The sequence below is a fragment of the Pseudomonas resinovorans NBRC 106553 genome (assembly GCF_000412695.1).
GTDB lineage: Bacteria > Pseudomonadota > Gammaproteobacteria > Pseudomonadales > Pseudomonadaceae > Metapseudomonas > Metapseudomonas resinovorans_A.
The window spans coordinates 2204387-2261463 of the sequence record NC_021499.1 but is presented as its reverse complement, the minus strand read 5'-3'; the positions used below and the strand labels follow the sequence as shown (position 1 = coordinate 2261463).

General features: G+C 66.5%; 44 protein-coding genes and 3 tRNA genes (2 of these 47 running past the window's edge). 14 read left to right on the top strand and 33 right to left on the bottom strand.

Going from position 1 to position 57077, the window contains the following annotated elements; genetic code table 11:
- Nucleotides 1-2069, bottom strand: partial view of a sensor domain-containing diguanylate cyclase gene (locus PCA10_RS10240; RefSeq protein WP_016492000.1) — the 5' portion only. Its footprint begins 709 nt before the window's first position; 2069 of the gene's 2778 nt are visible here — the first part of the coding sequence; the start codon lies at nt 2067-2069; its stop codon lies off the left edge, out of view.
- A 152-nt stretch (nt 2070-2221) separates the two neighbouring features.
- A complete protein-coding gene (rlmKL, locus tag PCA10_RS10235; RefSeq protein ID WP_016491999.1) occupies nt 2222-4399 on the bottom strand; it encodes a bifunctional 23S rRNA (guanine(2069)-N(7))-methyltransferase RlmK/23S rRNA (guanine(2445)-N(2))-methyltransferase RlmL in 2178 nt (725 codons plus the stop codon).
- Nucleotides 4400-4832: 433 nt separating this feature from the next.
- Here rlmKL and rmf point away from each other — a divergent pair, with 433 nt between their 5' ends.
- Entirely contained in the window at nt 4833-5048 is a 216-nt protein-coding gene (rmf, locus tag PCA10_RS29560) for a ribosome modulation factor (RefSeq protein WP_016491998.1), read from the top strand.
- Nucleotides 5049-5140: 92 nt separating this feature from the next.
- Here rmf and PCA10_RS10230 read toward each other — a convergent pair whose 3' ends face one another.
- A complete protein-coding gene (locus tag PCA10_RS10230; protein WP_016491997.1) occupies nt 5141-6169 on the bottom strand; it encodes a quinone-dependent dihydroorotate dehydrogenase in 1029 nt (342 codons plus the stop codon).
- 57 nt (nt 6170-6226) lie between these two features.
- A complete protein-coding gene (locus tag PCA10_RS10225) occupies nt 6227-6448 on the bottom strand; it encodes a DUF2835 domain-containing protein (RefSeq protein ID WP_016491996.1) in 222 nt (73 codons plus the stop codon).
- A gap of 147 nt (nt 6449-6595) precedes the next feature.
- Here PCA10_RS10225 and PCA10_RS10220 point away from each other — a divergent pair, with 147 nt between their 5' ends.
- Complete coding sequence (locus tag PCA10_RS10220) at nt 6596-7471, top strand: DUF6685 family protein (RefSeq protein WP_016491995.1); 876 nt, start codon at nt 6596-6598, stop codon at nt 7469-7471.
- A 61-nt stretch (nt 7472-7532) separates the two neighbouring features.
- Here the strand turns inward: PCA10_RS10220 and PCA10_RS10215 are convergent, their stop codons facing one another.
- On the bottom strand, nt 7533-9356 hold the full coding sequence (locus PCA10_RS10215; protein ID WP_016491994.1) for a sensor domain-containing diguanylate cyclase: 1824 nt from the start codon (nt 9354-9356) through the stop codon (nt 7533-7535).
- 152 nt (nt 9357-9508) lie between these two features.
- A complete protein-coding gene (locus PCA10_RS10210) occupies nt 9509-10045 on the bottom strand; it encodes a winged helix-turn-helix transcriptional regulator (RefSeq protein WP_016491993.1) in 537 nt (178 codons plus the stop codon).
- Nucleotides 10046-10149: 104 nt separating this feature from the next.
- Between PCA10_RS10210 and PCA10_RS10205 the strand changes: the two genes are divergently transcribed.
- Entirely contained in the window at nt 10150-10785 is a 636-nt protein-coding gene (locus PCA10_RS10205) for a cysteine hydrolase family protein (protein WP_016491992.1), read from the top strand.
- Nucleotides 10786-10831: 46 nt separating this feature from the next.
- Here the strand turns inward: PCA10_RS10205 and PCA10_RS10200 are convergent, their stop codons facing one another.
- The gene (locus PCA10_RS10200) at nt 10832-11605 is read right to left on the bottom strand and encodes an AraC family transcriptional regulator (RefSeq protein WP_016491991.1); all 774 of its coding nucleotides are present in this window, start codon (nt 11603-11605) and stop codon (nt 10832-10834) included.
- A gap of 134 nt (nt 11606-11739) precedes the next feature.
- Here PCA10_RS10200 and PCA10_RS10195 point away from each other — a divergent pair, with 134 nt between their 5' ends.
- Complete coding sequence (locus PCA10_RS10195) at nt 11740-12957, top strand: MFS transporter (protein WP_016491990.1); 1218 nt, start codon at nt 11740-11742, stop codon at nt 12955-12957.
- A 594-nt stretch (nt 12958-13551) separates the two neighbouring features.
- Here the strand turns inward: PCA10_RS10195 and PCA10_RS10190 are convergent.
- Nucleotides 13552-18414, bottom strand: a complete 4863-nt coding sequence (locus PCA10_RS10190; RefSeq protein WP_016491989.1) for an NAD-glutamate dehydrogenase — start codon at nt 18412-18414, stop codon at nt 13552-13554.
- Nucleotides 18415-18764: 350 nt separating this feature from the next.
- On the opposite strand from PCA10_RS10190, the gene PCA10_RS10185 reads away from it, so the two are divergent.
- The 7 genes from PCA10_RS10185 (at nt 18765) to PCA10_RS10155 (ending at nt 26468) form a co-directional block, all read left to right on the top strand.
- Complete coding sequence (locus PCA10_RS10185) at nt 18765-19502, top strand: carbonic anhydrase (protein ID WP_016491988.1); 738 nt, start codon at nt 18765-18767, stop codon at nt 19500-19502.
- A 153-nt stretch (nt 19503-19655) separates the two neighbouring features.
- Nucleotides 19656-20615 (top strand): AAA family ATPase, encoded by a 960-nt coding sequence (locus PCA10_RS10180; protein ID WP_016491987.1) that lies wholly within the window; start codon nt 19656-19658, stop codon nt 20613-20615.
- Between the two features lie 119 nt (nt 20616-20734).
- The gene (locus PCA10_RS10175; RefSeq protein WP_051148066.1) at nt 20735-21613 is read left to right on the top strand and encodes a DUF58 domain-containing protein; all 879 of its coding nucleotides are present in this window, start codon (nt 20735-20737) and stop codon (nt 21611-21613) included.
- A complete protein-coding gene (locus tag PCA10_RS10170) occupies nt 21610-22101 on the top strand; it encodes a DUF4381 domain-containing protein (protein WP_016491985.1) in 492 nt (163 codons plus the stop codon). The genes PCA10_RS10175 and PCA10_RS10170 overlap by 4 nt, the downstream gene beginning before the upstream one ends.
- A complete protein-coding gene (locus tag PCA10_RS10165) occupies nt 22094-23113 on the top strand; it encodes a vWA domain-containing protein (RefSeq protein WP_016491984.1) in 1020 nt (339 codons plus the stop codon). Before PCA10_RS10170 ends, PCA10_RS10165 begins: the two co-directional genes overlap by 8 nt.
- Nucleotides 23110-24822 (top strand): VWA domain-containing protein, encoded by a 1713-nt coding sequence (locus PCA10_RS10160; protein ID WP_016491983.1) that lies wholly within the window; start codon nt 23110-23112, stop codon nt 24820-24822. Before PCA10_RS10165 ends, PCA10_RS10160 begins: the two co-directional genes overlap by 4 nt.
- Nucleotides 24822-26468, top strand: coding sequence for a BatD family protein (locus tag PCA10_RS10155; protein ID WP_016491982.1), 1647 nt, complete (start codon nt 24822-24824; stop codon nt 26466-26468). The genes PCA10_RS10160 and PCA10_RS10155 overlap by 1 nt, the downstream gene beginning before the upstream one ends.
- Before the next feature lie 560 nt (nt 26469-27028).
- Here PCA10_RS10155 and PCA10_RS10150 read toward each other — a convergent pair.
- From PCA10_RS10150 to PCA10_RS10105, 10 genes are all read right to left on the bottom strand, one after another.
- A complete protein-coding gene (locus tag PCA10_RS10150; RefSeq protein WP_016491981.1) occupies nt 27029-29404 on the bottom strand; it encodes an efflux RND transporter permease subunit in 2376 nt (791 codons plus the stop codon).
- 19 nt (nt 29405-29423) lie between these two features.
- Complete coding sequence (locus tag PCA10_RS10145; protein ID WP_016491980.1) at nt 29424-30497, bottom strand: WD40/YVTN/BNR-like repeat-containing protein; 1074 nt, start codon at nt 30495-30497, stop codon at nt 29424-29426.
- 188 nt (nt 30498-30685) lie between these two features.
- Nucleotides 30686-32053 (bottom strand): DUF1329 domain-containing protein, encoded by a 1368-nt coding sequence (locus PCA10_RS10140; RefSeq protein WP_016491979.1) that lies wholly within the window; start codon nt 32051-32053, stop codon nt 30686-30688.
- Between the two features lie 63 nt (nt 32054-32116).
- On the bottom strand, nt 32117-34153 hold the full coding sequence (locus tag PCA10_RS10135; protein WP_016491978.1) for a DUF1302 domain-containing protein: 2037 nt from the start codon (nt 34151-34153) through the stop codon (nt 32117-32119).
- Between the two features lie 521 nt (nt 34154-34674).
- Nucleotides 34675-37347, bottom strand: a complete 2673-nt coding sequence (pepN, locus tag PCA10_RS10130; protein ID WP_016491977.1) for an aminopeptidase N — start codon at nt 37345-37347, stop codon at nt 34675-34677.
- 98 nt (nt 37348-37445) lie between these two features.
- Complete coding sequence (locus tag PCA10_RS10125) at nt 37446-38276, bottom strand: DUF2797 domain-containing protein (protein WP_016491976.1); 831 nt, start codon at nt 38274-38276, stop codon at nt 37446-37448.
- A complete protein-coding gene (locus PCA10_RS10120) occupies nt 38276-38536 on the bottom strand; it encodes a YeaC family protein (RefSeq protein ID WP_016491975.1) in 261 nt (86 codons plus the stop codon). Before PCA10_RS10120 ends, PCA10_RS10125 begins: the two co-directional genes overlap by 1 nt.
- Before the next feature lie 37 nt (nt 38537-38573).
- Complete coding sequence (locus tag PCA10_RS10115) at nt 38574-39440, bottom strand: rhomboid family intramembrane serine protease (RefSeq protein ID WP_016491974.1); 867 nt, start codon at nt 39438-39440, stop codon at nt 38574-38576.
- Nucleotides 39437-40411, bottom strand: coding sequence for a metallophosphoesterase (locus PCA10_RS10110; protein ID WP_016491973.1), 975 nt, complete (start codon nt 40409-40411; stop codon nt 39437-39439). The genes PCA10_RS10115 and PCA10_RS10110 overlap by 4 nt, the downstream gene beginning before the upstream one ends.
- On the bottom strand, nt 40411-41298 hold the full coding sequence (locus PCA10_RS10105; RefSeq protein WP_016491972.1) for an NAD(+) kinase: 888 nt from the start codon (nt 41296-41298) through the stop codon (nt 40411-40413). Before PCA10_RS10105 ends, PCA10_RS10110 begins: the two co-directional genes overlap by 1 nt.
- 94 nt (nt 41299-41392) lie before the next feature.
- Here PCA10_RS10105 and PCA10_RS10100 point away from each other — a divergent pair, with 94 nt between their 5' ends.
- Nucleotides 41393-42343, top strand: coding sequence for a DUF1853 family protein (locus PCA10_RS10100; RefSeq protein WP_016491971.1), 951 nt, complete (start codon nt 41393-41395; stop codon nt 42341-42343).
- 9 nt (nt 42344-42352) lie between these two features.
- Here the strand turns inward: PCA10_RS10100 and PCA10_RS10095 are convergent, their stop codons facing one another.
- The 4 genes from PCA10_RS10095 to PCA10_RS10080 all read right to left on the bottom strand — a co-directional run bounded on the left by PCA10_RS10095 (nt 42353) and on the right by PCA10_RS10080 (nt 48179).
- The gene (locus tag PCA10_RS10095; protein ID WP_016491970.1) at nt 42353-43459 is read right to left on the bottom strand and encodes a cyclic nucleotide-binding domain-containing protein; all 1107 of its coding nucleotides are present in this window, start codon (nt 43457-43459) and stop codon (nt 42353-42355) included.
- Nucleotides 43460-43463: 4 nt separating this feature from the next.
- Nucleotides 43464-44435 carry a 1-aminocyclopropane-1-carboxylate deaminase/D-cysteine desulfhydrase gene (locus tag PCA10_RS10090; RefSeq protein WP_016491969.1) on the bottom strand — a complete coding sequence of 324 codons (972 nt, stop codon included), beginning with the start codon at nt 44433-44435 and terminating at the stop codon, nt 43464-43466.
- A 64-nt stretch (nt 44436-44499) separates the two neighbouring features.
- Nucleotides 44500-45870 carry a coiled-coil domain-containing protein gene (locus PCA10_RS10085; RefSeq protein WP_016491968.1) on the bottom strand — a complete coding sequence of 457 codons (1371 nt, stop codon included), beginning with the start codon at nt 45868-45870 and terminating at the stop codon, nt 44500-44502.
- 272 nt (nt 45871-46142) lie between these two features.
- Nucleotides 46143-48179 carry an NADPH-dependent 2,4-dienoyl-CoA reductase gene (locus PCA10_RS10080; RefSeq protein WP_016491967.1) on the bottom strand — a complete coding sequence of 679 codons (2037 nt, stop codon included), beginning with the start codon at nt 48177-48179 and terminating at the stop codon, nt 46143-46145.
- 202 nt (nt 48180-48381) lie between these two features.
- Between PCA10_RS10080 and PCA10_RS10075 the strand changes: the two genes are divergently transcribed.
- Together PCA10_RS10075 and PCA10_RS10070 are read left to right on the top strand one after the other, a co-directional pair.
- Entirely contained in the window at nt 48382-49314 is a 933-nt protein-coding gene (locus PCA10_RS10075) for a carbon-nitrogen hydrolase family protein (RefSeq protein ID WP_016491966.1), read from the top strand.
- Nucleotides 49311-50348, top strand: coding sequence for an AraC family transcriptional regulator (locus PCA10_RS10070; protein ID WP_016491965.1), 1038 nt, complete (start codon nt 49311-49313; stop codon nt 50346-50348). Before PCA10_RS10075 ends, PCA10_RS10070 begins: the two co-directional genes overlap by 4 nt.
- Before the next feature lie 277 nt (nt 50349-50625).
- Here the strand turns inward: PCA10_RS10070 and PCA10_RS10065 are convergent.
- The 11 genes from PCA10_RS10065 to xcpS form a co-directional block, all read right to left on the bottom strand.
- Nucleotides 50626-50702: transfer RNA gene (locus PCA10_RS10065), tRNA-Asp, on the bottom strand.
- A gap of 103 nt (nt 50703-50805) precedes the next feature.
- A tRNA-Asp gene (locus tag PCA10_RS10060) sits at nt 50806-50882 on the bottom strand.
- Between the two features lie 36 nt (nt 50883-50918).
- Nucleotides 50919-50994: transfer RNA gene (locus PCA10_RS10055), tRNA-Val, on the bottom strand.
- 151 nt (nt 50995-51145) lie between these two features.
- A complete protein-coding gene (locus PCA10_RS10050; protein ID WP_016491964.1) occupies nt 51146-51664 on the bottom strand; it encodes a type II secretion system protein M in 519 nt (172 codons plus the stop codon).
- Between the two features lie 2 nt (nt 51665-51666).
- Nucleotides 51667-52809, bottom strand: a complete 1143-nt coding sequence (gene gspL, locus PCA10_RS10045) for a type II secretion system protein GspL (protein ID WP_016491963.1) — start codon at nt 52807-52809, stop codon at nt 51667-51669.
- The gene (gspK, locus tag PCA10_RS10040; protein WP_016491962.1) at nt 52806-53777 is read right to left on the bottom strand and encodes a type II secretion system minor pseudopilin GspK; all 972 of its coding nucleotides are present in this window, start codon (nt 53775-53777) and stop codon (nt 52806-52808) included. The genes gspL and gspK overlap by 4 nt, the downstream gene beginning before the upstream one ends.
- A complete protein-coding gene (gspJ, locus tag PCA10_RS10035; protein ID WP_016491961.1) occupies nt 53774-54481 on the bottom strand; it encodes a type II secretion system minor pseudopilin GspJ in 708 nt (235 codons plus the stop codon). The genes gspK and gspJ overlap by 4 nt, the downstream gene beginning before the upstream one ends.
- Complete coding sequence (gspI, locus tag PCA10_RS10030) at nt 54478-54867, bottom strand: type II secretion system minor pseudopilin GspI (RefSeq protein WP_016491960.1); 390 nt, start codon at nt 54865-54867, stop codon at nt 54478-54480. Before gspI ends, gspJ begins: the two co-directional genes overlap by 4 nt.
- On the bottom strand, nt 54864-55451 hold the full coding sequence (gene gspH / locus PCA10_RS10025) for a type II secretion system minor pseudopilin GspH (protein WP_016491959.1): 588 nt from the start codon (nt 55449-55451) through the stop codon (nt 54864-54866). Before gspH ends, gspI begins: the two co-directional genes overlap by 4 nt.
- Entirely contained in the window at nt 55451-55837 is a 387-nt protein-coding gene (gene gspG / locus PCA10_RS10020) for a type II secretion system major pseudopilin GspG (RefSeq protein ID WP_051148030.1), read from the bottom strand. Before gspG ends, gspH begins: the two co-directional genes overlap by 1 nt.
- 49 nt (nt 55838-55886) lie before the next feature.
- Nucleotides 55887-57077, bottom strand: the 3' portion of a protein-coding gene (gene xcpS / locus PCA10_RS10015) for a GspF family T2SS innner membrane protein variant XcpS (RefSeq protein WP_016491957.1). Its footprint extends 24 nt past the window's final position; 1191 of the gene's 1215 nt are visible here — the last part of the coding sequence; its start codon lies beyond the right edge, outside the window — the gene reads right to left on this strand; it ends in the stop codon at nt 55887-55889.

The following is a 57077-nucleotide window of genomic DNA, read 5'->3' as shown; positions in this document are numbered from 1 at the left end:
TCCAGCAGCCCACGGGCGTCGTCCCGCACCACCTCCGGCGTGACTTCGAAGACCTCGAGTATCCCGGCGCTGGTATAGGGGAAGCTGAAATGCCCGTCCGCGGACATGCGGAACTGGTAGAGCACGCCCGGCACCCGCGCGCTGAGTTTTTCCAGCAACCGGTCGCGCTCCTCCAGCGCCTGCTGAATCAGCTTGCGCTCGGTGACGTCGATGGCCACGCCGAGGTACCCCACCAGCACTTCACGTTCATCGCGCACCCCGGTGAGGATCAGGCTGCAGACCAGTTGGCTGCCATCGCGGCGCTGCAGGGTCCACTCGCGTTCGTCGAAGCGGTCGCCACGGGTGACCTCCTCCACGTAGGCCTGGAAGTCGGGCACCGATTTGCCGAGGCGCCGCCCCAGCTCGATGCAGCGCGCCCGTACCTCGCTCTCCACATGCAGGACTTCCGGGTGACGACCGATCATCTCCAGGGCGCGATAACCGAACATGCGCTCGGCGCCGACATTGAACTGGAGGATGGCACCACGCAGATCGGTGCTGACGATGGATACCTGGGTCGCGGCATTGAGCAGGCTGCGCAACTGGCCATGGGCCATGGCCAGTTGCAGCTCCACCGCCTTGCTCGAACTGATGTCGGTCTGGGTACCGATCATGCGCAGCGCCAGGCCATCGGGGCCCCGCGCCACCACCTTGCCGCGGTCCAGCACCCAGACCCAACGGCCGTCCTTGTGCAGCATGCGGTGCTGACTCTGATAGACCGGGCTGGCGCCGCGCAGGTGGAGGGCCAGCTCGGCCCGGGCCTGGGGCAGGTCCTGGGGGTGAATCAACCGGACGCGCGCCTCGGCGGTGTCGTCCACCTCGTTCTCCGCGTAGCCGAGCATGGTCTTCCAGCCACGGGAGATGAACACCCGCCCGGACTCCGGTTCCCAGTCCCAGACGCCATGTCCGGCACCATCCAGGGCGAAGCTCCAGCGCTCCTCGCTGAACTGCAGCTCGATCTCCCGCTCGCGCAGCTCCAGGGTTCGTTCGGCTACCAGGGCCAGGGCGTTCTGCCGCTGGTTGACCAGCAGCAGCAGGTAGCCGGCCAACAGCAGGGTGAAGGCGGTCCCGCTGATGGCTACCAGGCTCGCGGTGGATAGCACGGGGCCGGCGAGGAAGGCCGCGCTGGGCATCACCTCCAGCAAGTACTGGCGATCGCCGAAGGGCACCATGCGGCGCTGCAGCAGCTCGCTCCGGGGTACCTCGGCACTCTGGTAGATCAGGGTTTGCTGGCCATCCGCGCCGATGTCGCTGACCCGCATCACCAGGCTTTTCAGGTTGTGCGGGGTGATGGCGGCCTCCATCTCCAGGTCCATGTTGAGCACCGCCACGACCAGGCCACGCAGGTGGGCGTCATCGTCCGCATTGCCCGCATAGACCGGCGCCACCAGCACCACGCCGTAGCGCTCGCCCTCCGCCGCGCCGATCACCCGCACCCGCTCGGTGACGCTGACGTCGTGGGTCTTTCGTGCCCGGAGGATGGCCGCGCGCCGCTCTGGGTTGGAGTTCAGATCCAGCCCCAGGGGCACCGGGTCGATGCGCGTGGTCACGCTGTAGTAGACCGGGAAGTACTCGGCCCGGGGCCGGCTGGGCACCAGGCCATCGCCCTGCATTTCGCGGATGCTGAATCCGGCCATGCCCTCGGCACGGGCGCGGGCCTCGAACGCCTCCCGCTCGGGGCCGGCCACGCGCGGCACCCAGGAGTAGACCAGGGTGTCGCCCAGCAGCGGGCCAACGAAGCCCTGGAACTCTTCGGGGCTGACTTCATAGGAATTGCCGAAGAAACGCCGGACCGCATCCAGCTCCCTGAGCTGTCCGTCCAGACGCTCCTGGATGCGACTGATGCGCTCGGTGGCGGCCAGGTTGAAGCGTTCGCGCACTTGCGCCTGCTCAGTGCTGCGCACCGCCTGGCTGAGCAGCAGCGTGAGCGCTATCCCGCCGAAAAGGGTCAACAGGCACACCAGCCACACCAACGGGCGGCCGGATAGCAATGCCGACAGGTTCAGTTTTTCCTTGGCAAGCGACTGCATGCTCACTACTCGAATCTGGGTGTGGAAATACCGTCCCTGTGAGCATCAACATAGCCAGATAGTGGCACTTTGCCTAGAAGCCGTACCCGCCAGCCGACCGTCCATGGCAATCGCCGGACGGTTGGAGCCGCCGGCGAACAGCCGCGCGCGAATCAGCGCGTGGCCAGCCTCCAGGCACGGTGGATCTTGGTGTTACGGGCGAAGTCCGGATCGATGGTCTCGGCGCTGATCTCGGTCACCGCATAACGGGCGGCCAGGCCCTCGTCCAGCTCGAACTTGCGGAAGTTGTTGGAGAAATACAGCACGCCGCCAGGCGCCAGGCGCGCCATGGCCAGATCCAGCAGCTGGACCTGGTCGCGCTGTACGTCGAACACCCCTTCCATGCGCTTGGAGTTGGAGAAGGTCGGCGGGTCGATGAAGATCATGTCGTATTCGCCGCGATCCTCCGCCAGCCAGGCCATCACGTCGCCCTGTTGCAGCTTGTGCTTGTCGGAGAAGCCGTTCAGCGACAGGTTGCGTCGCGCCCAGTCCAGGTAGGTCTTGGAAAGGTCGACGCTGGTGGTGCTGCGGGCGCCGCCCTTGGCCGCATGCACGCTGGCGGTGGCGGTGTAGCAGAAGAGGTTGAGGAAACGCTTGCCGGCGGCCTCGCGCTGGATGCGCATGCGCATCGGGCGGTGGTCGAGGAACAGGCCGGTATCCAGGTAGTCGGTGAGGTTCACCAGCAGCTTCACGCCACCTTCGACGACCTCGAGGAAGCGCCCCTCGCTGCCCTGGCGCTCGTACTGGCGGGTGCCGCTCTGGCGCTCGCGACGCTTGACCACCACATTGGCCGGGTCCACGTCCAGCGCCTGGGGAATCGCCGCCAGGGCGTCGAGCAGACGTGCCTGGGCCTTCTCCGGATCGATGGAGCGCGGCGGCGCATATTCCTGCACGTGCACGCGGTCGCCATAGAGATCGATGGCCAGGGCGTACTCCGGCATGTCGGCGTCATACAGGCGATAGCACTGGATGCCTTCCTTGCGCGCCCACTTGCCCAACTGCTTGAGGTTCTTCTGCAGGCGGTTGGCGAACATCTGGCCGCCTTCGGACAGGCGCGCCGGCTCGTTCTGCGGGGCGCTGCGCGACTCGTCGCCGGCCGCGCGGCGTTCGCCGGTGACGAACTGCTCGGGCAGCACCTTGAGCAGCAACAGCTTGCACGCCAGGGCGCCGTTCCAGAAGGCGTACTGCTTGTGACTGCGAATGCCCATGCGCTTGCCCAGTTCGGGCGCGCCGGTGAAAACCGCCGCTTCCCAGCCCAGGCACGCCTGGCGCAGGCGTTCACCGAGGTTCTGGTAGAGGTACAGCAGGCTGGCTTCGTCGCCCAGGCGCTCGCCATAGGGCGGGTTGCTGACCACCAGGCCCTTCTGGTTCTGGTCCGGGCGTGGCTCGAAGGTGGCCAGTTCGCCCTGGTAGATCTTCACCCAGTCGCCCAGGCCCGCACGCTCGATGTTGTTGCGCCCCGGCTGGATCAGGCGCGGGTCACCCTCGTAACCACGGATCCACAGCGGCGGCTTGGCCAGGCCGGCGTCGGCGCGGGCGCGGGCTTCCTCGTGGAGCTTCTTCCACAGCGCGGGCACGTGTCCCAGCCAGTTGGAGAAGCCCCAGCGCTCACGCTTGAGGTTGGGGGCCATGTCGGCGGCCATCATCGCCGCCTCCACCAGGAAGGTACCGACGCCGCACATCGGGTCGGCCAATGCCCCGCCCTCGGCGGCGATGCGCGGCCAGCCGGCGCGAATCAGGATGGCCGCGGCGAGGTTTTCCTTCAGCGGCGCGGCGCCCTGCTGCAGGCGGTAGCCACGCTGGTGCAGGCTGTGGCCGGCGAGGTCGAGGGACAGGATCGCCTCGCCCTTCTCCAGGCGCAGGTGGATACGCAGGTCCGGATTGACCTTGTCGATCGAGGGGCGCACGCCATCGGCGGTGCGCAGCTTGTCCACCACCGCGTCCTTGACCTTGAGCGCGCCGAAGTGGGTGTTGTCGATGCCGGAACCATGGCCGCTGAACTCCACGGCGAGGCTACCGCTGGACATCAGGTGATCGTGCCAGTCCACCGCCAGCACGCCCTGGTACAGGTCCTCGGCGTTCTGCACCGGGAAGCGCGCCAGTACCAGCAGCACGCGGTTGGCCAGGCGCGACCAGAGGCAGAGGCGGTAGGCGGTTTCCAGGTCACCCTGGCCGCGAACCACGGCGACCTGCTCGCGCACCTCCTGCAAGCCGAGTTGCGTGGCCTCTTCGACCAGCAGGCCCTCGAGGCTCTTCGGGCAGGTGAGGAAAAGTTCGTAGCAGTCCGACATGGGAAAATCCAGGGCCTTCAGAGGCGATCAGCGGCACAGGAATTAGCCTGTGCGGTAACAGAATGTGTGACGTAAGGTCGCGGAACGGCCCTTCGTCGGAATGGAAAAGCTTCCAATTTGTGCGCCAGATGAAGTAGCACTACGACATCATTGATCTGGCCGACCCCCAAGCCACGGGGCTTAGACCGAAAAGTGGCTAAAAACGTTTCCTACAGCTTATGGCCGTTACGCCCCATTAGTTACGCCCTTATGACAAAACGATCATTCACAGGCCAAGGGGCATTGGTTAGAACTCAGCTTAATCCGCCGCCGCAATGGCAGTGGTTGAAGGCTCGTCACGCCGGCAACGAGCCTTCGAAGGCAGAGCATTTTCTGCCGGGTTCCGCCATTGGAACCAATGGACATAACAGTCAACAAATGAGGGCTACACCCTATGAGAAGACTTAAGCGTGATCCGATGGAACGAGCATTCTTGCGCGGCTATCAGCACGGCATCAATGGCAAATCCCGCGATCTTTGTCCTTTCACCCATCCCACCACACGGCAAGCCTGGATCAACGGTTGGCGCGAGGGCCGTGGCGACAACTGGGATGGCCTCACCGGCACAGCCGGTATTCACCGCCTAAACGAACTCCACGCCGTCGGCTGAGACTGGATCACTCCGACTTCATCAAGCACGCCCCATCCGGGCGGCGGGCGTAAGCCCAGGGGCTCCCAAGAGGGAGCCCTTTTTATTGCCCCTCAGTTGTTGCCGGGCAGCCCGGCGATGGCATCCACCGCCTCGCGAATCAGCGCCGGCCCCTTGTAGATGAACCCCGAGTAGATCTGCACCAGGCTAGCGCCGGCGGCGATCTTCTCCGCTGCATGGCGGCCCTCGGTGATACCACCTACCGCGATGATCGGCAGGCGCCCGGCCAGTTCGCCGGCCAGCACCTTCACCGTGTTGGTGCTCTTGTCGCGCACCGGCGCACCCGACAGGCCACCGGCCTCGTCGCCGTAGGGCAGCCCTTCGACGCCTTCACGGCCAAGGGTGGTGTTGGTGGCGATCACCGCGTCCATGCCGGACTCCAGCAGCGCCTTGGCCACCAGGACGGTCTCTTCGTCGCTCATGTCCGGGGCGATCTTGATCGCCAGCGGCACGCGCCGGCCATGCTGGGCGGCCAGGCTCTCCTGGCGAACGCGCAGGGCATCCAGCAGTTGCTTCAGCGAATCGCCGAACTGCAGGCTGCGCAGGCCAGGGGTGTTGGGCGAGCTGACGTTGACCGTCACGTAGCTGGCATGGGCATAGACCTTGTCCAGGCAGATCAGGTAGTCGTCCACCGCGCGCTCGACCGGGGTGTCGAAGTTCTTGCCGATATTGATCCCCAGCACGCCGTCGTACTTGGCCGCGCGCACCCGTGCCAGCAGGTGGTCGACGCCCTGGTTGTTGAAGCCCATGCGGTTGATGATGGCTTCGGCCTCGGGCAGGCGGAACAGGCGCGGCTTGGGATTGCCCGGCTGCGGACGCGGCGTCACGGTGCCGATCTCGACGAAGCCGAAACCCAGCTGGGCGAAGCCGTCGATGGCGTCGCCGTTCTTGTCCAGGCCAGCGGCCAGGCCCACCGGGTTGGGGAACTCCAGCCCCATCACCTTCACCGGCAGGCTCGCCGGCGTCTTGGTCAGCAGGCGGTTGAGACCGAGACGGCCCCCTGCCCCGATCAGGTCGATGGACAGTTCGTGGGAAGTTTCCGGGGACAGGGAGAAGAGCAGCTCGCGGGCCAGCTTGTACATGGTCGGTCGGGTATCGATCGGCGGTATGGGCCGGCGATTATAGCTGCGCCGCCCCCGTCAAGCGAGGCGCCGGAGGCTGAGAAGCTGGCCGTCGGCGGAGAAATCCAGCTGGAAAGTGCCGCGCACACCCCCGTGGCCCAGGTGGGGGCGCAGGTGATGGGCCGGCAGGCTGACCTTGCGGCCGTCCCGGCTGCGCAGCAGCACGCGGTTGGCCCGACCTTGATAGACTGCCAGGAATTCATCGGCAGTCAGGGAAATTTCCAGCACCAGGCTGGGCATGGAGGCACCCTCGACAATGAAGTTCGGAATTCTGCCACACCGTCCGTTCGTTCTCCTTCCCCGCCAAGCGGAATTGTGCGGCGCCCCGCGTGCGCGGCCGCCAACCCTCTGCCAGACTGCCAACCGTGACCGGGGAGTATTCAGGCCATGAGTCAGATGCAGCCACCACCTCCACCCTTGAGCGCCCGCCTCGCCGCCTTCGCCCAGCGATTGGGCCTCGGCAAGGCGCCGCGTCGGATATTCGAACGAGCCAGCCAGCTGCGCCTGCCTTTCCAGCAATTGCCAAAAACCGAAGCCTCCATCTGGTGGCAAGCCGGCCCTCCCTTGCAGCGCCTGGTCGAGCTGCCGCGCGGCGCCCTGTCCGGCCCCGTCCAGGAAGACAAGGCCGAGGCCCATGCCGTGCTGATCGGCGTGGTCAAACGCAGCGAGCAGCGCCTCTCCAGCTTCGACCTGCGCCAGGTGGACGGCCTCTGCGGCAACGACCACGAGCCGCCGCCCTCCCCCAGCTTCGAGGACTACCTGGCCGGCCTGCACAGCCGCAAGGTTCGGATCATCAGCTACAAGGATTTCATCAAGGCCATCAGCCTGCCGCTGCCGCGCTTCCTCGCCGGCGCGCCGATCAGCCTCTACCGCGCCGACTGGCACGGCAAGCGGGTGTTCTGGAGCGGTGACCAGCATGTGGAGGCCTTCGCCGCCTCCATCGCCTATGCGCGCTTGCGCGAACTCGAAGCCACCCTGCCTGCGGAAGTCACCGACTACCGCCTCGATGTCGCTGGCCTGGAGCGGCTGGACGACCGTTACCACATGCTGGCCATGCCGGTGCAGGCCTGGAGCGACCCGGCCTTCATGGGCCTGCTGCTGGATGGCGGCATCCCCTATTCGCGCCTGACCTTCCTGCGCAATTCCGGCGCCCCGGAGTTCATCCTGCTGCCCAAGAAGCACGCCGACGCCACCGCGCTGGGCGAAGGCCTGCGCCTGGCCGGCGCGGCGGATGTGGTGACCTACCTGCAGACGCTGGCCTGAAGCTCACCCATCACGCCGGCGAGAATCGCCAGCGCAGGATCGCCCCCTTCCCAGCCGGACCCTACTCACACTCGACCCGACTGCGCCCACGCTTCTTGGCCTGGTAAAGCGCCGCGTCGGCACGCTGCAACAACAGCCCGGGAGAGCCCGCCGGCCCCGGCTGCATGGCTGCGACGCCAATACTGACAGTGACATGCCCCATGGGCGATTGCGCATGGGGCAGGGCCAACTCCGCGACCGCCTGCACCAGCTTGCGCGCGATCCCCTGGGCACCGGCCGCATCGGTCATGGGCGCGAGAAACACGAACTCCTCGCCACCGTAGCGGGCCACCAGGTCGCCGGAGCGGCAGACGGTGGCCGCCAGGGCTTGCGCGATCTGGCGCAGGCAGCTGTCGCCCGCCGGGTGACCGTAGTGGTCGTTGTAGTGCTTGAACCAATCCACATCGAGGATCGCCAGGGCCAGGGGCTCGCCGATGCGCTGGGCGCGTCCCCATTCCTGCGCCAGCACCTGGTCGAAGTGACGGCGGTTGGCGATGCCGGTCAGGGCATCCGTCAGGCTCAGGGCCTCGAGCCTGGCGTTGAGCACCTGCAGCTCATCGGTGCGTTGTGCCACACGCAGCTCCAGCTCGCGCTCGGAGGTCTTGAGGCTATCCACCAGCTGCTGCTGGGCCCGGAGCAGTTCCTCCTGGACCCTGGCCTTGTCCCGGCGCATGACGTTGTAGCGGTCCGCCAAGGCGAAGGCCAGCACGATCATTTCCATGGCCGAGCCCAGCTGGAGGCCATCCACGGTGAACATATTGGTGGGGACCAGGCCCATGGCCCGCAGCGTGGTCATGGCGCCGCCCAGCATCAGCAAGGCGAAGGCCGCCAGGAAGAAGTAGGCGCTGCGCTGGCGCTTGAACGCGCAGACCAGCGCCACCCCCAGGGTGATCACCGCGGTGGCCAGGTTCAGCAGGATCGCGACGCGGGAAAACACCGGCAGCGCGACGACGTAAAGCAACGGTGTCACCAGGTACAGCGCCACCAGCCCCAGCAACAGTCGATCGAGACGGGGAACGACCTGATCGGTATGCAACATGCGCCGGGTGAACATCAGCATGGCCGCCAGGGTCAGCGAAACACCCGAGTAGTAGGCCACGTTCGAATTCAACAGCAGGCCCAGCCATGGCGACTCGGGGGCCAGCCCGTTCTTGATCGCCAGCGCGAACACCGTGCACGCCGCGAAGATCACATAGAGCAGGTAGACGCGGTCGCGCAGGGCCACCAACAGCATCAGGTTGAACAGGATCATCGCCGTGGCGATGCCGAAGTACCACGCCTTGCCCACGTAGTCGTCGCGCTCATAGGCGTGAAAGGCTTGCGGGGACCACAGCTGCAACGGAACCAGCAGACCGATGCTCGATTCCACACGCAGGTACAGCACCTGCTCGGAGCCGGCCGGCAGCGTCAGCGGGAAAACGAAGTTGCGATTGGGATACACCCGGGTGGAAGACGGCGTGTCACAGCCGGTAGAGATGGCGCGGTAGGTGCCCTGGGCATCCGGGATATGCACCTGGACATGGGAGATGCGCGGGTTCTCCACCACCAGCAGGCGCTGTACCGGTCTATCGCTGGAGTTGCGCAGCGGCAGGCGCAACCAGAAGGCCGAGCGCGTAAACCCAAGCGCCAGCGCGCTGCCGGGCGGCTGGTCCGTCGTGAAGCGCGACGCCCATTCGGCCGACTGCACGTCCGCCAGGGTCAGGCTTCGTTCGGGGTCTTCCAGCACCGAAACCACCTGGGTCAAGGTCAGGGGCTCGCTCGCCACGGTGGCGACATCGAGTGCCTGCCCGGCCGACCAGGCGGGCAGCGCCTGCAGGGCCACGGCCAACAGGAGCCAGGAGATCATCTGCCGACAAGTGCGGTATGCGTGCATGGGACTAGAAACCAGCGAAGGCCGAGAGATTGGCGGATGTGACCGGAGCAGGCGCGTGCTACCGGCCGTAAGGGTCCGAAAGTCTACAAGAGCAGGATTCACCCCCGCAAAGCTGCATGGGTCGGCTAGTCACCCTTCTCCGCCGACGCCGTGCCGCCCCCCCCTCGTGCGGCCCTGAACGACTCACGCCGCTCCGCACGCTCGCGGGCATAGGCGGGGCTCTCCTCGCCCGCCAGCTCATCGCGCACCAGGGGTTCGCCGCAGCCCTCGCACAGCGGTCCGAGGCCGGCGGGCAGCCCGCAGCGCGTGTGCACGAAGCGCACCGCCAGCCCCTCCTCCGGCGCCTTGCACCACTGCTCGCCCCAGGCCCGCAGCGCAAGCAGAACAGGGTAGAAGGCTTCGCCCTTCTCGCTAAGCTGATAGTCGTAGCGCAGCGGCCGCTTGCTGTAGGGCAGGCGCAGCAGCAGGCCATCCGCCTCCAACTGCTTCAGGCGTGTAGCGATCATCTGCGGGGTTCCACCGGTCTGCGCCTGGATCTCGTCGAAGCGGCGGGTACCCATGAACAACTCACGCAGCACCAGCACCGTCCAGCGATCACCCACCACCTCTTCGGCACGGGCGACCGGGCACAGGGTTTCGCAGGTTTTCTTCTGGCTGGACATGGAGGGCTTCCCTGAGCGGAATTTGTTGATATGATTTTCATAGCAATATCGGACGAAGTCAAACCACGGAGCACAGGTCCCCCCCCACTCGCGAGGCCCACAGCATGTCCTACCCCATCGACAGAACCGCCTACCTGCTGGTCGATCCCTACAACGACTTCCTCTCGGAAGGCGGCAGGATCTATCCCCTCATCGAGCCCATCGCCACCGATGTCGGCCTGCTCGACAACCTGCGAGCGCTCGACCGCGCCGTCCGCGCCCGAGGCATCCCGGTGTTCATCGTGCCCCATCGGCGCTGGGAAGCGGGCGACTACCAGGACTGGGACCACCCGACGCCCACCCAGTGCAAGATCATGCATGGCCATCACTTCGCACGGGGTGAATGGGGCGGCGAATGGCACCCCGACTTCGCGCCCAAGGAAGGCGACACCATCGTTGCCGAGCACTGGGGCGCAAGCGGATTCGCCAACACCGACCTGGACTTTCGCCTCAAGCAGAAGGGCATCAGCCACGTCATCATCGTCGGGCTACTGGCAAACACCTGCATCGAAGCGACCGCCCGTTTTGCCGCGGAACTCGGCTACCACGTCACCCTGGTGCGCGATGCGACCGCCGCCTTCCGCCAGGACATGATGCACGCCGCCCACGAGCTGAACGGCCCGACCTTCGCCCACGCCATCCTGAGCACCGACGAACTCATAGCCAACCTCGGCGGGCCGGCTGCCGGGCAAGGCGACTGAGAGGGAAACCCTCGGTAGCGGCGCCCCAGAGGGCAATGGGCTGGCCTTAGTCGAAGAACTTGCTCGGGGTCGTGCCGAACTGCTTCTTGAACATGGTGGTGAAGGCGCTCGGGCTTTCGTAGCCGAGTTCGCCAGCGACATCGATGATCTTCTCGCCCAGCGCAATGCGTTCCAGCGCCAGCAGCAACCGAGCCTGCTGGCGCCATTGGCCAAAGGTCATCCCCGCTTCCTTCTGGAACAGCCGCTGGATGGTCTTCTCGTCGAGATTCAGCCGCGCGCTCCAGTCCGCCAGCGTCGAGCCGTCGCCGGGATCTTCCTGCAGCGTCGAGCAAATGCTCCTGATGCGGGCATCCGCCGGCTGCGGCAAGTGCAGCGGCAAGGTCGGCAGGATCTTCAGTTCGTCCAGGATCAGGTTCATCACCCTGGCCTCGCGGGAGTCCTGTTCGTAGGGCTCGGCAATGTCGGTGGAGACCTGGATCAATTCGCGCAGCAGGGGCGAAATACTCACGGCCTTGGATTCGGCGGGCATGTCCAGCGCACGGTCGGGCCGGACGAACACGCTGCGCATCTTCACCGGGCTCACACAACGAATGGCATGGACCTGCCCGGTCGGCATCCAGATGCCGCGACTCGGCGGCACCGTCCACTGGGTCGATTCGGAGTGCACCACCATCACGCCCTCGATGGCGTAGATCAACTGGTGCTTGTTGTGGCAGTGGGGCGCGACCCGCCAGCCATCCGGGTAGTCGGTCGCACTGACGCTGAGCATCCAGTCGGCTTCATCGATCTCGACGACGATTTCGTTCAGTGGCCTGATCATTTCGCCCTTTTTGCGATAGTTGTCTCCCGAATCTCGCGAGACAGGAGAATTTGCGGACCCTAGGATAGCCCCCACCTCTGAAATCGAACAACGCACCGCTGCCGGACGCGTTGTTCTTGTCCGGAAGATCCGCCATGTCCATCAGTTCCACCGCCTCACCCTTGGCCTCACCCTCGGTCGCCAGCCAGGCCAGCCCGCTGGTCATGCGCGTCATCGGCGCCTGCGCCCTGGCCCACCTGATCAACGACCTGATCCAGGCAGTGCTGCCCTCGATCTACCCGATGCTCAAGGAAAGCTATGGCCTGACCTTTACCCAGGTGGGCCTGATCACCCTGACCTTCCAGCTGACCGCGTCCTTGCTGCAACCCTGGGTCGGCTACCACACCGACCGCCACCCCAAGCCCTGGCTGTTGCCGGTGGGCTCGCTGTGCACCCTGGCGGGCATCCTGATGCTGGCCTTCGTCGGCAGTTTCCCGGCGATCCTCCTGGCCTCGGCGCTGGTGGGCATAGGCTCGTCGACCTTCCACCCGGAGGCCTCGCGCATCGCGCGCCTGGCCTCGGGCGGGCGCTACGGCCTGGCCCAGTCGACCTTCCAGGTCGGCGGCAACGCCGGCAGCGCCTTCGGCCCGCTGCTGGCGGCGGCCATCGTGATTCCCTACGGACAGGGCAGCGTCGCCTGGTTCGGCCTGTTCGCGGTCTTCGCCATCGTGGTGCTCTATGGCCTGAGCCGCTGGTACCGCAACCACCTGGACCTGTTCAAGCTCAAGCAGGGCACCAAGGCGACCCACGGCCTCTCCCAAAAGCGCGTGACCTTCGCCCTGGTGGTACTGGCGCTACTGGTGTTCTCCAAGTACTTCTACATGGCCAGCTTCACCAGCTACTTCACCTTCTACCTGATCGAACGCTTCGACCTGTCGGTCGCCAGCTCCCAGCTGCACCTGTTCCTGTTCCTCGGCGCGGTGGCCGCCGGCACCTTCTTCGGCGGCCCGATCGGCGACCGCATCGGCCGCAAGGCGGTGATCTGGTTCTCCATCCTCGGCGTGGCGCCCTTCACCCTGGCCCTGCCCTATGTCGACCTGTTCTGGACCGGCGTGCTGAGCATGATCATCGGCTTCATCCTCGCCTCGGCGTTCTCCGCCATCGTGGTGTTCGCCCAGGAACTGGTGCCGGGCAACGTCGGCATGATCGCCGGGCTGTTCTTCGGCCTGATGTTCGGCTTCGGCGGCATCGGCGCGGCATTGCTGGGGCACCTGGCGGATATCCATGGCATCGAGTACGTGTACACGCTGTGCTCGTTCCTGCCGCTGCTCGGGGTACTGACCATCCTGTTGCCCTCTACCAAAGGGGTGTGAGTCAGGGCCAAGAACCGTTCTTCACGAAACTGCGGGAAGAGCTGTTAGCGCTGGAATGGTGCTCAGCTCATTTCCGCTTGGGCTGCGGGTTTCTGTTTCGCCTTCCCGGGCGACTTCCTTTGGCAGTCGACGGAGTGCCGCCCACCCCAAAGGAAGCAAAAGGCTTGCCCCGACATCCGGGTTTGGCTCCGCCAAACTTCCCTCCCTGCATCGTCGCTCCGGGGGCACGGCGTGAGGGGCCATCCATGGCCCCGCACACCTCTCGCGGCATCCATGCCGCTCGTCCCCCTCCACGACGATTCCGCTCGGCCTCCTGAAGGGGCGGTTTGCGCGGCGTCATCTTCTCTGCTTCGTTTCAGCCTGGTATGGGCAACAGGATTGCTTCGCGCCATCCGGCGCGAGTCACCCTTCTCCCTGTGGGAGAGGGGCTGGGGGTGAGGGAGGCATCCATTGGCGGGGTGCCAGGCCGGGCAACCACACAAAATTGCCGATCCAGCACGAACAGGACTCCCCACCGAAACGCGCGATGAACCTAAAAAAAAGCCCCGCACAAGGCGGGGCTGAGAGCACAAAACAGTTACCGGACCTACACCATCAAAGGATGCACACCCCGTGCTGGCCGCTTTGCGCCAGGTCCATCAGCTCGCGGTTGGCCACCGCGTACATGGCGTAGTCGGTGGTGGTAGCCGCGCGCAGCTCCACCAGCATGGCCTTCCAGCGCTCTACCAGCACGCGGTGCTGATCCAGCCACAGCGCCACCCGCTCCTCGATTTCCACCGGCCCTTCGTTCATCTGCAGGACGGAAATGGTGATCGCCCGCTGCTGCCAGTCCAGGTCGTCGCGGAAGGCTTCCCGCGCCAGGGCCTGCCAGTTGTTCTCCACCGGCAGGCTGGTGATCTGCTGCAGGTACCAGGACAGGTCCAGCGCGCCACCCACGGCGAAGTAGGCGGCGGCGACATCGGCCGTGTCCTTGCCGGTGACGTCCGAGGCTTCGATGATCGGCAGCAGGGTGTAGAAGTGGCTGGTGCCCGCCACCACCCGCGCCAGCTCTTCGGGGGCGCCGGCTTCGACATAGGACTGGAAGCGTGCCAGCCACTGCTCGCGGGACGGGCCTTCGAGCAGCTCGTCCAGGCGGCCGGCCAGGGCCTCCACGCGCGGGGCGAAGTGGTTGACGTCACGGGCGGCGTTCTGGTCCTCGCGGCGGCTGCGCAGGAACCAACGGGTAGCGCGGCGGCCCAGGCGCATCAGCTCGTCCATCAGGGTCAGCTGCAGTTCGGCCGGGACCTTGTAGTCCAGCGCCTCGATCTGCTGCCACCAGTGGGACAGGCGGAAGACATCACGCACCACCACATAGGCGCCGGCCACATTGGCCGCGCTCATGCCGGTGGACTCCTTCAGGCGCTGCACGAAGGTGATGCCCATGTGGTTGACCAGGTCGTTGGCGATCTGGGTACTGATGATCTCGCGTTTCAGGCGATGGCGGCGCATGGACTCGCCGAAGGTCTCGGCCAGGCGCGCCGGGAACGCGGTTTCCATTTCCTGGGCCAGGTAGTCGTCGTCCGGAACCAGCGACTTGAGCAGCGACTCCTTCAGGTCGATCTTGCTGTAGGAGATCAGCACCGCCAGCTCGGGGCGGGTCAGGCCCTGGCCGACGGCGATGCGCTCGTTCAGCTCATCGTCGGTGGGCAGGAACTCCAGGCCACGGTCCAGCTTGCCGGCCGCTTCCAGTGCGGTGATCAGGCGCTTGTACTCGCCGATCTTCTCCCGGGCGCGACGCTGCGCCAGGGACAACGCCTGGGTCTGCTTGTAGTTGTTGCCCAGCACCAGGTTGCCCACGTCGTCGGTCATCTCGGCCAGCAGCTTGTTGCGCTGCTTGCCGGTCATGTCGCCGGCCCCGACGATTTCGTTGAGCAGGATCTTGATGTTGACCTCATGGTCCGAGCAGTCCACGCCGCCGGCGTTGTCGATGAAGTCGGTGTTGCTGGCGCCGCCATTGAGGCCGTACTCGACGCGGCCCAGCTGGGTCATGCCGAGGTTGCCGCCCTCGCCCACCACCTTGGCACGCAGTTCGCGGCCGTCGACGCGCAGGGCATCGTTGGCCTTGTCACCCACGTCGGCATGGCTTTCGCTGCTGGCCTTGACGTAGGTGCCGATACCGCCGTTCCAGAGCAGGTCCACCGGCGACTTCAGCAGCGCGTGGAGCAGTTCGGTGGGCGGCAGCTTGTCGGCTTCGATCTCGAAGCGCTGCTGCATCTGCGGGCTGATGGCGATGCTCTTGGCGCTGCGCAGGAAGATGCCGCCGCCCTCGGAGATCAGCTTGGCGTCGTAGTCGGCCCAGGAGGAGCGCGGCAGGTCGAACAGGCGCTTGCGTTCGACGAAGCTGGAGGCGGCGTCCGGGTTCGGGTCGATGAAGATGTGCATGTGGTTGAAGGCGGCCACCAGCTGCAGCTTGTCCGACAGCAGCAGGCCGTTGCCGAACACATCGCCGGCCATGTCGCCGATGCCGATCACGGTGACGTGATCCTTCTGCACATCGATGCCGCGCTCGCGGAAGTGACGCTGCACCGACACCCAGCCGCCCTTGGCGGTGATGCCCATGCCCTTGTGGTCGTAGCCCGCCGAGCCGCCGGAAGCGAAGGCGTCGCCCAGCCAGAAACCGTAGTCCTGGGCGATGCCGTTGGCGATGTCGGAGAAGGTCGCGGTGCCCTTGTCGGCCGCCACCACGAGGTAAGGGTCGTCGGCGTCGTGGCGCACCACGTTGGCCGGCGGTACCACCTTGCCTTCCTTTAGGTTGTCGGTGACGTCCAGGAGGCCGGAGATGAAGATGCGGTAGCAGGCGATCGCCTCGTTCTGGATATCGTCGCGGGTGCCACCCACCGGCAGTCGACGGGGGATGAAGCCGCCCTTGGCGCCCATGGGCACGATCACCGCGTTCTTCACCTGCTGCGCCTTCACCAGCCCCAGCACTTCGGTGCGGAAGTCTTCCTCGCGATCGGACCAGCGCAGGCCGCCACGGGCCACGTCGCCGAAGCGCAGGTGCACGCCCTCCACGCGCGGGCAGTAGACGAAGATCTCGAACTTGGGCACCGGCCGCGGGATATCCGGAATCTGGCGCGGGCTCAGCTTGAAGCTGAAGTAGGACTTGTTCTGGCCAGCAGCGTCCGGCTGGTAGAAGTTGGTCCGCAGGGTCGCCTTGATCAGGTCCAGGTAGCGCCGCAGGATGCGGTCTTCGTTGAGCACGGCGACGTTGTCCAGCTCACCGAGGATCGCCTGTTCGAGCTTCTGCTGCTTGTCTTCCAGGTCGTCCGCCGCCAGCTTGCGCGCGAGGTAGAAGCGGGTCTTGAACAGACGCACCAGCTCCTTGGCGATATTGGCGTGGTTGAGCAGGGTGCTGGCGATATAGGACAGGTCGAAGCCCAGGCGGATCTGCTTCAGGTAGCGGGCGTAGGCGCGCAGCAGCGCCACGTCGCGCCAGGGCATGGCGGCGGTCAGCACCAGGCGGTTGAAGGCGTCGTTCTCGGCATGCCCGCCGACGATGTGGACGAAGGCGTCCTGCAGGGTGTCGTTGAGTTGCTGGAGGTCGACCTCGTCGCCCAGGGCGCTGGTGAAGGCGAAGTCGTGGATCCAGTACTGGCGACCGTCCTGGCGCACCAGGCGGTAGGGGAACTCACCCAGCACGCGCAGGCCGAGGTTCTCCAGGATCGGCAGCACGTCGGACAGGGCCAGCGGGGTATCGGCGTGGTACAGCTTGCAGTGCAGCTGCTGCTCGCCCTGGGCCAGCGGCTGGTAGAAGCTCATCACCAGCGGGCGCTCGTCGGAGAGGCTGTGCAGGTGCTGCATGTCCACCACCGCCGAGTGCGGGGCGAAGCGTTCGCGGTAGCCGGCCGGGAAGCCTTTCGGGAAGTCGGCCAGCACGCGGGTGCCCTGCCCCTCGCCGAAGCTTTCGTTGACCAGGCTGGCGTAGTCGTCCTTCCAGGAACGGCAGGCCTGGATGACTTCCTTCTCCAGCAGTGCGGTATCGACGTGCAGCTTGTTCTTCGGGTCCAGGCGCAGGATGAACTGCACGCGGGCCAGCACCGACTCGGAGAAGAAGGTCCAGAACTCGCAGTCGCTGGCCTGCAGGCGATCCATCAGGATCTGCTGGATCTTCAGGCGGGTCTCGGTGGAATAGACATCGCGCGGCACGTAGGCCAGGGCATAGGCGAAGCGGCCATAGGGGTCGCGGCGCAGGAACAGGCGGATCTTGTTGCGTTCCTGCATCTGCACGATGGACATGGCGGTGTTGAAGAGGTCGTCCACCGGGGTCTGGAACAGGTCGTCGCGCGGCAGCACTTCCAGCACCTGGGCCAGTTCCTTGCCCAGGTGGGCGCCGGAGGCGAAGCCCGAGCGGTGCTGGATCTCGGCCACCTTGTGGCGGATGTAGGGGATGTGGTTGACGCTCTCGGCATACACGGCGGAGGTGTAGAGGCCCATGAAGCGGCACTCCTTGATCACCTTGCCCTTGGCATCCAGCTCGCGGATGGAGACGAAGTCCGGGTAGGCCGGGCGGTGCACGCGGCTCGGTTCGGCGGCCTTGGCGAACGACAGCAGCATGGGCCCGCGCAGGTAGTTCAGGGCCTCGGCCTCGATGTGCAGGTCGTCCTTCTTCAGGCCGGCGCGACGCAGCTTTGAAACACCCAGCAGGGATTTCTCGTCATAGACCAGGTGGCCGCCGTTCTTGTCGTCGGCCACGGTGAATTCCTCGTAGCCGAGGAAGGTGAAGTGGTTGTCCAGCAGCCACTCCATGAACACCTTCACTTCCTTCAGCTCGTCGCCGTCGACCTTGAGCTTGGCCTTGTCCAGCCAGGCCAGCAGCTCCTGGGCCTTGGCCTTCATCGGCTTGAAGTCGGCCACGGCCACGCGGACCTCGCCCAGCACTTCCAGCAGGGCCTTCTCCAGGGTCTTCATGGCGCCGTTGTTGGCGCAACGGTCGATCTCCAGGAACATCAGCGATTCCTGGCGCACGTCCTTGCCCTGGGTGCCCTTGGGCAGGATTTCCTGCAGCTCGCCCTTGGCGTTGCGACGCACGCTGATGACGTTGTTCTGCAGGGTATGGATGCTGTAGCCGCGACGGTTCAGCTCCATGCGCACCGAGTCCACCAGGAAGGGGATGTCCGGGTGCAGCACTTCGACGGCGGTGTGGGTGGACTGCCAGCCGTGCTTCTCGTAGTCGGGGTTGAACACCCGCACTTCCGGGCTGGCGGCGTCGAAGCGTTCCACCAGGCGCCAGGACGAGAGGGTGCAGCCGACCAGGTCGGACAGCCGACGCTGGGTCAGCTCCTCAAGCGCGATGATGCCGAAGAATTGTTCGGCGAACAGGGAAACTTGTGGCAATGCCTGTTCGCTGACGTGCTGCGCCAGGGCCGCTTGCAGTTGGTGCTGGAAGTCGGCTTTGCTGGCCGCCGTGAAGAACGCCATGGTTGTGCTCCGCTAGGCTCGTTTTGTTGGGTTAAGCGTAGAACGCTCAGCAGCGGAGCAAGGGCCGCAGGTCGATCTGGCAGTGCGGTCCTGCTCCGGGCAAAGGCCGGGGGGACAACTGCGACCCGGCGGTCACCATTGCCGCGAAAGCTTAACGAGGGCGATGTCGTCTAGACTTTCCGAGGGGCGACATATTCGGTCAATCTCTGTCAGCCAGCCCGACACTTTCGTATGACCAGCGACGACCGCTTCCGACGCGGCCGATTCGGCGTTGCCTACTTGCGGACTACATGAACCGGGGCTATCCACCCTTATATTCGGCTTCCCTCCACTTACTGGAGCACCTGCCCATGTGCACCTGCCATGAACACGCCGAGCAACCCGCGCGCCGGGATTTCCTTCGCCTCGCCGGTGTCACCGTCGCCACCGCGGTGACCGCCTCGCTGCTGCCCACCCACGCACTGGCGGCATCCCCCGCCGAACCACCCAAGCCAGAGAACCAGCTCAGCCCACAGGCGGCGTTCGACCGCCTGATGGCGGGCAACCGCCGTTACATCGAAGGCGTCGCCCGTCGCCACGACTTCCTCGCCGAGCGCGAAGCGCTGGTGTCGGCGCAGAACCCCTTCGTCGCGGTGCTCAGCTGCGCCGACTCGCGCATCGCCCCGGAGTACGCGTTCGACACCGGCCGTGGCGATCTCTTCGCCGTGCGCGTGGCCGGCAACCTGGTCAACGATGATGGCCTGGGCAGCCTCGAGTACGGCGTGGCCGTGCTCGGCATTCCGCTGCTGATGGTGCTCGGCCATGAGGGCTGTGGCGCGGTGGAAGCCGGGGTCAAGGCGGTACGCGACAAGGCCAGCTTCCCCGGCCATATCCAGCGACTGGCCGACGCCATCGCCCCGGCGGTCAAGGCCACCCTCGACAAGCCCGGCGACCCGCTGGACAACGCCATCAGGCAGAACGTGCTGGATAACATGCGCCTGGTGAAGGAGCGCTCCGAGATACTCCGGACCGCGATCGACGAGGGTCGCCTGAAGCTGGTGGGCGGCCTGTACCGACTGGCCGATGGCAAGGTCGAACTGCTCGGTTGATGGCGGACGGGTCGCGCCCTTTGCGCGGCCCGTCACTCTTTGCCGCAGCGCCGGCATTGCGCTTTCCTAGGCCGCTCCCCCCTCCTTGGATTAAAGTATTGGGCCTCTCTGGGGGCTTTTTGCATTCCCCGTCCAATCCGAGCGAGTCCATTGATGGAACACCGTGAAGCGCTAGTCGCCCTGCGAAACTTCCTTTCCACCCAGATCCTCGGCCAGGAGAAGCTCATCGACCGCCTGCTGGTCGCCCTGCTCGCCGATGGCCACCTGCTGGTCGAAGGCGCACCCGGGCTGGCCAAGACCAAGGCCATCAAGGACCTGGCGGACGGCGTGGAAGCCGAGTTCCATCGCATCCAGTTCACCCCCGACCTGCTGCCCGCCGACATCACCGGCACCGAGATCTATCGCCCGGAGAACGGCAGCTTCGTGTTCCAGCAGGGGCCGATCTTCCACAACCTGGTGCTGGCCGACGAGATCAACCGCGCGCCGGCCAAGGTGCAATCGGCGCTGCTGGAAGCCATGGCCGAGCGCCAGGTGTCCATCGGCCGCTCCACCTATGCGCTGCCGCCACTCTTCCTGGTGATGGCGACCCAGAACCCCATCGAGCAGGAAGGCACCTATCCCCTGCCCGAGGCCCAGCTCGACCGCTTCCTGATGCACGTGCGCATCGGCTTCCCGGACGCCTCGGTGGAACGCAAGATCCTCCAGCAGGCCCGTGGCGAGGCGCTGCACGGCGAGACCCGAGCCGAACACCAGGTGAGCCAGCAGGCGATCTTCGCCGCACGCAAGGAGATTCTCGGCATGTACATGGCCGACGCCGTGGAGGAGTACCTGGTGCACCTGGTCATGGCCACCCGCACCCCGGCCAAGTTCGACAGCGAGCTGGCCGAGTGGCTGGCCTGGGGCGCCAGCCCGCGCGGTTCCATCGCTCTGGACCGCTGCGCACGCGCCCACGCCTGGATGGCCGGCCGCGAGTTCGTCAGCCCCGAAGACATCCAGGCGGTGCTCTTCGATGTGCTGCGCCACCGCCTGATCCTCTCCTTCGAAGCGGAAGCCGCCGGCATCGACCAGGACCGGGTGATCCAGCGCATCCTGGATGTGGTAGCGGTGGCCTGATGCGCCTCAAGACGGCGGCCTGGACGTTCCGGGTCCGGAAGCGCCGGCCCGCCACCCCCGGTATCGTCCCGCCCGCCAGCGCGGAAGGGGTGCATGTCGACCTGGCCGAGCTGATCGACATGCGCCATCGGGTCCGCGAAGTGCAGCTGTTCTCCAGCCCGGCGCGCCGCAGCCCGTTGATCGGCCTGCATCATTCCAAGCTGCGCGGCCGTGGCGTGGACTTCGACCAGGTGCGCATCTACCAGGCCGGCGACGACGTGCGCACCATCGACTGGCGCGTCACCGCGCGCACCCAGGAACCCCACACCAAGCTGTTCCACGAAGAGCGCGAGCGGCCGGTGTTCATCATGGTCGAACAGAGCCAGCGACTGTTCTTCGGCACCGGCCTGGTGTTCAAGTCAGTGCTCGCCGCCCAGGCCGCCAGCCTGATCGGCTGGGCCGCCCTGGCCCACAACGACCGGGTCGGCGGCCTGGTGTTCAGCGACCACGACCATCACGAGATCAAGCCACGGCGCAGCAAGCAGAGCCTGTTGCAGCTGCTCAGCCGCCTGGCCCGCGCCAACCAGGCCCTGGGCAGCCCCGGCGGCGCCCAGCGCGAAGGCTTCAGCCTGGCCCTGCGCCGCGCTCGCGAAGTGCTGCGCCCGGGGAGCCTGGTGGTCATCCTCTGCGACGAACGCACTCTGTCCGATACCGCCGAACAGCAGATCGCCCTGCTCTCCCGCCACACCGACCTGATCCTGCTGCCGGTGTCCGATCCGCTGGATCACGCACTGCCCGCCGCCGGCCTGCTGCGCTTCGTCGAACAGGGCGCCCAGCTGGAGCTGGACACCCATGCCAGCGACCTGCGCCAGGCCTACCGCGAGCTGGGCGAGGCCCGCACCGCGCGCTGGGAACGCCTGGCCCAGCGGCTTGGCGTCCTGCTCCTGCCGCTGTCCACCCAGGAAGGCATGATCGACCAGCTGCGCGATTACCTGCAGCGCCAGGGTGGCCGGCGATGAACCCGCTGGACGGCCTGGAGCCGCTGATTGCCCCCGCCGCCATTTCCTGGTGGCCGCCGGCGCCCGGCTGGTGGAGCCTGCCGCCCCTGCTCGCCCTGCTGGGCTGGGCGCTCTGGCTGTATCGGCGTCGACGTGCACGCCAGGCGCAGGTCGAACTGGAGCCGCCGCTGGACCCGTTGCGCCAGGCCGCCCTGGACGAGCTGGCGCGCCTGCCCAAGCCCTATGACGGCGCCCCGGCCGGCCCCTGGCTGCAGGAACTCAACGGGCTGCTGAAGCGTCTATGCCGCATGCATTACCCCGGAGACAACAGCCATACCCTCAGCGGCCGCGCCTGGCTGGCCTACCTCGACAACCGCTGCCCGGCGGCCGGCCTGACCCGCTGGATGATCCTGGTGGAAGGCGCCTACCGCCCGCAGTGCAAGCTGGAGGACAAGGCCATCGCCGGCCTCTACCAGTCCGTCGAGACCTGGGTGCGCAAGCATGTTTGAGTTCACCTGGCCCTGGATCTTCCTGCTCGCCCCGCTGCCCTGGGTGCTGCGCCTGCTGCTGCCACCGGCGGACAGCGGCGAAGCGGCACTCAAGGTGAGCTTCCTCGCCGACCTCGAAGGCCTGGTGGGCCGGCGTGCCCGCGCCAACCTGCCGGCCTGGCGCCAACAGGCGCCCTTCGTCCTGCTCTGGCTGCTGCTGATCACGGCTGCCGCCCGCCCCGAATGGGTCGGCGAACCCCAGCCCATGCCCACCAGCGGGCGCGACCTGTTGCTGGCGGTGGATGTGTCCGGCTCCATGGACTATGCCGACATGCGCCTGGACGACGAGGACGTCAGCCGCCTGACCCTGGTGAAGCACCTGATGGGCGAATTCATCGACGGCCGCCGTGGCGACCGCATCGGCCTCATCCTGTTCGGCAGCCAGGCCTACCTGCAGGCACCGCTGACCTTCGACCGGCAGACCGTGCACACCTGGCTGGACGAAGCGCGCATCGGCATCGCCGGCAAGAACACCGCCATCGGCGACGCCATCGGCCTGGCGGTGAAGCGCCTGCGCCAGCGTCCCGCCGACAGCCGTGTGCTGGTGCTGATCACCGACGGCGCCAACACCGGCGGCGAGATCGACCCGCTGACCGCCGCGCGACTGGCCGCCGAGGAGCAGGTGAAGATCTACACCATCGGCATCGGCGCCGACCCGGAGCAGAGCGACGTGCTCGGCATCCTCGGCCTCAACCCGAGCATGGACCTGGACGAACCGACCCTCACCGCCATCGCCGAACAGACCGGCGGCCAGTACTTCCGCGCACGCAGCTTCCAGGAACTGGAAGCGATCGAGGAAAGCCTCGACCGCCTGGAACCGGTCACCCAGCGCGCCAGCCAGGCCCGCCCGGCCTACTCCCTCTATAGCTGGCCGCTCGCCCTTGCCGTGCTGCTGAGCATCGGCCTGGTCTGCCGCGTGCTCTGGCCCCACGCCCTGCAGCAACGCCCGCAGTGGCTGCGGAGGCGCACATGAGCGCGCTCTGGCCGATCTGGCTGCGCCCCGCCTGGCTGCTGTTGCTGCCGCTGATGGCCTGGCTGCTCTGGCTGCTCTGGCACCGCGAGCGGCGCAGCGGCCGCTGGGAGCAGCTGCTGCCCCGCGCCTTCCAGCCCTGGCTGCTCAGTGGCGGCGGCATGCGCAACAATCGGCTGCCCTGGCTGGCCCTGGGCCTGGCCTGGCTGCTCTGCGTGCTGGCCCTGCTCGGCCCCAGCTGGCAGCAGATGGAGCAGAGCACCCAGAAGCGTGCCGATCCGCTGGTGGTGATGCTCGAACTGACGCCCTCCATGCTCGCTGGCGATATCGCCCCGAGCCGCCTGGAGCAAGCCAAGCGCAAGCTGCGCGACCTGCTGGACGCCCGCCGCGATGCGCAGACGGCGATCGTCGTCTACGCGGGCAGCGCCCACAGCCTGGTGCCGCTGTCCGACGACCTGATGACCAGCCTCAACCTGATCGACTCGCTGAAGCCCTCGATCATGCCGCAGCCGGGGCAACGTGCCGACCTGGCGGTGGAGAAGGCCCTCCGTCTGCTGGAGCAGGGCGCCCAGGGCGAGGGTCGGCTATTGCTGATCACCAGCGGCCTCGACCCGCAGGAACAAACCGGCATTCGCAAGGCCCTCGGCTCCCGTGGCGAGCGCCTGGCCATCCTCGGCATCGGCACCGCCGCCGGCGCCCCCATCGCCCAGGAAGACGGCGGCTTCCTCAAGGACGCCCAGGGCGCCATCCTCCTGCCCAAGCTCGACAGCACCCAGCTGCGCCGCTTCGCCGCCGACCTCGACGGCCGCTACGCCAGCGCCCAGCTGGACGAAGCCGACCTGCACCGCCTCGACCTGCTGGATGGTCCGGGCAGCCTGCGCGACAGCGGCGAGATAGCCCGCCTGGCATCCTGGGCCGACCAGGGCCACTGGCTGCTGCTGCCGCTGCTGCTGATCGCCGCCTGCGCCGGCCGCCGTGGCTGGCTGTTCTGCCTGCCGCTGCTGTTCGCGCTGCCGCAACCGACCATGGCCATGGACTTCCAGGACCTCTGGCTACGCCCCGACCAGCAGGGCCAGCGCCTGCTCGAAGCCCAGCGCCCGGCCGAGGCCGCGCAGCGCTTCGACGACGTGCGCTGGCAGGGCCTGGCGCTCTACCAGGCCGGCGACTACGCCGAGGCCGCCGCCCGCTTCGCCCAGGGCGACAGCGCGGCGGACCACTACAATCGTGGCAACGCACTGGCCCGCAGCGGTGAACTGGAAGCGGCGATCGATGCCTACGACTCGGCCCTGGAGCGCCAGCCCGACCTCGCCGTCGCGAAGAAAAACAAGGCCCTGGTGGAAGAACTGCTGCGCCAGCGCGAGGTCGAAGCAGCCGCCAACAAGGAGCAGCAGGACGACAGGGAACAGTCCGACGAGCAGGGCGAGCAGAGCGCGGCGCAACAGCCGGGCGAACAGGACGCCGAAGAAAACCCCGCGCAACCGGCCGAGGGCCAGGCCCAGACGGACAACCAGACCCGCTCGGCCACCGACGGCACCGCGGAAGACGCCCTGCAGGAAGGCAGCGAGATTTCCCAGCAGGCCAGCAACGAGCCCCTCGGCGACGAACGTCGCCAGGCCCTGGAACAATGGCTGCGGCAGATTCCGGACGATCCCGCCGAACTGTTGCGCCGCAAGTTCTGGTACGAACAGCAACAGCGCCAGGAAGAACAGTGATGACGCGCCTGCTTTGCACCCTCCTCCTCAGTCTGTTGGCACTGGCGGTACAGGCCGCCGGCTTCACCGCCAATGTCGACCGCACGCGCTTGAGCGAAGGAGAGACCGTCGAGCTGACCCTGGAATCTTCCGACCCGACCCTGTTCGGCAAGCCGGACCTGACGCCCCTGGACGGCGACTTCGAGGTACTCGGCACCCGCCAGATCAACCAGCTCGGCACCTTCAACGGCAAGAACGACCGCGCCACTCGCTGGATCATCACCCTGCAACCCAGGCAGACCGGCTTCGTCACCATTCCGGCCCTCAAGCTCGGCGAGGCCCACAGCGCGCCCATCACCCTGCATGTGCAGAAGGCCGCGAAGCAGGAGAAGTCCGCCAGCAAACTGGAGCCGGTATTCATCGAGGCCAGCCTCGACCAGGAAAGCGTCTATGTGCAGGCCCAGGCCATCCTCACCCTGCGTATCTACCATTCCGTGTCGCTCTACGACGACAGCAGCCTCAGCCCGCTGCAGATGGACGATGCCCGCGTCGAGCAGCTTGGCGATACGCGCACCTACGAGAAGGAAATCAATGGCGTACGCCACGGTGTGATCGAGGTGCGCTATGCCCTGTTCCCGCAGAAGAGCGGCGTGCTGGACATACCGCCGCAAGTGTTCAGCGCCACCCTGGTCGACCCGGGCAGCGACACCGCCTACCAGCCGTTCGGCCCGCGCCCGGGCAAGCTGACGCGGGTGAACTCGCCGCGCATCCCGCTGACCGTGCAACCCAAGCCCGCCGAATACCCGGCCGATGTCCCCTGGCTACCGGCGCGCAACCTGACCCTGACCGAATCCTGGAGCCCGGACCCGAAAACCGTGCGCACCGGCGACTCCCTGACCCGTAGCCTGATGTTGATGGTCGAAGGCCTCTCCAGCGCCCAGATCCCACCGCTGCCGGCGACCCAGGCGGAGGGGTTGCGGCGCTACCCGGACCAGCCGCAGGTGGGCAACAAGGTGGACGAGCGCGGGATAGTCGGCAGCCGCGAGGAACGCGAGGCCCTGGTGCCCACCCGCAGCGGCCGCCTGGAACTGCCGGCGGTGAACGTGACCTGGTGGAACACCCGGGAAAACCGCCTGGAACACAGCGAGATTCCCGCCCGCACCCTGGAAGTGGCGATCAATCCCGAACTGGAATCCGGCCCCGCGCCCACGGTCGAAACCCAGGCCGATGGCAACATTCCCCGGGCGCGGCTCTGGCCCTGGCAGCTCGCCTGCGCCCTCCTCGCCTGCACCACCTTCCTCGGCTTCGCCCTGTGGTGGCGCGCACGTCGCCAACCGGCGATCCTGCCCACCGCCCAGACCGGCCCGAGCCCGCGCACCTTGCTGGATGAACTGCGCCGCGCCTGCCAGTCCAACGACCCCCATGCCACCCGCCAGGCCCTGGACAACTGGGCCCGCCAGCAGCCGGAAACCCTCGCCGACATGGCGGCCCGCTTCGTGCCCCTGTCCGACGCCATGGACGGACTGAACGGCGCCCTCTACAGCGAGGCCGGCCAGCACTGGCAGGGCGAAGACCTGTGGAAGGCCATCCGCGCCCTCCCCACGCCCCAGACGGAGCAACAGGCGACCCTGGAACCGAGCCAGTTGCCGCCGCTGTATCCGCGTTGACTTAGTCCGGATGGGGCCCGGGGGAAGCGTTGGGTTTCGCTTCGCTCTACGCCAACCTACGAAACCCACAGCCAGCCATAATCCGAAGTCGGGCATGGCGCCGCCGGTGGATGGAAAAGCGCCATACACCCTACGGACGTGTATCCACGTCAATTCCGTAGGAGCCCGTAGGATGGGTTGAGCGGAGCGATACCCATCAATCCGGACCGCATGGGTATTGCTCCGCTCAGCGGAACGTTGGGTTTCGCTTCGCTCTACGCCAACCTACGAAACCCACAGCCAGCCATAATCCGAAGTCGGGCATGGCGCCGCCGGTGGATGGAAAAGCGCCATCCACCCTACGGACGTGTATCCACGTCAATTCCGTAGGAGCCCGTAGGATGGGTTGAGCGGAGCGATACCCATCAATCCGGACCGCGTGGGTATTGCTCCGCTCAGCGGAACGTTGGGTTTCGCTTCGCTCTACGCCAACCTACGAAATCGCCCACGTACCGTCCCCCCACGCATGCCCATAAAAAAACCGCGGCCTGGGCCGCGGTTTTTGGTGTTGCCGATCAGGCTCAGTGGGCCAGCAGCGATCCGCCGACCTTGCCCGCCAGCTTCTCGGGCTTGATCAGGAAGCGCGCCAGGGCCGGCAGCAGCCAGAGGGCGCCGAACATGTTCCAGAGGAGCATGAAGGTCAGCATCAGGCCCATGTCGGCCTGGAACTTGATCGCCGAGAACATCCAGGTGGCGACACCGATGGCCAGGCACAGGCCGGTGAAGAGCACCGCTTTACCGGTGGAGCGCAGGGTCTGGTAGTAGGCCTCCTGCAGCGGCAGGCCGGCACGCAGGAAGCTCTCCAGGCGGCTGTAGATGTAGATGCCGTAGTCGACACCGATACCCACGCCCAGGGCGATCACCGGCAGGGTCGCCACCTTCACGCCGATACCCAGCCAGGCCATCAGCGCGTTGCCCAGCACCGAGGTGAGCACCAGCGGCAGCACGATGCAAAGGGTGGCGGCGATGGAGCGGAAGGTGATCAGGCACATGATCGCGACGCAGATGTACACCAGGATCAGGATGGTCAGCTCGGCCTGGGCGATCACCTCGTTGGTGGCCGCTTCGATACCGGCGTTGCCGGCTGCCAGGAGGAACTGCAGGCCGTCCTTGTCGTGGGTCTCGGCGAATTCCTGCACGGCGGTCACGACGCGGGTCAGGGTCTCGGCCTTGTGGTCGTTGAGGAACACCAGGACCGGCGCCAGGGAGCAGTCGGAGTTGTACAGGCCTTCGGCGCGGCTGATGGAGTTGTTCAGCACGTCCTGGTTGCGGGACAGGGTTTCCCACTTCAGGTTGCCTTCGTTCATCCCTTTGATCACCTGCTTGGAGACGGTGACCATGGAGATGGCCGATTGCACGCCCGGCGTGTTCTCCATCTTCCACATCAGCTCGTCCACCGGCGCCAGGGTCTCGTGGGTCGAGCAGCCTTCGGCGGCGGTCTTGACCATCACGACCAACACGTCGGAGCTGGTGGAGTAGTTGTTGATGATGAAGTTGTTGTCCTGGTTGTAGCGCGAGTCAGGACGCAGTTCCGGCGCGCCCTGGTCGAGGTCGCCGATCTTCAGGTTCTGGCTGTACCACAGGCCGCCACCGAAGGCGATCAGGGCAATGACCACGGAGATCGGGGCTACCACCGGGTGGGCGAAGTTGGACAGCAAGCGCCAGAACGGATGCTCGCGCACGGCGTCCTTCTTGCTGCGCTCGATGGCCTTCTTGCTGATGCCGACGTAGGAGATCGCTACCGGCAGCAGGATCAGGTTGGTGAACACGATCACCGCCACACCGATGGAGGCGCCGATGGCCAGCTCGCGGATCACGCCGATGTCGATGATCAGCAGGGTGATGAAGCCCACGGCGTCCGCCAGGATCGCGATCATCCCCGGCAGGAACAGCTGGCGGAAGGTGCGTCGTGCCGCCGTCAGTGCGTTGTCGGCGTCACTGGATTGCAGGGCGATACCGTTGATCTTCTGTACGCCGTGGGAAATACCGATGGCGAAGATCAGGAAGGGCACCAGCATCGAATAGGGATCGAGACCGAAGCCCACGGTGTGCATCAGGCCCAGCTGCCAGATCACCGCCACCAGGGTGGTGGACAGCACGGCGATGGTGCTGCGGATACACCAGGTGAACCAGTAGAGCAGCACCAGTGTGATCAGGAAGGCGATACCGAAGAACATCACCACCATGATCAGGCCGTCGATCAGGTCACCGACCTTCTTGGCGAAGCCCACTATGTGAACCTTCACGTTGGGGTTCTGCGCCTGGTACTTGTCGCGGATCTTCTCTTCCAGCTCATGGGAGAACTGGCGGTAGTCCAGCTTCATCAGCTTGCCCTGGTCGTTCGGGTCCGGATAGGACTCCAGCAGCGGCACGTCGATGATGCTCGACTTGAAGTTGTTGGCCACCAGGCGACCGATCTGGCCGGACTTGAGCACGTTGTTGCGCAGGTCTTCCAGGCTGGCCGGGGAACCGTCGTAGGTCTGCGGGATCACCTCGCCACCGGCGAAGCCTTCCTCGGTCACCTCGGTCCAGCGCACGCTCGGGCTCCACAGGGACTTCAGGCCGGAACGATCGACGCCGGAGATGTAGAACACCTCGTCGTGGATCTGGCGCAGGGTCTCCATGTACTCCTTGGTGAAGATGTCGCCGTCGACCGCTTCCACCGAAATACGCACGGTGTTGCCCAGGTTGGCCAGGTCGTTGCGGTGCTCGATCATCTTCTGGATGAAGGGGTGCTGCAGCGGGATCATCTTCTCGAAGCTGGTGGACGGCCGCACTTGCAGGGCCTGCCAGAAGAGGAAGATGCTAACCAGCAGGCAGATGACGATCACCGCCGGCCGGTTGTTGAAGATCAGGCGCTCCAGGAAGGTCGCCTTGTCCTGGTGATGGGTACTCATCGAAACTCTCCGGCTTTTCTTATAGTTGGCCCAGCTCGGCGCCGGTCGGGGACGCTACGCGTACACCGCCCTGTCCCACCAGAATCAGGTTGCCCTTTTCATCAGCGATGACGCTGGCAAGCGACAGGCGGTCGCTGCGGTTCACCACAGTGAAGCTGCGGCCATTGTCGATGCTCTTGAGCACGCTGCCGCCATGGCCGACCACCACCAGGGTGCCGTCGGGCAGCAGGGCGCCGCCGGACAGGCCGAACTCCAGATCGCCGCTGGTGGTTTTCAGCGACACGGTGTCCCAGGTGCCGCCGAAATCAGTGGAGCGGAACAGGTGGCCACGCAGGCCGTAGGCGATGACCACGCCCGGCTCGGCGGTGCCGAGCACGCCGAACAACGAGCCTTCGTACGGGCCTTCGAGGCGTTCCCAGGTCTGGCCCCAGTCGGCGGAGCGGAACATGCTGCCCGCCTCCCCCACCACGAACAGGCCGGAGTCCTTCACCGCGGTGATGGCGTTGAGGTGGTACTGGTCTTCGTTGTCGAGACGGTCGCTGACGTCTTCCCAGTTCTTGCCGCCATCCTGGGTGGTCAGCAGGGCGCCGTAGGCACCCACGGCGAAGCCGGTGCTGGCGTCCTTGAACCAGACGTCCAGCAGGGGCGCTTCGCGCTCCAGGTCTTCGAACTGCAGGGTCCAGGTCGCGCCGCCGTCCTCGCTGGCGAGGATCTGCGAGTCGTGGCCAACGGCCCAGCCTTTCTTGTCGTCAACGAAATAGACCGCGGCGAGCATCTGGCGGGTAGGCACCTTGGCCTGGGTCCAGGACTTGCCGTTGTCGTCGGAATAAAGGATATGGCCACGGTCGCCAACGGCCACCAGGCGCTTGCCGGCATGGGCGACATCGAGCAGCAGGCTGCTGACGGCCTTGGGCGATTCGATGGAGAGGACCGGTGCATCGGCGGCCAGCGCGGATGCGGTGATGGGCGCAGCGCCTACAGCCAGGGCGGAGAGCACACTGAACAGCGAGAGCGCTTTGGCCAGCGGCGATTGGAAGCGGAACGTCGGCTTGTGGAGGCCGGACGAGGTGCGCCGCATGACGGGCTCACTCATACACCTTTACCCCTTGTTGTTATAGGTAGGTCTGCCCGGGTCGAGCAGCGAGCTAATCCTAGCCAGCTTTGGAAAGCCTGCACAATCAGTGGGACGTTATGTTTTGTTAAGCGCCGGTGGCGCTCTGTAACCGAGCGCGCAAAGAAAAAGGCCGCTTTTCAGCGGCCTTTTTCACGGGGTGTCGCGGATCAACGAGTACCGCGGCGACGCAGGGCGGACGGCTTGAAGTAGCCATCGTCCGGGACCGCCTGGTTGAAGTCGATGGTGGTCGGCTCTTCGTTGTCCAGGTTCTGTACGTGGTAGCGGCGGGCCTGCAGGTCGTGGAACACATCCAGCGCGGACCAGGTGGTCGGCAGCTCGTAGTAGTTCTTCAGGTAGGCCACCGATACACGCCACAGTTCGCCACGGCCGTCGTACTGGTCAACCACTGCGGCTTGCCAGCTGTCCTCGTCGAGGAACAGGGTGCGCTTGGAGTAGATGTGACGGGCGCCCGGCTTCAGGGTGCCTTCCACGACCCACACACGGTGCAGTTCGTTGCGGGTAACGGCCGGGTTCAGGTGGCCCGGTTGCAGCAGGTCCTTGTACTTAACCGAAGGGCTGGAGACCTTGTAGTTGTTGTACGGGATGTAGATTTCCTTCTTGCCCACCAGTTTCCAGTCGTAGCGATCCGGGGCACCGTTGAACATGTCGGTGTCGTCGGCGGTACGCAGGCCGTCGGCGGCGGCGATCGGGGTGTCGTAGGCCAGGTTCGGCGCACGGCGCACGCGGCGTTGGCCGGCGTTGTAAGCCCAGGCCTGACGCGGCTCCTTCACCTGGTCGAGGGTTTCGTGGACCAGGGTGGCGCCACCAGCCAGGCGAGCCGGGCTCTTGGTGAAGGACAGGTAGTAGAAGAGGATGTTGTTCAGGTCAGCGTACGAACCCTTCGGGTTGTAGTACTTGAACAGGGCTTCCTGCTGCGAGGTCACCAGGGAGAAGTCACCGTTGCGCTGCACGGCCACTTCGGAGGCGCGACGCACGATGTAGTTGCCGCGGTAACGGGTGATGTGGTTCCACAGGGCTTCCACGCCGTTCTGCGGGATCGGGAACGGAATGCCGCCGTAGGCATCGGAGAAGCCGTTGCCGCCGTCCAGCAGTTTGGCGGTGGTGGCGTTCTTGATGGTGTTGTCGTAGATCCATTGCGGCGCGGAGCCGGAACGGCGGGTCTGGTAGACCGGCATCTGGAAGCTGTTCGGGTAGGCGTTGAACAGGGCGATCTGACCCGGGGTCAGGTTGGCCTTGTACTGGTCCAGGTTGGCCTTGGTGATGGTGAACAGCGGCTTGTCTTCCGGGAACGGATCCGGATGGTGCATGCCAGGCTTGTAGCCCGCCGGGATCTCGGTGATGCCACCGGTCCAGGCCGGAATGGTGCCGGCTGCGTTGCCGGCCTTTTCGGCGCCGAAGGGGGTCAGGGTGGTGCCGAGCTTGGCGGCTTCCTGGGCCGAGACCTGCGCCAGGGCGCTGCTGGCGGTGAGCGCCAGCGCTACCGCGGCGCTAATCAGCGAAAGCTTTTTCAGCATGTGGATTCTCCGTGATGAGTCTGCATCGGGCGCCCGGGGGCGCCCGTCTTGTTCTTGTTGGTATTAGAAGGAGTACTTGACGCTGACCCCGATGTTGTCGCGGTCGCGTACGGAGTTGTTCTGGCCGCCGCCGAAGAATTCGGTGTACTGCAGCTCGGCTTCCAGGCTTTGCAGGTAGGTGGCCTTGACGCCCAGGGTGTAGGCCTTGCGACCCTCGATGAAGTTGCCGGTCTGGTAGGAGTTGCCCTCGAAATCGTCCTTGTAGACGACATAGGGGGAAACGTTCACGCCGGCGTAGACGTCGTTCCAGGTACCGGACAGCAGCAGGGTGTAGCCGTAGGCGTTCTTGTTGACCTGATCGTCGCGGTCGCCGCCGGACACGTAGGAGTTGTTGCCACGGCCGGAGTAGTAGCGCTTCTGGCCGTTGAACGCGGTGTATTGCAGGGAGCTGCCGCGCAGGTGCTCGGAGGCCAGCTCGGCGACACCAAACAGGGAGTCGAAGGACAGCGACGGGCCGAAGTTGTAGATGGTGCCCACGGAGCTGTTGAAGGCTTCGACGCGCTCGTAGTTGTGGATCGAGTCACCCAGCTGCACGTCGGTGCCGCCGATATTGACGACGCCGCCGGCGGCCAGCTGCGGAGCCTGGAGCAGCAGGTCGCCCAGCAGGTCGTTGGTGGTGGCGATGCCGATCGGCAGGTTCGGGCGGTAGGCCAGCTCACCGAACACCGAGGCGTTGCCGACGGTGGTGTTGAAGCTGACGCCGTACATGCGGATGTCTTCGACGTATTCGCGCTGGGCCTGGACGGCGTTGGCCACGTCCATGGTCGCCAGGCCGCCGGCTGCCGTGGTGGCGGCGGTGGTCAGGGCGTTGGAGTAGGCCTGAGCCAGAGCCGGGTTGAGGGCTGGGTTGGCCAGCACGGCCTGCAGTTGGGCGACGGAGATACCGGCCTGGGCTGCGACCGCCTGCTGAACCTGCGGGGTCAGGGCAACGGCTGCCTGACCTGCGATCTGGGCCAGGTTCAGGCCATCGTAGGCGCCCAGGTTGGCGGCGATGGTCGGTTCCTTGGCGTGGTAGTTGACGAAGTAGAAACCGAACTCGGTGGAGTTGAGCTCTTCGGCGATGTAGCGGAAGGCGATACCGAACTGGCCGTCGTTCTTGGCGTTGATGTCCGGGCCAACCGAGGCGACCTTGATCACGCCATTGGCGTCGACGTTACGGCCACCCTGCAGACCACCCACACCGGCGGCGCTGAAGCCGGCGTACAGCGGCGCGAGCGGAGTCAGCGCGCGCTGGGTCGAATAAGCGGTGTTGCCGCCATCGGCGAACAGGTCGGTCTCGGAGAAGTAGGTACCTACCGGGTCGATGGCCGATTCTTTGAAGTTGAACTGGTAGAAGGTTTCCACCGACAGGTTATCGGTCAGGCCGAGGCTGAAGTTCAGGGCCTCTACCGGCACCAGCACTTCCTTCAGCTCGGAGCCCGGCAGGCGGAACTTGGCGGCGTCGACCGGGTTGGTGGTGTTGATGCCACCACGGTAGAAGATGCCCTCGCCCCAGTTGAATACCTGCTTGCCGATACGGCCGGTGAGCGGCATGTCGGCCACGTCCCAGTTGCCGTAGAGGTAGGCGTCGAGGATCTGCGCGTCGCGACCGGCCTTGTGGCGGGTCTCACGGGTGAAGCTGTCGTCGCGCGGGAAGTTCTGGCTCGGCTGGACGGGGTTGTTGTTGTCCAGGTAGTCGTTGCGCTTGTCCATGATCTGGGTGTCATAGAACGCAGTGCCGCGGACGAACATGCCGTAGTTCTTGTAGGTCGCTTCCAGGTCGGAAGTGATCTTGTAGACCTCGGAGACCAGGCCGGTATTGAAGTTACGGTTACCGTCGTTGGTGTTGATGTCGTCGTTGGTCCTGTCCTGTCCCTGTACGCGCCACAGTTGGCCGTAGGAAACGGTGGTGTCGAGGGAACCGGCGACTTCGCCGTCGGCGAAGCTGAACTCCACCGCCTGGGCCTGGGCGGCTACCAGGATCGGCAGGATACCGACGAAGGCGAAACCTGCCTTGGCCGGTGCGAAACGCAACGTGGGCTTGCGGGACTTGAGCTCCATCGAGTCTTACTCCGTGGACTGATCACTTTGTTATTGGCGGCCCATCGGGCGGGCCTTGTTTGTGCAGCCGCGTGACGCGGTCTGTTTGGCTTCGGCAGGAAATCCCCAGCGCAGAGCGCACCCCGCTCGGTTTGCACCGAAACAGGGCCAAATCTTCTGGGGCATTGCAACCATGGTGCCAAGTCGCCGACAGGCGCCAAAAAATCTCCACGCACCAAGCGCCGGAAATCAGTCAAACAAGTGACTGATCATCCACTGATCAATTTCAGATTTTCTGTCCGATCTTGTCGGACGATCTGGCACGATTTGTCACTCAAGATCACACTTGCAGGGCATGTACGCTCATACCAAAAGCTGTCTGGTCAAGCCTTTTCTGGGCTTTTAAGACTGTTCACGCATAAAAGCGCGAAGGTTCATTTCCTTGAGTAACAAAAAAGTGTTACCGGCGCTAACCGGTAACACTCCCTGGAGAGAGTTGTTGCAGGAGATGACAGCCCGCTTTCACGGGCTGCCGGAGGGCGTCAGGCGAGGCTCTTGCTGACCACTTCGAAGACGTCGCTGGAGAGCTCGCCCGAGGCGAGGATGCGCTCCAGTTCGGCCCTCATCAGCTGCTGGCGGCCGTCGTCGTACTTGCGCCAGCGGGTCAGGGGCGCCAGCTGGCGGGAAGCGATCTGCGGGTTGAGGGCGTTCAGGGTGATCACATGGTCGGCGAGGAAGCGGTAGCCCGCGCCATCGGCCCGGTGGAAGTTCACCAGGTTCTGGTTGGCGAAGGCACCGATCAGGGCGCGCACCTTGTTGGGGTTCTTCAGGGTGAAGGCCGGATGCTCCATCAGCGCCTGGACGCGCTCCAGGCCACCCGGCAGGCCGCAACCGGCTTGCACGCTGAACCACTGGTCCATCACCAGCGGGTCATCCTTGAAGTAGTCGGCGAAGCACGCCAGGGCCTCGGCCTTCTCCTGCTCGAAGCCGGAGTTGACCAGCACGGCCAGGGCCGAGAGGCGCTCGGTCATGTTGTCGCAGTCCTTGAACTGCTCGAGGCAGGCCGCCAGCACGTCCGCCTTGCCGCTCTGCATCAGGTACGACAGGGCGATGTTCTGCAGGGTACGCCGGGCGATGTGGGCGGCCTCGGCGACATAGCCGGTTTCCCGGGAGATCGCGCGATTGGCCTGGTAGCGCGCCAGCAACGGCTCGAACAGGGTGGCGCCGATGGACTGCCGGGTGAACTCGCGGGCGGCATGGATGGCATCCACGTCGGCCACTTCGCTGATCTCGGTGAGATAGGCCTCGCTCGGCAGCGAGAGCATCTCGGCCACCATCGCCTGGTCCAGGGACTCGTCGTCCAGCAGGGTGCGGAAGGCGGTGAGCAGGCGCGGGTCCAGCTGCAGCGGCTCGCCGCGCTGATGCTGGCCGATCAGTTCCTGCAGCACCTGTACCGACAGCTGCTGCCCGGCATCCCAACGGTTGAAGCCGTCGGAGTCGTGCTGCATGAGGAACATCAGCTGGTCGCGGTCGTAGGGGAAGCTCAGCTTCACCGGCGCGGACAGCCCGCGCAGCAGCGACGGCAGCGGCTTCTCGGCGATATCGACGAAGGTGAACGACTGCTCGGCCTCGGTCACCGAGATCACCCGGTTGCCGCCACCGGCCTGTGCTTCGCCGGCCAGGCGCAGCGGCAGGTCGTTGCCGGCGGCATCCAGCAGGCCCAGCTCGACGGGAATGACGAAGGGCAGTTTCTCCGCCTGGCCTGGGGTGGCCGGGCAGCTCTGGCGGAAGCTCAGGGTGTAGGTGCGCGCGGCAGGATCGAAGGCTTCGGTCACGGCGAGGCGCGGCGTGCCCGCCTGGCTGTACCAGCGCTTGAACTGGGTCAGGTCGACGCCATTGGCGTCTTCCATGGCCTTGATGAAGTCGTCGCAGGTCACGGCCTGGCCGTCATGGCGCTCGAAGTAGAGGTCGGTGCCCTTGCGGAAGCCTTCGGCGCCCAGCAGGGTGTGGATCATGCGCACCACTTCCGAGCCCTTCTCGTAGACGGTCAGGGTGTAGAAGTTGGAAATCTCCATGAAGGAGTCCGGACGCACCGGGTGGGCCATGGGGCCGGCGTCCTCGGCGAACTGGTTGGTGCGCAGGAAGGCCACGTCCTCGATGCGCTTGACCGTGCGCGAGTTCATGTCGGCGGAGAACTCGGCGTCGCGGAACACGGTGAAGCCTTCCTTGAGCGACAGCTGGAACCAGTCGCGGCAGGTCACGCGGTTGCCCGACCAGTTGTGGAAGTACTCGTGGGCCACCACGGCCTCGACGCGCTGGTGGGCGGCGTCGGTGGCGGTCTCGGCCTTGGCCAGCACGCAGCTGGAGTTGAAGATGTTGAGCCCCTTGTTCTCCATGGCGCCCATGTTGAAGTCGTTGACCGCGACGATCATGAAGATGTCCAGGTCGTACTCGCGGCCGTAGACCTCCTCGTCCCAGCGCATGGACTTCTTCAGGCTGTCCATGGCGTGCTGGACCTTGTCGATGTTCTCCGGCTCGACATAGATGCGCAGCGCCACGTCGCGGGCGGTCATGGTGGTGAAGCTGTCCTCGACGCACCAGAGGTCGCCCGCCACCAGGGCGAACAGGTAGGCCGGCTTCTTGAAGGGGTCCTGCCAGGTGGCCCAGTGCCGACCGCCCTCCTCCGACCCGCTGGCCACCGGGTTGCCGTTGGACAGCAGCACCGGATAGCGGTGCTGCTCGGCCGTGACGGTGGTGGTGAACTTGCTCATCACGTCCGGACGGTCGAGGTAATAGGTGATCTTGCGGAAGCCCTCGGCCTCGCACTGGGTGCAGAACATCTTGCCGGACTTGTACAGGCCTTCCAGCGCGGTGTTGGTTTCCGGGTGGATGCGCACCGTGCTGTCGAGGGTGAAGGTGGCGGCCTTGGGCTGCAGGGTCAGGTGGCTGTCGTCCAGCTGATAGTCGGCGGCGGTCAGCGCCTGGTCATCCATGGACAGCGCCAGCAGCTCCAGCTGCTGGCCATCGAGTACCAGCGGCGGCAGGCCCGCGCCCGCATCACCGGCCGCTCGCTCGGGATTGCGGCGCATCACCAGCTGGGCGTGGACCAGGCTGTGGTCCTCGTACAGCTCGAAGGTCAGGTTGGTCTCGTCGATCAGGTATTCCGGGGCCTGATAGTCCTTGAGGTAGATGACTTTCGGTTGCTCGGTGCGCATGGTCGTCTCTTCGATTGCGGGGGCGGCCCCAAAACCCTGGGTCACCCATGTTGGTTAGGTCAAGGTCGGAGTATGGACCACCGACCAGACCATTGGGATCAGGCGGCGCTGATGGCCAACTGGTACGCGGTGTACTTGCGCAGGTTGATCACGCCGGTGTCGAGGATCAGGTACTGGCCCTTGATGCCCCTGAGCGTACCCTCCACCACCGGCGTCTTGTCCAGGTCGAAGCTGACTACCTTGGTCGGATAGGCATCCACCGGGTAGCTGATCTCGATGGGCTGGATATCGACCACCGGCTGGATCGCCTGCAGGCCGAAGCGATCCTGCAGGGCGCGGATGCCGTCGGCGCAGTGCTCGAACAGCTCGTCACGCACGGCGGCCAGGTCCAGCGCCGGCGCCTCGCCCTTGAGCATGGCGCGCCAGTTGGTGCGGTCCGCCACGCGGCTGCGCAGCAGGTCTTCGACGAAGCCGGACTGCTGGCGGGTGGCCACGCGCACGATCGGCAGCGCCTGGCTGGCGCCCTGGTCGATCCAGCGGGTCGGCACCTGACTGGCACGGGTGATGCCCACCTTGATGCCCGAGGAATTGGCCAGGTAGACCACGTGGTCGGTCATGCAGAAGCGCTCGCCCCATTCCGGCTCGCGGCAGGTGCCTTCGTGGTAGTGGCACTTCTCCGGGCTGATGATGCAGCTGTCGCACTGCGCCAGCTTGGTGAAGCAGGGGTAGCAGTAGCCCTGGCTGAAGCTCTTCTTGGTCTTGCGGCCGCAGTGGGTGCAGTTGATCGCGCCGAGGAACTCCAGACGCAGCTGCTTGCCGATCAGGGGGTTGGCGGCGATGTCCAGCTCGCCGAGGCGAAAACCGTACTGCACGGGGGCTTCAAGGCGCACCGACATCTTGTTGAGTGCGCCACGTCCTAATTCCAGCATCAGTGAACCGAATTCGACTTGAACAGGATGTTGGGAATGGATTCGGACTTGGAGCTGCACTCCTGCGGGCCCATGTAGCCGGTACGCTCTTCTTCGGGGAGGTGCTTCAGCTCCCAGGCGATCACCGCCTGCAGCGACAGCTCCTTCTGCTCCTGGGTCAGCTTGCGGCCGTCCGGCCACTTGCCGATTTCCACGGCCAGCTTGAGGCTTTCGTAGACATCCTGGGTGATGTTGCTGATCAGATGGGCAAAAGACGACATGGGCCACTCACCGGTAACGTAAAAAGAACTGCGCATTCTAGCGGCGCAGGCGCGCCAGGGCACCACCCACCAGCCCGGTGGCGCAACCGGCCACGAGACCGCCGACGTGGGCGCCGTTGGCGATGGCGCCGAAACCGAGCGCGGTGATCAGGCCCGACAGGCACACCAGCAGCCAGATCAGCATCATCGCCATCACCCCGGGCGGCAGCCGGTAGGCCGGGCACGGCGCCAGGCGCTGGAACACCCAGCAATGGCCCAGCAGGCCGTAGAGCACCCCGGAAAGCCCGCCGAACAGCGACGCACCGCTGGTGAAGTACTGGGCGACGTCCGACACCAGGCTGAAGCCCAGGGTCAGCGCCAGCAGCATCAGGCCGCCCTGGCGGGCCTCGATGCGCCGTCCCAGCTCCCAGAACCACATGGCGTTCATCGCCAGGTGGAGGATGCCGAAGTGGATCAGCATGGGTGACACCAGGCGCCACCATTGCCCCGCCGCCAGGCTTTCGGCCAGCGGCGTGAAGTAGATGTAGTCGCCCTGGATCTGGAAGTCCTGGAAGCTGAACCAGCGGATAGTCGAGAAGTTGTCCCCCAGGTTGGTCAGCACCGCCACCACCAGGGTGGCCAGCAGCACCAGGCTGGTGATGCGGCTGGCGTTGAGCTGGGCGATGAAGCCCGGGCGCGGCGCTTGCGGCGGCGCCTCGTGCTGCAGCTGGAAATGCGGGTCGCCCTCGGGGAAGCGCTCATAGAGCCCGCGCACCTGCTCGGCCAGTTGTGCGCCCGGCACCCAGAGCACCTGCTCGCCGGACTCCTCGCTGACCCGGTACGGCACTTCAAGGCGCTGCAACAGGGCGACGAAACCGGAAAGGTCCACGGTCAGGGGCAGACGCATTACTTCAACCGCACTCATTGAGGCTCCTCGGGGCGTTCCACTTCGACCCAGACGAACTTGTCCGGGTCCAGGCGACTTTCCTGGTCGAATCGATAGGCCACCAGCTTGCCGTACATCACCGCGCTGTAGTCCAGGCAGGCCAGGTTGGCGCGGATCGGCGCCGGCCGGCCGCGCCGCCAGTAGTGGCCGACGAACAGGATCGGCTCCTGCGGGCTGTAGCTGAGCAGGCGCGACTTGTGCGCCTTGGACAGCGGCTGACTGGCCACCTGCTCGGGCAAGGCGTCGGGCTGGAACACCACGTCGCCGTAGGTCTGCGGGTCTTCGGCCCAGAACTTGGTGCGGAACACCGAGCGGGTGAAGCCATCGCTGCTGGTCAGGGTCATGCCCCCCGGCAGCGGCAGGTCGGTGCCGCGCAGCAGCCGGTCGAATACCCGGCTGGCGAAGCTGGTGGGGTCGGCAGCGGCCTTGAGGAAGGTTTCGTTGATCCGCCCGTCCGGGTGCATCTCGCGCAGCGCATCGATCATCTGGCCGTCCCAGCAGGCGTGGACCATGCGCAGGCGTCCGCCATCGAGGAACAGCGGTAGCTCATAGAACCAGCCGAGGAAATCGTGCCAGTCCGCCGGATGGCCTTCGAACTGCTCCAGGGTTTCCTTGATCAGGCGGCCATGCCGTGGCGTGTGCTCGCGGACGAACTGCTTGCCGCTGCCGGGCGGCGCCGGGGTGCTCCAGCCGAGGGCGTTGTACTCGTGGTTGCCCATGATGCACAGCGCCTGGCCGGCCTCCACCATGTCATGGACCAGGTGCAGCGCCTCGCGGATGCGCGGACCACGGTCGATGATGTCGCCGAGGAACAGCGCCATGCGCTGCGGGTGCCGCCAGACGTCGCCATGCTTGCGGTAACCGAGGCGATCCAGCAGGCGCTCCAGGGTATGGGCGCAACCGTGGACATCGCCGATCAGGTCATAGCCACGGCCGGGATCGAGGCTCATCAGTCGCCTCCACCCAGTCGGCTGCCCCAGCCCAGTTTGGTCCGGCAGACCTCGTAGTAGTTGTGGTCCAGCGGGTGGATCAGGCGCAGCTTCTGCGGCTTCTTGCGCACCGTGATGGTGTCGCCGGGGGCGCAGGTGAAGTGGTTCTGGCCATCGCAGGACACCAGCGGGTAGATCTGCATGTTGGGCGAGACCACTATCTTCAGCTCACTGGTGCTGTCCACCACTATGGGGCGACTGGACAGGGTGTGCGGATACATGGGCACGACCACGATGGCGTCGAGCTTGGGATGCATGATCGGGCCACCGGCCGACAGCGCGTACGCGGTGGAACCGGTGGGGGTGGCGACGATCAGGCCGTCGGCCTTCTGGCTGCAGACGAACTGGCCATCGATGTGCAGTTCGAACTCGATCATCCGCGTCGACTTGCCGGGATGCAGCACCACGTCGTTGAGGGCATCGCCCTGGCCGATGGCCTCGCCGTGGCGGCGTACCTCGGACTCCAGCAAAAAGCGCGTCTCGACGCTGTAGCGGCCGTCCAGCACCTCCGCCACCTTCACTTCCAGCTCGTCGGGGCGGATATCGGTGAGGAAGCCCAGGCTACCGCGGTTGATCCCCAGCACCGGCACGTTGTGCCGCGCCAGGGCCCGGGCGGCACCGAGCATGCTGCCGTCGCCGCCGACCACTATGACCAGGTCGCAGACCTCGCCGAGGATCTTCCGCGACGACGTCTGCAGGCCATGGCCCGGCAGCACTTCGGCGATGGTGTCCTCGAGGATCACGTGGAGGTGGCGGTCCAGCAGGAATTTTTTCAGCCGGCGAATGGTGTCGAGCACATGGGAACTGCCCAGGCGACCGATGATGCCGATATTGCGGAATTGCTCCATGGGACTCCAAGGGGGGTATAGCGGCGTAGTGAATGGCGAAAGTATGGAGGATAGCGGCAGACAGCGGCAAACCGCCGTCGGCTATGCTCGCAACATGCAAGCCTTCGAATCGCTTACCGACCTGCCGCGCCAGCTGGATCATGCCGCTGTGCGCGACCTCGCCTGGGCCCTGCTCTCCCCGTCGCTGCTCAGCCAGACACCCTGGCGCCAGCGCCATCCGCTCTGCGCCAGCGGCTGGGCCAGCCACCCGGAGCGCCTGGCCGACTGGCTGCTGGCCCAGGACCGGCAACCCGGCCCCCTCGAACACTGGCTGGCGCAGGCGCCCAACCATCGGCTGGGGCTCTACTACGAGCGCCTCTGGCAGTTCGCCCTGGGCCAGGCGCCGGACGTGCAACTGCTGGCGGCCAACCTGCCGATCCGCCTCGGCGGCCAGACCCTGGGCGAGCTCGACCTCCTGCTGCGCGACGCCGAGGGCGTGCACCATCTGGAACTGGCGATCAAGCTCTACCTGGGGCCCCGCCATGGCGACGGCAGCACCCCGTCGCAATGGCTCGGCCCCGGCAGCCACGACCGCCTCGACCTCAAGCTGGAGCATCTCGGCCTGCACCAGTTGCCGCTGTCCTCCCGTCCGGAAAGCCAGGAGGCGCTGGCGCAGCTGGAGGTTCAGCCGACCAGCGCGGAACTCTGGCTGGGCGGCTACTTCTTCTACCCCTGGCCGGGCAACTGCACCGCGCCCCAGGGCGCCAACCCGGGCCACCTGCGCGGCCGCTGGCTGCGCCAGAACGAGCTGGACGACTTCCTTGGTCAGCCCGCCGAGGGCCATTGGCAGCCCCTGGCGCGGCACGCCTGGCTGGCGCCGGCGGTGAGCGAGGCGAACGACTGCTGGCCAGCGGAGCGCTTCGGCCAATGGCGCGCGGAGCTCGATCCCGACAGCCCGGCGCGCCTGCTGGTCCGCCTGGTGGCGGACGCCGACGGACGCTGGCGGGAAGCCGAGCGGGCCTTCGTGGTCAGCGACCGCTGGCCGCTGGAGCCGCTCCAGGCCTGAGCGACGAGGTCAGCGGCTGCGTTCGATGCGCCCACCGGAACGCGCCAGGTAGCCGGAGCCGGCTTCACTGATCAGCGCCTCCCGCTGCAGCGCCGGCAGGGCATCCAGGCCGTCGCGCAGGGCGTAGGCGCGGAATCCCAGCTGGGAGAGGGTGAATACCGCGCTGGCACTGCGCTTGCCGCTGTCGCAGTAGCACAGGTAGGTGGCACCGCCCTGCAGCAGACGTGCCTTCAGGCGCAGCAGGTGCAGGGGCATGTTCAGCGCCTGGGGCGCATGGGCGCGCTCGTACTCTTCCTGCAGACGCACGTCCAGCCACTGGCCACCGCCGCCGAGCAGGCGCACCGCTTCGCCGAGGCTGACCTCATCCACCACCGGGGCCTTCAGCAACTCGAGGAAATCCGCGCGGTCCAGGCGCTGCAACACGCTGTCTTCCAGCAGGGTGACGCTGGCATTGCGCGGGCAATCTCCGAGCAAGGCCTCTTCGCCGAAGCAGGCGCCGACGTCCAGCTCGGCGAGCAACTGGCGCTCGCTGCCGGCGCCACGGATCACCTCGGCGCGGCCGGACTGCAGGAAGTAGCAGCAGTCGCCCTCCTCCCCTTCGGCCATCACCCGGCTACCCGCCGGCAACTCCACCCGCCGCAGGCGCTCCAGCATGCTGCGCACATTGGCCGGCGGCACCCTGGCCAGCAGGGGGCTGGCCAGCAAGGCTTCGAGCCATTCGCCGTCGCCGTCCAGGCCGTACTCCAGCAGCAGGTCCTGGTGGGCCGAGCCCAAGGTGAGCTGGCTCGCCAGGGCCGCACTGTCGATGGCCAGCAGCGATGAATCGCGCAGGGCCGACGCCTCGTACAAGCGCGGCAGGCTCGGGGAAACCGGGTGGCAGCTGGCTTCGCTGCCCGCCTCCAGGCGCGTCTCGCTGCCGTCGGCGTCACGCAGTAGCAGTTCACCCGACAGCAGGTAGTAGGTCAGCCGCGCCTGGTCACCGCGCCGGAACAACAACTGGCCCGCCAACAGCGGCTGGGGCACCAGATGGGCGCGCAGCTCGCGCCATTGCTGGTCGGATAGCGCGTTGAGGGGAATCAGGCTGCGCAATTGCTGGGGATTCAGGGCTTCGCTCATGGACTCATCCTTGTGCTTCCACTGCCGGACCAGTGTAGCCCGCCAGTTGCGCAAGCTCGGCCTGCAAGGCACGACGTCCCTGCAAGCCACCGGTATGCAGCAGCACCAGGCGGCTGCCGGCGGGAAGGCGGCCAGCGCGCGCCTCCTGTCGAATCGCCAGCAGGGCCTTGGCGGTGTAGAGGGGTTCCAGCATCAGGCCGCCGTCCCGCTCGCTGTCCAGCAGAAAGCGCGCGAGTTCGCCATCCAGCCGGGCGAAGCCGCCGCGACTGGCGTCGAGCAGGTGATAGTCGGCATCAAAGCGACCCGCCTCGACGAGCAGGGCACTGACCTGTTCGGCCACACCGTGGTCCGGCGGTACCGCCAGGGCGCCGAATACCGGGTGCCGCCCGTTCTCGCCGAGCACCAGCCCGGCCAGGGTGGTGCCGGTGCCGACGGCGGTCCAGAGGCTGTGGTAATCGTCCCAGCCGAGGTCCGCGAGCTGTTCGCGGACCATCCCTACCAGCGCGACGCAACCCAGTGCGCCGGGCAAACCGCCACCGCCTTCGGGCACCGCCTGCAAGTGCGGGTAGCGTTGCCGCCAGGGCTCCCAGAAACCCGGCTGGTGGCGCGCGCGGTAGCCGCCGTAGCCCAGCCAGTGCAAGGTCATGCCGAAGCGCTGGAGATCACGCACCGTGGGCGTGTCCTGGGGCTCGCCCCGCAGCAGGCCGACACAGGGGAAGCCGAAACGTGCCCCGGCGGCGGCCAGCGCATGGAGATGATTGGAATGGGCCCCACCCAGGCTGATCACACCGTCGACACCGTTGCGCCCGGCCTGCTCCAGGTGGGGCGCCAGCTTGAACCACTTGTTGCCCGACACCAGCGGGTCGAGGGCGTCCAGGCGCAGCACGGCCAGCTCCAGGCCCGCTTCCGCCAGCCAGGGCAGGTGCAGGGGTTCGAGGGCGGCACGGGGGGTCCAGTCAGGCGGAATCAGGGGCAAGGTCGAGTCCGTTGGCGTCCATTCGGGGGCGCAAGGATAAAGCAGGTGGGTGTCGCGGTCCCGCTCAGCCGGCGGTGCGCAACCGCCCTCCCGCCCGATGCCGTGGGCAGCAGTTGGATTCACCGGCGACGAAGCGGCTAGGCGCCTCGATGCGGTCGATGGGCATGCTGCAACGCTCGCCATTGGGCAGCGTGGCGTCGCAGGTGGGCTGCTGGTAGTGGAGCAGCCACTGGCGGTACTGGCTTTCGGAGACGAAGCACTTGGCCGCCGCGTAGGCCTGGGGGTTGTCCTGGTAGCGAGCGATGTCGGCCAGGGGAATAGTCAGGTGGCCGGCACCGGGGTGGTAGACCACGAAGACCACGCCCAGCTGCGCCAGGCGCTCCAGCATCAACTGGCCGGACTGACCTTCCAGGGCTTCGCATTCCAGGCGCAGGCGATTGAGCTCGGTCTGCAACTGGGCGTCCTGCTGGTCGCGGTAGGCCAGTTCGACGTCGCGTATGGCCAGCTGCTCGCGGTACTCGGCCACGGCGGCGGCGACGCGCGCCTGCAGCTCGCTTTCGAACTGGGCCCGGAGGATGTCCGCCTCGGTGCGCCCGTGACGCTCCAGGGCGCGCAGCTGCAGGCTCATTTCCTCGCGGCTGCTCCGGAAGCGTTCCGACTCGCCGTCGATATGGGCCTGCAGCCCGGCGTTGGCTTCCTCCTGCTGGCGCAAGGCGTGTTGCAGCGTACGGATCTGCTCCTGCAACGCCGAGTGGCTCTGGTCGGCGTCGTGGCGCACCCGCGCCATGGCTTCTTCGTTCTGCTGGCTGAGGGAGCTGAGGCGCAGACGCTGCTGGCGCACCAACTGGGCGGTCTTCAGGCGGTGCTCCTTCTCCATCTTTTCCGCCAGCTGCTCGGCCATCTCCTTGGTGATTTCCGGCGGAGCGTACCAGCTGTCTTCCGAGGCCACCTGCAGCCGCTCGGCGTCCAGCACCTTGGGCAGCTCCTCTTCCACCAGCAGGCCCAGGCTGTTGCGCTTGATGGCATCGCGCAGCAGCGCCAGGTCGTTGCGGTCGGCGTTGAGGCTGGGGTCCCAGAGGTGCATCTGCTGCCAGGACACCGGGCACTGGCTACGGCAGGCAAGGCGGATCGGCCCGGCGCCCAGGTCCGGACCGCGCCCGGCGCGCTCGGCGAGCTGGCGCAGCGGCAGGTTCCAACCGGTATCGGCGCGGCCGGTTTCATCGAAGTCGAGGTAGAAGAAGACCACGGCGCGCACTTGCAGGCGCGGGTTGATCATCAGGTAGGCCAGGTTCATCTGGCGGTCGGCGAACTCCGGCATGCCGACCACGCCATCGAGGATGGCTTCGAACTCCGAAAAGAGCATCTGCTTGCAGACGCCGCGCTCGTTGAAGAACACGACGGCTTCCACCAGTTGCGGCTTCTTCAGCATGCTCATCGCTCTACCTCTGGCTCTGCGCGGTGACTCACGGCGGGCATTGATGGGGGGGCCTGATGGTGCATGGATTTCGTCCACGCAAACTGATCCGGACTTTAGAAAAGTCTAGGGGATATTAGCCGTCGAGCAATGTGACTGGGTTGGCAGTGCCCCGCCGTCGCATCCCGTCGGACTGGCGGCTAGGCAAAAATGTGACGTGGTTTGTCCTGCGGGGAGCACCGCCCGGCGCGGGGCCGGGCGGCGAAGCGGTCGGAGCCCGCTCGGGCTCGTGGTCAGAGCTCGGCGGCCAGGCGCGAACCCTGGTTGATGGCGCGCTTGGCGTCCAGCTCGGCGGCCACATCGGCGCCACCGATCAGGTGCACGCTCTGGCCGGCGGCGACCAGGCCGTCCTGCAGTTCGCGCAGCGGGTCCTGGCCGGCGCAGACGATCACCGTGTCCACCGGCAGCACCTGGGGCTCACCCTCGGCGATGCGGATGTGCAGGCCTGCGTCGTCCACCTTGAGGTACTCGACCGCGTTGAGCATCTGCACCTGCTTGTTCTTCAGGCCGGTGCGGTGGATCCAGCCGGTGGTCTTGCCGAGGCCGTCGCCCACCTTGGATTTCTTGCGCTGCAGCAGGAACACCTCGCGCGCCGCCGGATGCGGCTGGGCCTTGATCCCGGCGATGCCGCCACGGGCTTCCAGAGCGCCGTCGATGCCCCACTCCTTCCAGAAGGCTTCGCGGGACAGGCTGGTGGCCTCGCCCTGGTGGGTGACGAACTCGGAGACGTCGAAGCCGATGCCGCCGGCGCCGATCACCGCCACCTTCTGCCCCACCGGCTTGCGCTCGAGGATGGCGTCCAGGTAACCGATCACCTTCGGGTGCTCGATACCAGGGATTTCCGGAGTGCGCGGAGCGATACCGGTGGCCAGGATGATCTCGTCGAAGCCGCCCTTGGCCAGGTCGTCGGCGCTGACACGGGTGTTCAGGCGCAGGTCGACGCCGGTGGTTTCCAGCTTGCGCTTGAAGTAGCGCAGGGTCTCGAAGAACTCTTCCTTGCCCGGCACGCGCTTGGCCACGTTGAACTGGCCGCCGATCTCGCTGGCGGAGTCGAACAGGGTCACCTGGTGGCCACGCTCGGCGGCCACGGTGGCGGCGGACAGGCCGGCCGGGCCGGCGCCGACCACGGCGATCTTCTTCACGGTGGTGGTGGGGATGTAGTTCAGCTCGGTCTCGTGGCAGGCGCGCGGGTTCACCAGGCAGGTGGTCAGCTTGCCGCCGAAGGTGTGGTCCAGGCAGGCCTGGTTGCAGCCGATGCAGGTGTTGATCTCGTCACTGCGGCCTTCGGCGGCCTTGTTGACGAAGTCCGGGTCGGCGAGGAACGGACGGGCCATGGACACCATGTCGGCGTCGCCCTCGGCCAGGACCTGCTCGGCCACTTCCGGGGTGTTGATGCGGTTGGTGGTGATCAGCGGGATCTTCACCTCGCCCTTGAGCTTGGCGGTGACCTTGGTGAAGGCCGCGCGCGGCACCTTGGTGGCGATGGTGGGGATGCGCGCTTCGTGCCAGCCGATGCCGGTGTTGATGATGGTGGCGCCCGCCGCCTCGATGGCCTTGGCCAGGGTGACGATCTCGTCCCAGGTGCTGCCGCCTTCCACCAGGTCCAGCATCGACAGGCGGAAGATGATGATGAAGTTCGGGCCCACGGCCTCACGCACGCGGCGGACGATCTCCACCGCCAGGCGCATGCGGTTATCAAAGCTGCCACCCCAGCGGTCGGTACGCTGGTTGGTGTGGGCGGCGAGGAACTGGTTGATGAAGTAACCCTCGGAACCCATGATCTCGACGCCGTCGTACTCGGCGTGCTGGGCCAGCTTCGAGCAGGTGACGAAGTCCTGGATCTGCTTCTCGATGCCCTCTTCATCCAGCTCGTTGGGCTTGAAGGGGTTGATCGGCGCCTGGATGGCCGACGGCGCCACCTGCTTGGGGTTATAGGCGTAACGGCCGGCATGGAGGATCTGCATGCAGATCTTGCCGTCCGCCTCGTGCACCGCGCGGGTGACGATCCGGTGCTTCTCGGCCTCTTCCACGGTGGTCAGCTTGGCGGCGCCGGCGTAGACGCCACCTTCCGCGTTCGGACCAATGCCGCCGGTGACCATCAGGCCGACGCCACCACGGGCGCGCTCGGCGAAATAGGCGGCCATGCGCTCGAAGCCGTTGGGTTTCTCTTCCAGGCCGGTATGCATGGAACCCATCAGGGTGCGGTTCTTCAGGGTGGTGAAGCCCAGGTCGAGGGGCGCGAGCAGGTTCGGGTAACGGGTGGCGGTCATGGTTCCTCCACAACAGGCGTTGCTATTCACGAAATGCCCCGAGCCTCAGGGCCGGGGTCGGTTATGGGGCAAACGATAAAGAGCGTGCCTCACCGGCTCAATGATCAGAAATGACAAGTTACTGACCCAAACGAACAGCGACCCTTGGCAACCGCCAGCGCCTCCCCTACCCTGAACGTTATCCCCGAGCCACGGACACTCCATGCGCAAACTGCTGACGCCCCTGATCGCCGCCCTCCTGGTGAGCTGCCTGACCGCCTACGCGGTCTGGACCGGCGAACGGCCGCGCGCCCACTACCTGTCCGACCTGCGTGCCAGCCTGGCCAGCGATGTCGGCACGGCCGGCAGCGGCGGCAACCTGCTGGCCATCCGCCCGGCGCTCTATCCCAGCGACTACCGGGACCCGGACCTGCTGCACATGAAGCTCGCCGCCGCCCTCGACCAGGCCCGCGACCAGGGCCTGCTGACCGAGCGCACCGTGGTCGCCCTGCCCGACCACATCGGTACCTGGCTGCTGCTGCAGAACGAAAAGCAGGACCTCTACAAGGCACGCTCCCTGGCCGAAGCCGGCCGCCTGCTGACCCTCAGCCACCCGACCCTGCTCGGCCGCCTGTTCCTCCAGGGCCAGGACCTGGAAGAAGCCCTGCTGCGGGCCAAGGCCCGGCGCATGGCGCGGGACTACCAGAAAATGTTCGGCCGCCTCGCCAGCCACTACCAGGTGACCATCCTCGCCGGCTCCATCCTGCTGCCCTCGCCCTACTTCAAGGAAGGCAAGCTGCGCAGCGGCCATGGCGCCCTCTACAACCTCGCGCTGGCATTCTCCCCGGACGGCCTGCTGCTGGGTGAACCCTACAGCCAGCCCTGGCCGCAGAGCGCCCGGGGCGAATCCCGCCAGACCCTGCAGACCGCCGGCGGCCTGGTGACCATCACCCGCAGCTGGGGCCAGGGCTACCCCCGGAGCAAGGTGACCCTGGACAACGGCCAGTCCAGCGCCAGCGAGGAGCTCTTCCTGCGTGGCCGCCTCTGGCCCCTGCACAATTCCCCCTCCGGCAGCGAGCTGACTCCCCTGGCCGCCCCGCAAGCAAGCGACGCGCCCGGCAGCCACCTGCTCAATGCCTGGCTGGACGCCCAATGAAAGCGCAACGGGTCAAGCTCGGCGACCTGTCGGTGGGCTGTGTCCACAGCCTGGCCGCCGCCATGCAACAGGCCGGCCAGTCCCCCGCCGAACTACTGGAACGCTTCGGCCTGGATGCCGCGCGCCTGGCCGAACCCCAGGCGCGACTGTCGATCCCGCGCTACATGCGCCTGGGCCACGCCGCTATCCAGCTCAGCGGCGATCCGGCCCTGGGCCTGTCCATGGGGCGCCTCAGCCGTCTCGGCCAATTCGGGTTGGCGGGCGTCTGCGCGGCGCAAGCGCCCAACCTGCGGGAGGCCGCCCGCGCTCTGACGCGCTTCGAGCTGCTCTATGCCAGCAACTACCGTGGCCAATCCAGCTTCCACGAAGACAGCAAGGGCGCCTGGCTGCGCTTCTACTCCATCAGCCCCTACAACGCCTATAACCGCTTCGTGGTGGATTCCGTGCTGGCGGGCTGGCAGAGCCACCTGGGCCAGTTGGCCGGCAGCGGGATAAGGATCGACAAGGTGGAAATCGAGTTCCAGGCGCCGGACTACGCCGAGCGCTACACCGAGCACTTCGGCTGCCCGGTGGAGTTCGAGGCCGGCGCCAACCAGCTGCGCCTGTCCCAGGACACCCTGGCCCTGCGCGGCCACGAGCACTGCCCCAGCACCTGGCGGCAGCTGCTGGATATCTGCGAGAGGGAATTGCAGCAACTGACCCGCACCCGCAGCCTGCGCGAGCGCATCACCCAACTGCTGGGGCCGCTGCTGCATGGCCGCGAGCCGGACCTGGAAGAAGTGGCGGCACGCCTGCAGATGCCCAGCTGGACCCTGCGACGCAAGCTGGCCGAGGAAGGCACCCAGTTCCGCGCCATCCTCAACGAAACCCGTCGCGACCTGGCCATGGCCTATATCCGCGACACCGAACTGGCGTTCGGCGAAATCGCCTACCTGCTCGGCTTCGCCTCGGCGGAAGCCTTCCAGCGCGCCTTCAAGCGCTGGAGCGGCAGCACGCCAGGCGAGTTCCGCCGCAGCCAGCGCCAGGCGGGCTGATCACATTTCGGTAGCGTCTTCCGCGGGCTCCACGTAGTCCTGCTCATCGGCGTGGAAATCGAGAATTTCTTCCTGGTAGTCATCCATCGGTAGTTCCTCCTGTTTCGATACAGGTCATGGAAACAAAGACCATGCCAAGCCTGCTCGGCATGCCTGAAAATGTAACGAACCCAGGTGACCGAAATATTACCCCGCTCGATGGGCAAGCGCAGGCCAGGTGCTTTTTCAGGCGCAAAGAAAAAGCCCCCAGGTATCGCTACCTGAGGGCTTCTCTATATGGCGCAGCGGACGGGACTCGAACCCGCGACCCCCGGCGTGACAGGCCGGTATTCTAACCGACTGAACTACCGCTGCGTGTCGGCTGGACTTGCGTCCGGTAAAACCCTTGCATCGTCTGGCGACTGCCCCGAAGGACCTCTTGCCGCCTCATGCCCGAGCAACTCGAACATGGGATATATGGCGCAGCGGACGGGACTCGAACCCGCGACCCCCGGCGTGACAGGCCGGTATTCTAACCGACTGAACTACCGCTGCGCGTCGGCCGGACTTTCGTCCGAAATTCGCAAGGAGTGGTGGGTGATGACGGGATCGAACCGCCGACCCTCTGCTTGTAAGGCAGATGCTCTCCCGGCTGAGCTAATCACCCTTCGCCTTGCGAGGCGCGCAATTTACGCAGAGGCCTCCGCTAAGTCAACACCCTGTATGGATTTTTTCTTCAGGGGTGTGTTTTTTGCCGGGGCAGCCCTGGCCGCCACGAGAGCACCAGGACGGTGCGCCCGCACCGGATCGGGGCGGACTCAGCTACCGGCCTTCAGTGAAATCCTCGCCGTCACCCGGCCATCCTCGTTGCGATTCAGCCCGGCTTCGTCGATGCGCACACCCTGCCCTTCCAGCACGCCGAACCAGCGCAGCAGATTGGGGAAGGCCGCCGGTTGCAGGTTCACCTGCACCGAGCCTGGTCCGTCGCTGTCGATACGCTCCACCGCCAGGCCTTGTTCGGCGGCGGTGGCGGTGACCAGCCCCTGCAGGCGCTCCGGGTCCACCCGGGTCTGCGGCTCGACCTTCACCGCCCTTGCCGCGGGGGCATGCAGTTGCAGGTAGGCGTGCAGGCCGCGCTGGGTCTCGAAGTATTCGCGGGAGCTGGCCAGGCGCCGTTCGGCCGGCAACCAGAGCAGCAGGTAGAGCAGCATCAGCCCGAGGAACAGGCCCAACCCTGCCAGGGCCACACGGTCGCGCACCGGCAAGCTGCGCCAGCGCGCGCCCAGGGCCGAGGACTGCCATTGCGCCTGGAGCGGCGTCTTGATTGCGTCGAGCATTGTCATCCTCCTATCACCAGGCGGGCACTGACGCCGCTCTGGTCGCGACTCGCCGAGCCCATCTGCACCGACAGCCCGCTGCCGATCAGGCGTTCACGCAGGCGCTCCAGGGCGTCGAAGCCCGGCGCCTGGACCTGCAGCGCCAGGTCGCCACGGGTTTCACTGAAATCCAGTTGCTGCACGCGCACCTGGGCGCCCTCCGCGATCAGCGCCTGGGCCGCCTGGCCCAGCAACGCCAGCAGGCGCCCCTGGCTCGAGTTGGAACCCTCGGCCAGGTGCTGGTCGAACTGCGCGCGCAGGTTCACCAGCTTGCTGTCCTGGGGGAACAGCTCGCGATAGAGCGCTTCATTGGCCTGGGCGTAGGTGTCGCCCTGGCGCTGCAACTGCCACGACTGGGCCAGGTTGAATCCCCACTGCAGCAACAGCCAGAGGCCCACCAGGCCCAGCAGGGGCTTCCAGCGCGACCACTGCTGGCGCTCTTCCTTCAGGGTGAATTCGCCCTGGGCCAGATCGCTGCCTTTCTGTTCCGCCAGCCAACCATGGAGGTCGGGCGCGTCCTGCCACTGGTCCACGCCGTCCAGGGTCTGTCGTTCGGCAGGTGCATGGCCGGTGCGCGGCGCCGGGCAGGCATCGCGCAGATGGGGCCAGTCCTGTTCCTCGAATGCGAGCCGGGTACTGCCTTCGCCACCCAGCAGCCAGCGCTGCCCCAGCCAGAGCAGTTGGCTGCCCTGCTCCGGCAGCAGGTCGGCGTCCACCTGGATAGCCGCAGGCGCCGGGCCGAGTTTGCGCACCAGCTCCAGCCAGCCGGCCAGCCAGCTGCGGCGCACCGCGAAGACCCGGTGCCGGCCATCCGCCACGGCGCCACCGAGCCCCAGGTGGAAGTGCTCCACATCCTCGGCAAGCAGTTCCTCCACGGCAAAGGGCAGCGCCTGGCGCAACCAGCGGCCCTTCTGGGTGGGCAAACGCACGGCGCAGCAGGTCACCGCCTCCACCGGCAGGATCAGGCGCCAGGGTGGCGCCACCTCTTCCAGCGCCCGGGCCAGGGGCAGGCGACGGCTCGTCCCACCCTGCCAGAGCAGCACATCCAGTTCGGCGTCCAGCTGCTGGCAGGCGGCGACGGGGAGGAAGATGCAAGCCTGTGTCATGACTGCGGCTCCTTGACGGGCGCCGGCGGCAAGCCGCCCTGCCCGAGATCACGAGAGAGAACCCGTACCTTGCCGTCTGTGCCACGTTGCAGGGTACTGGACAGAACCTGGCGGCGACCGGCAAGGCGTACCTCGCTGATCACCAGGAAATACTGGCTGCCGACGGCCAGCCCCTGGGCCTCCAGGCCCATCCCGGCCAGGGCCGGCTGCCGGAGAAAGGCCTCCATGCTGGGAAAGCCCGTGGCGCCCCGCGCCGCCACCAACAAGCCCGCGCCGCTGGCGTCGAGGTTGTCGGCCAGGGTGGAGAGCACCAGGGGGCTGGCGGTGTTGACGTTGAGGGTGGCATCCGCCGGCAGCACGCTGACGTAGGGCAGCAGCTTGCGGTAATCCAGCTCGGTCATGCCCAGCACCAGGCGCAGCTCGGAGATATCGCTCATGGCATGGTTGGCCGCCCGATACGGCGGCTTCAGCAGCAGGTACTGGTTGTCTTCCGCGCCATTGGGGCCGAAGGGTTCCTGGTCGGTGTCGAGCCAGTCCACCAGGCGCTCGGTGTAGGGCGCCTCGATGCCCAGGCGCAGCAGCAGGCGGCGGAACTGGCGGATGCCCTGTTCGTTGATCTGGCCATCGCGCACCAGTCCATTGAGGTTCAAGCGGCCGCTGGGGTCGTCGATGCGCACGCTGAGGGAGCCGCCGTCGTCCAGCTGGAAGGTAGTCAGTGGCCGTGCCCAGGCTTCGCCCAGGTGATCCACCGGCGTACGCGGATCGCCCTGGCGCAGGTCGCGGAGCAGGATCGCCTCGGCCAGGGCTTCGCCGCCGAGGGCGTACTGGGCCACCTGGCGGACCTGCAGCTCGTTGCCGCTGGAACGGATGGCCAGCTGGGTCCGGGCGATCAGGCCGGCGCACACCACGGTGACCACCGCCACCACCAGCAGTACCGTGAGCAGCGCGACACCCGATTGGCGCTTCATTGCACCGGCTCCTGCTCGCCATCCTGCTGCCCACCATCAGGCTGCTGGTCGCCGTCCTGCTGCCCGCCGCCGGCCTGGGGCCGTTGCCGTGGCGGGTTGTCCACCAGACGCACCACCCGGCGCAGCTCGCCGTAGCGGCGGTGCTCCAGGGTCAGTTCGAGGGCACGCGGCAGGCGATCGAGCCGCTCATCCTCGGCGAGGCCGGCGGGTGGCCAGCTGTCCTGCCAGTCGCCGGTTTCGTCCATATAGCGCAGCTTCATGGCCGTGACCCCGTCCAGGGTCGACTGCACCTGCGGCAGGCTGTCCTGGGCCTGGTCCAGGACCGTCCAGTAGCGCCGTTCCAGGCGCTCGCCGGACAGCTGCCAGCGCACCCGTTGCAAGCGCGAACGCTGGCTGCCGGTGGGGTTGCGCCAGCCGCTGCGGGTCAGTTCGATGCTGTCGTCGTCACCCTCGTGCTCGCTCAACAACGCGGCGCGAGGTTCTCCGTAGGCGTCTCGGATAGGCCGCGCCACCAGTTGGCGCACGTCCCGCTCGAAGGCGGAAATGGCCCGTACCAGCTCGCGCAGCTGGCGCTCCTGTTCGCGGGTCGCCTCGTCGCTGTCGAGTACCGCGCCCAGCATGCGCCAGGTGCCCATGGCCAGCACGGCGAAAATCGCGATGGCGATGAGCAGCTCCAGCAAGGTGAAGCCGGCGCAGCGCTTCATGGCGTGCTCCCGACGAAGCCCACCAGGCGCACCGTGGCCCGGTCTTCCAGCTTGCCGCCGATGCCCCGGTTCGGACGCGGCGCCACCCAGAGAGTGACCCGGCGTAGCGCCGGATCAGTGGTGGCATCGATCTGGCTCTGCCATTCCCAGCGCCGACCGCCGTAATCCAGCTCGCCCTGGTCGCGGCCATTGCCCGGGGGCGTGCTGCGCAGCTGCAGCTCGGTCAGGCGGTTGTCGGCGATCCACATGGCGAGGGTCTTGTCCTCCAGCCGCGAGGCGATCTGCAGGCTGCGCGCGCTGGCGGTGAGTACGCTGGCGGCGACCACCGCGAAGATGGCCAGGGCCACCAGCACTTCGATCAGGGTGAAGCCGCGACTGCCTTTCATCCGGCGCGCCCCTTGCCATTGAGGTTCTCCACCCGGGGCAGGCGGAAACCGTCGCTGGACAGCTGCAGGCGCAAGCCATCCTTGCGGCGCTCGCCAAGCACCAGGCGGAACGGGCTGAGCTCACCGCTGGAGAGGATCACCAGCTGCGGCACCGGCCGCGCGTCCTTCGGCTGCGTGTCGTCCTTGTCGCTCTTTGCGGGCGCCGGCAGCACCAGCGGCTCGCCTTCCAGCTCGAAGCTCAGTTCCGCCCAGTCGGGCAGCTGCCGGCCGCCGTCGGACATGGCCTGCCAGCGGCTCACGGATTCGTCGTAGTAGTAGAGCTGGTAGCCGTCACGCTCAAGGCGCAGGCCGTACTCGCGATTGTCCAGCACGGCCTCGTCGGCCAGTACGCCGATCAGGCCGGCCAGGCGCTCGGCCTCGTTGTTGAGTTCGCGGGTCGGGCCGGCGACGCCCGAGCTGATCACCGCCAGGCCGGCGAGGCAGGCGATGATCACCATCACCACCAGCACCTCGATCAGGGTGAAGCCCGCGGACGCCGAGGCGCCGGGCATCCGGCTCGCGCCGCCCCGCCGCCCGCTGTTCATCAGTTGTCCCAGTTGGCGATGTCGGCGTCGTTGTCGCTGCCGCCTTCCTTGCCGTCGGCCCCCAGGGAATAGAGGTCATAGGTGCCTTTGCTGCCCGGGGAAAGGTACTGGTAGGTGTTGCCCCATGGGTCCACCGGGAGCTTCTTCAGGTAGCCGTCCTTGTTCCAGTTCTTCGCCGGCGGGTTGCCCGAAGGCCGGCTCACCAGTGCCTCCAGGCCCTGCTGCGTGCTGGGGTAGGCGAAGTTGTCCAGCTTGTACATGTCCAGGGCGGCGCCTATGGCCTTGATGTCGCCCTTGGCCACCGTGACCTTGGCCTGGTCGGGGCGGTTCATCACCTGCGGCACCACCAGAGCGGCGAGGATGCCGAGGATGACCACCACCACCATGATTTCGATGAGCGTAAAGCCCGACTGACTACGGCGCAGATTCACGCGATTACCCCACGAGTTGGTTGAGAGAAAGAATAGGCAGCAGGATGGCCAGCACGATCATCAGCACCACCGCGCCCATGACCACCAGCATGAACGGTTCGAAAAGACCGACCAGCAGGGCGATCTGCGCCCCCAGGTCGTTTTCCTGGTTGCGCGCGGTGCGGGCGAGCATCTGGTCCAGTTCGCCGGAGCGTTCGCCGCTGGCGATCATGTGCAGCATCATCGGCGGGAACTGCCCGCTGGCCTCCAGGGCGCGGGTCAGGCTGCCGCCTTCACGGACCTTCTGCGCGGCCACCACCACCTGGGCGCGGATCACCCGGTTGGCGATCACTTCGGCGCCGATGCCGAGGGCTTCGACCAGGGGCACCCCGCTGCGGGTAAGGATCGCCAGGGTGGAAGCGAAGCGCGCCGTATCGGTGGCGCGCACCAACCGCCCCACCAGTGGAATGCGCAATACCAGCCCATGCCAGCGCAGTCGGATATCCGGGTCGCGCAGTGCCCAGCGCGCACCGACGAAGGCCGCCACCAGCACCAGCAGCATCAGCCAGCCCCAGTGCTTGACCAGGTCGCTGAGGGCGATCAGGCCGCGCGTTAGCAACGGCAGGGTCTGGCCGGAATCGATGAATACCTTGACCACGTCCGGCACCACGAAACCCAGGAGGAACGCGACGATGGCCAGGGAGGTGAACATCAGGATCACCGGGTAGAGCAGCGCCAGCTGGATCTTCTGCCGCGACTGCTGGCGTTGTTCGGTGTAGTCGGCCAACTGCTCCAGCACCGGCCCCAGGTGGCCGGCATGCTCGCCGGCGGACACCGTGGCGCGATAGAGCTCGGGGAAGGCCGAGGGAAACTCCCGCAGGCTGCTGGCCAGGCTGTGGCCTTCCAGTACCCGCGCGCGCACCGCCAGCAGCATGGACTGGATGCGCGAACTGCTGGACTGCGCGGCCGCCGCCCGCAACGCTTCTTCGATGGGCAGCGCGGCCTGCACCAGGGTCGCGAGTTGCCGCGTCACCAGCGCCAGGTCACGGGCGGACAGCCCGCGCACCAGGCTGAAGCGACCGCGCTCGGCCTGCTCGCGCACGCGAGTGGCGCGCACTTCCAGCGGCGCCAGCTGGCGTTCGCGCAGCAGCTGGCGCACCTGGCGAGCGCTGTCGGCCTCCAGCACACCCTTCTGCTGGCGACCCTTGCTATCGAG

What these genes read in the sequence shown, in the direction of transcription:
- gspI (WP_016491960.1), bottom strand. Translation starts at nt 54,867, where the DNA reads ATGAAAGGCAGTCGCGGCTTCACCCTGATCGAAGTGCTGGTGGCCCTG.
- PCA10_RS10195 (WP_016491990.1), top strand. Translation starts at nt 11,740, where the DNA reads ATGTCCATCAGTTCCACCGCCTCACCCTTGGCCTCACCCTCGGTCGCC.
- PCA10_RS10125 (WP_016491976.1), bottom strand. Translation starts at nt 38,276, where the DNA reads ATGCTGGAATTAGGACGTGGCGCACTCAACAAGATGTCGGTGCGCCTT.
- PCA10_RS10230 (WP_016491997.1), bottom strand. Translation starts at nt 6,169, where the DNA reads ATGTACAAGCTGGCCCGCGAGCTGCTCTTCTCCCTGTCCCCGGAAACT.
- PCA10_RS10115 (WP_016491974.1), bottom strand. Translation starts at nt 39,440, where the DNA reads ATGAGTGCGGTTGAAGTAATGCGTCTGCCCCTGACCGTGGACCTTTCC.
- PCA10_RS10165 (WP_016491984.1), top strand. Translation starts at nt 22,094, where the DNA reads ATGTTTGAGTTCACCTGGCCCTGGATCTTCCTGCTCGCCCCGCTGCCC.
- PCA10_RS10075 (WP_016491966.1), top strand. Translation starts at nt 48,382, where the DNA reads ATGCGCAAACTGCTGACGCCCCTGATCGCCGCCCTCCTGGTGAGCTGC.
- gspK (WP_016491962.1), bottom strand. Translation starts at nt 53,777, where the DNA reads ATGAAGCGCCAATCGGGTGTCGCGCTGCTCACGGTACTGCTGGTGGTG.
- PCA10_RS10170 (WP_016491985.1), top strand. Translation starts at nt 21,610, where the DNA reads ATGAACCCGCTGGACGGCCTGGAGCCGCTGATTGCCCCCGCCGCCATT.
- PCA10_RS10110 (WP_016491973.1), bottom strand. Translation starts at nt 40,411, where the DNA reads ATGAGCCTCGATCCCGGCCGTGGCTATGACCTGATCGGCGATGTCCAC.
- pepN (WP_016491977.1), bottom strand. Translation starts at nt 37,347, where the DNA reads ATGCGCACCGAGCAACCGAAAGTCATCTACCTCAAGGACTATCAGGCC.
- gspJ (WP_016491961.1), bottom strand. Translation starts at nt 54,481, where the DNA reads ATGAAGCGCTGCGCCGGCTTCACCTTGCTGGAGCTGCTCATCGCCATC.
- PCA10_RS10205 (WP_016491992.1), top strand. Translation starts at nt 10,150, where the DNA reads ATGTCCTACCCCATCGACAGAACCGCCTACCTGCTGGTCGATCCCTAC.
- PCA10_RS10050 (WP_016491964.1), bottom strand. Translation starts at nt 51,664, where the DNA reads ATGCTCGACGCAATCAAGACGCCGCTCCAGGCGCAATGGCAGTCCTCG.
- PCA10_RS10100 (WP_016491971.1), top strand. Translation starts at nt 41,393, where the DNA reads ATGCAAGCCTTCGAATCGCTTACCGACCTGCCGCGCCAGCTGGATCAT.
- PCA10_RS10120 (WP_016491975.1), bottom strand. Translation starts at nt 38,536, where the DNA reads ATGTCGTCTTTTGCCCATCTGATCAGCAACATCACCCAGGATGTCTAC.
- PCA10_RS10145 (WP_016491980.1), bottom strand. Translation starts at nt 30,497, where the DNA reads ATGAGTGAGCCCGTCATGCGGCGCACCTCGTCCGGCCTCCACAAGCCG.
- PCA10_RS10175 (WP_051148066.1), top strand. Translation starts at nt 20,735, where the DNA reads ATGCGCCATCGGGTCCGCGAAGTGCAGCTGTTCTCCAGCCCGGCGCGC.
- PCA10_RS10080 (WP_016491967.1), bottom strand. Translation starts at nt 48,179, where the DNA reads ATGACCGCCACCCGTTACCCGAACCTGCTCGCGCCCCTCGACCTGGGC.
- PCA10_RS10070 (WP_016491965.1), top strand. Translation starts at nt 49,311, where the DNA reads ATGAAAGCGCAACGGGTCAAGCTCGGCGACCTGTCGGTGGGCTGTGTC.
- gspL (WP_016491963.1), bottom strand. Translation starts at nt 52,809, where the DNA reads ATGACACAGGCTTGCATCTTCCTCCCCGTCGCCGCCTGCCAGCAGCTG.
- gspG (WP_051148030.1), bottom strand. Translation starts at nt 55,837, where the DNA reads ATGGTGGTGGTGGTCATCCTCGGCATCCTCGCCGCTCTGGTGGTGCCG.
- PCA10_RS10105 (WP_016491972.1), bottom strand. Translation starts at nt 41,298, where the DNA reads ATGGAGCAATTCCGCAATATCGGCATCATCGGTCGCCTGGGCAGTTCC.
- gspH (WP_016491959.1), bottom strand. Translation starts at nt 55,451, where the DNA reads ATGAACAGCGGGCGGCGGGGCGGCGCGAGCCGGATGCCCGGCGCCTCG.
- PCA10_RS10155 (WP_016491982.1), top strand. Translation starts at nt 24,822, where the DNA reads ATGACGCGCCTGCTTTGCACCCTCCTCCTCAGTCTGTTGGCACTGGCG.
- PCA10_RS10140 (WP_016491979.1), bottom strand. Translation starts at nt 32,053, where the DNA reads ATGCTGAAAAAGCTTTCGCTGATTAGCGCCGCGGTAGCGCTGGCGCTC.
- PCA10_RS10185 (WP_016491988.1), top strand. Translation starts at nt 18,765, where the DNA reads ATGTGCACCTGCCATGAACACGCCGAGCAACCCGCGCGCCGGGATTTC.
- PCA10_RS10210 (WP_016491993.1), bottom strand. Translation starts at nt 10,045, where the DNA reads ATGTCCAGCCAGAAGAAAACCTGCGAAACCCTGTGCCCGGTCGCCCGT.
- PCA10_RS10190 (WP_016491989.1), bottom strand. Translation starts at nt 18,414, where the DNA reads ATGGCGTTCTTCACGGCGGCCAGCAAAGCCGACTTCCAGCACCAACTG.
- PCA10_RS10160 (WP_016491983.1), top strand. Translation starts at nt 23,110, where the DNA reads ATGAGCGCGCTCTGGCCGATCTGGCTGCGCCCCGCCTGGCTGCTGTTG.
- rmf (WP_016491998.1), top strand. Translation starts at nt 4,833, where the DNA reads ATGAGAAGACTTAAGCGTGATCCGATGGAACGAGCATTCTTGCGCGGC.
- rlmKL (WP_016491999.1), bottom strand. Translation starts at nt 4,399, where the DNA reads ATGTCGGACTGCTACGAACTTTTCCTCACCTGCCCGAAGAGCCTCGAG.
- PCA10_RS10200 (WP_016491991.1), bottom strand. Translation starts at nt 11,605, where the DNA reads ATGATCAGGCCACTGAACGAAATCGTCGTCGAGATCGATGAAGCCGAC.
- PCA10_RS10225 (WP_016491996.1), bottom strand. Translation starts at nt 6,448, where the DNA reads ATGCCCAGCCTGGTGCTGGAAATTTCCCTGACTGCCGATGAATTCCTG.
- PCA10_RS10220 (WP_016491995.1), top strand. Translation starts at nt 6,596, where the DNA reads ATGAGTCAGATGCAGCCACCACCTCCACCCTTGAGCGCCCGCCTCGCC.
- PCA10_RS10150 (WP_016491981.1), bottom strand. Translation starts at nt 29,404, where the DNA reads ATGAGTACCCATCACCAGGACAAGGCGACCTTCCTGGAGCGCCTGATC.
- PCA10_RS10085 (WP_016491968.1), bottom strand. Translation starts at nt 45,870, where the DNA reads ATGAGCATGCTGAAGAAGCCGCAACTGGTGGAAGCCGTCGTGTTCTTC.
- PCA10_RS10135 (WP_016491978.1), bottom strand. Translation starts at nt 34,153, where the DNA reads ATGGAGCTCAAGTCCCGCAAGCCCACGTTGCGTTTCGCACCGGCCAAG.
- PCA10_RS10095 (WP_016491970.1), bottom strand. Translation starts at nt 43,459, where the DNA reads ATGAGCGAAGCCCTGAATCCCCAGCAATTGCGCAGCCTGATTCCCCTC.
- PCA10_RS10180 (WP_016491987.1), top strand. Translation starts at nt 19,656, where the DNA reads ATGGAACACCGTGAAGCGCTAGTCGCCCTGCGAAACTTCCTTTCCACC.
- PCA10_RS10215 (WP_016491994.1), bottom strand. Translation starts at nt 9,356, where the DNA reads ATGATCTCCTGGCTCCTGTTGGCCGTGGCCCTGCAGGCGCTGCCCGCC.